This window comes from Rhodophyticola sp. SM2404, from assembly GCF_053570515.1.
The window spans coordinates 53,890-103,420 of the sequence record NZ_JBSEDL010000008.1 but is presented as its reverse complement, the minus strand read 5'-3'; the positions used below and the strand labels follow the sequence as shown (position 1 = coordinate 103,420).

Annotated in this window: 54 protein-coding genes and 1 tRNA gene (1 of these 55 cut by a window edge); 32 read left to right on the top strand and 23 right to left on the bottom strand. The window is 57.4% G+C overall.

What is annotated here, in order from left to right; all coding sequences use genetic code 11:
* Positions 1–334 precede the first annotated feature (334 nt).
* The 8 genes from ACTYEO_RS12865 to ACTYEO_RS12830 form a co-directional block, all read right to left on the bottom strand.
* A complete protein-coding gene (locus ACTYEO_RS12865; RefSeq protein WP_449324149.1) occupies positions 335–589 on the bottom strand; it encodes a hypothetical protein in 255 nt (84 codons plus the stop codon).
* 290 nt (positions 590–879) lie between these two features.
* On the bottom strand, positions 880–1,479 hold the full coding sequence (locus ACTYEO_RS12860; protein WP_449324148.1) for a hypothetical protein: 600 nt from the start codon (positions 1,477–1,479) through the stop codon (positions 880–882).
* Positions 1,480–1,676: 197 nt separating this feature from the next.
* Entirely contained in the window at positions 1,677–2,045 is a 369-nt protein-coding gene (locus ACTYEO_RS12855; protein WP_449324147.1) for a hypothetical protein, read from the bottom strand.
* A complete protein-coding gene (locus tag ACTYEO_RS12850; RefSeq protein WP_449324146.1) occupies positions 2,042–2,197 on the bottom strand; it encodes a hypothetical protein in 156 nt (51 codons plus the stop codon). Before ACTYEO_RS12850 ends, ACTYEO_RS12855 begins: the two co-directional genes overlap by 4 nt.
* A 182-nt stretch (positions 2,198–2,379) precedes the next feature.
* Positions 2,380–2,455, bottom strand: a tRNA-Thr gene (locus tag ACTYEO_RS12845).
* 103 nt (positions 2,456–2,558) lie between these two features.
* Positions 2,559–4,076 carry a heme biosynthesis HemY N-terminal domain-containing protein gene (locus tag ACTYEO_RS12840; protein WP_449324145.1) on the bottom strand — a complete coding sequence of 506 codons (1,518 nt, stop codon included), beginning with the start codon at positions 4,074–4,076 and terminating at the stop codon, positions 2,559–2,561.
* Between the two features lie 15 nt (positions 4,077–4,091).
* Entirely contained in the window at positions 4,092–5,378 is a 1,287-nt protein-coding gene (locus ACTYEO_RS12835; RefSeq protein WP_449324144.1) for a COG4223 family protein, read from the bottom strand.
* A gap of 97 nt (positions 5,379–5,475) precedes the next feature.
* The gene (locus tag ACTYEO_RS12830) at positions 5,476–6,195 is read right to left on the bottom strand and encodes a uroporphyrinogen-III synthase (RefSeq protein ID WP_449324143.1); all 720 of its coding nucleotides are present in this window, start codon (positions 6,193–6,195) and stop codon (positions 5,476–5,478) included.
* A gap of 62 nt (positions 6,196–6,257) precedes the next feature.
* Between ACTYEO_RS12830 and tsaD the strand changes: the two genes are divergently transcribed.
* The 5 genes from tsaD to ACTYEO_RS12805 all read left to right on the top strand — a co-directional run bounded on the left by tsaD (position 6,258) and on the right by ACTYEO_RS12805 (position 9,446).
* Positions 6,258–7,343, top strand: coding sequence for a tRNA (adenosine(37)-N6)-threonylcarbamoyltransferase complex transferase subunit TsaD (gene tsaD / locus ACTYEO_RS12825; protein WP_449324142.1), 1,086 nt, complete (start codon positions 6,258–6,260; stop codon positions 7,341–7,343).
* The gene (locus ACTYEO_RS12820; protein WP_449324141.1) at positions 7,340–8,287 is read left to right on the top strand and encodes an NAD(P)H-dependent glycerol-3-phosphate dehydrogenase; all 948 of its coding nucleotides are present in this window, start codon (positions 7,340–7,342) and stop codon (positions 8,285–8,287) included. The genes tsaD and ACTYEO_RS12820 overlap by 4 nt, the downstream gene beginning before the upstream one ends.
* A gap of 6 nt (positions 8,288–8,293) precedes the next feature.
* Positions 8,294–8,566 (top strand): YciI family protein, encoded by a 273-nt coding sequence (locus tag ACTYEO_RS12815; protein WP_449324140.1) that lies wholly within the window; start codon positions 8,294–8,296, stop codon positions 8,564–8,566.
* Positions 8,566–8,985: an EVE domain-containing protein gene (locus ACTYEO_RS12810; RefSeq protein ID WP_449324139.1), complete on the top strand. Its 420-nt coding sequence runs from the start codon at positions 8,566–8,568 to the stop codon at positions 8,983–8,985. Before ACTYEO_RS12815 ends, ACTYEO_RS12810 begins: the two co-directional genes overlap by 1 nt.
* 62 nt (positions 8,986–9,047) lie before the next feature.
* A complete protein-coding gene (locus ACTYEO_RS12805) occupies positions 9,048–9,446 on the top strand; it encodes a DUF1761 domain-containing protein (protein ID WP_449324138.1) in 399 nt (132 codons plus the stop codon).
* Between the two features lie 248 nt (positions 9,447–9,694).
* On the opposite strand, the gene ACTYEO_RS12800 is transcribed toward ACTYEO_RS12805, so the two are convergent.
* The 4 genes from ACTYEO_RS12800 to ahcY form a co-directional block, all read right to left on the bottom strand.
* The gene (locus tag ACTYEO_RS12800) at positions 9,695–10,036 is read right to left on the bottom strand and encodes a DUF2853 family protein (protein ID WP_449324137.1); all 342 of its coding nucleotides are present in this window, start codon (positions 10,034–10,036) and stop codon (positions 9,695–9,697) included.
* Positions 10,037–10,168: 132 nt separating this feature from the next.
* The gene (locus ACTYEO_RS12795) at positions 10,169–10,894 is read right to left on the bottom strand and encodes a class I SAM-dependent methyltransferase (RefSeq protein WP_449324136.1); all 726 of its coding nucleotides are present in this window, start codon (positions 10,892–10,894) and stop codon (positions 10,169–10,171) included.
* Between the two features lie 19 nt (positions 10,895–10,913).
* Complete coding sequence (locus tag ACTYEO_RS12790) at positions 10,914–11,870, bottom strand: hypothetical protein (RefSeq protein ID WP_449324135.1); 957 nt, start codon at positions 11,868–11,870, stop codon at positions 10,914–10,916.
* A gap of 16 nt (positions 11,871–11,886) precedes the next feature.
* Positions 11,887–13,275: an adenosylhomocysteinase gene (gene ahcY / locus ACTYEO_RS12785; protein ID WP_449324151.1), complete on the bottom strand. Its 1,389-nt coding sequence runs from the start codon at positions 13,273–13,275 to the stop codon at positions 11,887–11,889.
* Positions 13,276–13,358: 83 nt separating this feature from the next.
* On the opposite strand from ahcY, the gene ACTYEO_RS12780 reads away from it, so the two are divergent.
* Positions 13,359–13,577, top strand: a complete 219-nt coding sequence (locus ACTYEO_RS12780) for a hypothetical protein (RefSeq protein WP_449324134.1) — start codon at positions 13,359–13,361, stop codon at positions 13,575–13,577.
* A gap of 81 nt (positions 13,578–13,658) precedes the next feature.
* The gene (locus ACTYEO_RS12775) at positions 13,659–14,255 is read left to right on the top strand and encodes a hypothetical protein (RefSeq protein ID WP_449324133.1); all 597 of its coding nucleotides are present in this window, start codon (positions 13,659–13,661) and stop codon (positions 14,253–14,255) included.
* A 16-nt stretch (positions 14,256–14,271) separates the two neighbouring features.
* Here the strand turns inward: ACTYEO_RS12775 and ACTYEO_RS12770 are convergent, their stop codons facing one another.
* From ACTYEO_RS12770 to ACTYEO_RS12760, 3 genes are all read right to left on the bottom strand, one after another.
* On the bottom strand, positions 14,272–14,754 hold the full coding sequence (locus ACTYEO_RS12770) for a hypothetical protein (protein ID WP_449324132.1): 483 nt from the start codon (positions 14,752–14,754) through the stop codon (positions 14,272–14,274).
* The gene (locus ACTYEO_RS12765) at positions 14,751–15,308 is read right to left on the bottom strand and encodes an ActR/PrrA/RegA family redox response regulator transcription factor (protein WP_449324131.1); all 558 of its coding nucleotides are present in this window, start codon (positions 15,306–15,308) and stop codon (positions 14,751–14,753) included. The genes ACTYEO_RS12770 and ACTYEO_RS12765 overlap by 4 nt, the downstream gene beginning before the upstream one ends.
* Before the next feature lie 77 nt (positions 15,309–15,385).
* Positions 15,386–16,024 carry an SCO family protein gene (locus tag ACTYEO_RS12760; protein WP_449324130.1) on the bottom strand — a complete coding sequence of 213 codons (639 nt, stop codon included), beginning with the start codon at positions 16,022–16,024 and terminating at the stop codon, positions 15,386–15,388.
* Positions 16,025–16,120: 96 nt separating this feature from the next.
* Between ACTYEO_RS12760 and regB the strand changes: the two genes are divergently transcribed.
* From regB to trxA, 8 genes are all read left to right on the top strand, one after another.
* On the top strand, positions 16,121–17,536 hold the full coding sequence (gene regB / locus ACTYEO_RS12755) for a sensor histidine kinase RegB (protein WP_449324129.1): 1,416 nt from the start codon (positions 16,121–16,123) through the stop codon (positions 17,534–17,536).
* Positions 17,537–17,595: 59 nt separating this feature from the next.
* Positions 17,596–19,188, top strand: coding sequence for a PAS-domain containing protein (locus ACTYEO_RS12750; protein WP_449324128.1), 1,593 nt, complete (start codon positions 17,596–17,598; stop codon positions 19,186–19,188).
* 103 nt (positions 19,189–19,291) lie between these two features.
* Positions 19,292–19,822: a tRNA (adenosine(37)-N6)-threonylcarbamoyltransferase complex ATPase subunit type 1 TsaE gene (gene tsaE, locus ACTYEO_RS12745; protein WP_449324127.1), complete on the top strand. Its 531-nt coding sequence runs from the start codon at positions 19,292–19,294 to the stop codon at positions 19,820–19,822.
* Positions 19,819–20,796 carry an aminoglycoside phosphotransferase family protein gene (locus ACTYEO_RS12740; RefSeq protein WP_449324126.1) on the top strand — a complete coding sequence of 326 codons (978 nt, stop codon included), beginning with the start codon at positions 19,819–19,821 and terminating at the stop codon, positions 20,794–20,796. The genes tsaE and ACTYEO_RS12740 overlap by 4 nt, the downstream gene beginning before the upstream one ends.
* The gene (locus tag ACTYEO_RS12735) at positions 20,793–21,491 is read left to right on the top strand and encodes a nucleotidyltransferase family protein (RefSeq protein ID WP_449324125.1); all 699 of its coding nucleotides are present in this window, start codon (positions 20,793–20,795) and stop codon (positions 21,489–21,491) included. Before ACTYEO_RS12740 ends, ACTYEO_RS12735 begins: the two co-directional genes overlap by 4 nt.
* Complete coding sequence (gene addB / locus ACTYEO_RS12730; protein WP_449324124.1) at positions 21,488–24,451, top strand: double-strand break repair protein AddB; 2,964 nt, start codon at positions 21,488–21,490, stop codon at positions 24,449–24,451. The genes ACTYEO_RS12735 and addB overlap by 4 nt, the downstream gene beginning before the upstream one ends.
* Complete coding sequence (gene addA, locus ACTYEO_RS12725; protein ID WP_449324123.1) at positions 24,448–27,846, top strand: double-strand break repair helicase AddA; 3,399 nt, start codon at positions 24,448–24,450, stop codon at positions 27,844–27,846. The genes addB and addA overlap by 4 nt, the downstream gene beginning before the upstream one ends.
* A gap of 66 nt (positions 27,847–27,912) precedes the next feature.
* Entirely contained in the window at positions 27,913–28,233 is a 321-nt protein-coding gene (gene trxA / locus ACTYEO_RS12720; RefSeq protein WP_449324122.1) for a thioredoxin, read from the top strand.
* 207 nt (positions 28,234–28,440) lie between these two features.
* On the opposite strand, the gene ACTYEO_RS12715 is transcribed toward trxA, so the two are convergent.
* Positions 28,441–29,769 carry an ammonium transporter gene (locus tag ACTYEO_RS12715; RefSeq protein ID WP_449324121.1) on the bottom strand — a complete coding sequence of 443 codons (1,329 nt, stop codon included), beginning with the start codon at positions 29,767–29,769 and terminating at the stop codon, positions 28,441–28,443.
* A 38-nt stretch (positions 29,770–29,807) separates the two neighbouring features.
* Complete coding sequence (locus tag ACTYEO_RS12710; protein WP_449324120.1) at positions 29,808–30,146, bottom strand: P-II family nitrogen regulator; 339 nt, start codon at positions 30,144–30,146, stop codon at positions 29,808–29,810.
* A 247-nt stretch (positions 30,147–30,393) separates the two neighbouring features.
* Between ACTYEO_RS12710 and ACTYEO_RS12705 the strand changes: the two genes are divergently transcribed.
* Positions 30,394–32,583: a transglycosylase domain-containing protein gene (locus ACTYEO_RS12705; protein ID WP_449324119.1), complete on the top strand. Its 2,190-nt coding sequence runs from the start codon at positions 30,394–30,396 to the stop codon at positions 32,581–32,583.
* 33 nt (positions 32,584–32,616) lie between these two features.
* On the opposite strand, the gene ACTYEO_RS12700 is transcribed toward ACTYEO_RS12705, so the two are convergent.
* Together ACTYEO_RS12700 and ACTYEO_RS12695 are read right to left on the bottom strand one after the other, a co-directional pair.
* The gene (locus ACTYEO_RS12700; protein WP_449324118.1) at positions 32,617–33,225 is read right to left on the bottom strand and encodes an MlaC/ttg2D family ABC transporter substrate-binding protein; all 609 of its coding nucleotides are present in this window, start codon (positions 33,223–33,225) and stop codon (positions 32,617–32,619) included.
* Complete coding sequence (locus ACTYEO_RS12695; protein WP_449324117.1) at positions 33,215–33,973, bottom strand: MlaA family lipoprotein; 759 nt, start codon at positions 33,971–33,973, stop codon at positions 33,215–33,217. The genes ACTYEO_RS12700 and ACTYEO_RS12695 overlap by 11 nt, the downstream gene beginning before the upstream one ends.
* A gap of 214 nt (positions 33,974–34,187) precedes the next feature.
* On the opposite strand from ACTYEO_RS12695, the gene ACTYEO_RS12690 reads away from it, so the two are divergent.
* The 4 genes from ACTYEO_RS12690 to ACTYEO_RS12675 are packed head-to-tail and all read left to right on the top strand — an operon-like array spanning position 34,188 to position 36,975.
* Positions 34,188–34,655 carry a RidA family protein gene (locus ACTYEO_RS12690; protein ID WP_449324116.1) on the top strand — a complete coding sequence of 156 codons (468 nt, stop codon included), beginning with the start codon at positions 34,188–34,190 and terminating at the stop codon, positions 34,653–34,655.
* A 3-nt stretch (positions 34,656–34,658) separates the two neighbouring features.
* Positions 34,659–35,432 (top strand): glycerophosphodiester phosphodiesterase family protein, encoded by a 774-nt coding sequence (locus tag ACTYEO_RS12685; protein ID WP_449324115.1) that lies wholly within the window; start codon positions 34,659–34,661, stop codon positions 35,430–35,432.
* Between the two features lie 56 nt (positions 35,433–35,488).
* Positions 35,489–36,679, top strand: a complete 1,191-nt coding sequence (locus ACTYEO_RS12680) for a GNAT family N-acetyltransferase (protein ID WP_449324114.1) — start codon at positions 35,489–35,491, stop codon at positions 36,677–36,679.
* The gene (locus ACTYEO_RS12675) at positions 36,676–36,975 is read left to right on the top strand and encodes a 4a-hydroxytetrahydrobiopterin dehydratase (protein ID WP_213675769.1); all 300 of its coding nucleotides are present in this window, start codon (positions 36,676–36,678) and stop codon (positions 36,973–36,975) included. Before ACTYEO_RS12680 ends, ACTYEO_RS12675 begins: the two co-directional genes overlap by 4 nt.
* 172 nt (positions 36,976–37,147) lie before the next feature.
* Here the strand turns inward: ACTYEO_RS12675 and ACTYEO_RS12670 are convergent, their stop codons facing one another.
* Complete coding sequence (locus ACTYEO_RS12670) at positions 37,148–37,774, bottom strand: hypothetical protein (protein ID WP_449324113.1); 627 nt, start codon at positions 37,772–37,774, stop codon at positions 37,148–37,150.
* A 43-nt stretch (positions 37,775–37,817) separates the two neighbouring features.
* Positions 37,818–38,306: a redoxin family protein gene (locus tag ACTYEO_RS12665; RefSeq protein ID WP_449324112.1), complete on the bottom strand. Its 489-nt coding sequence runs from the start codon at positions 38,304–38,306 to the stop codon at positions 37,818–37,820.
* Positions 38,307–38,390: 84 nt separating this feature from the next.
* Between ACTYEO_RS12665 and ACTYEO_RS12660 the strand changes: the two genes are divergently transcribed.
* The 5 genes from ACTYEO_RS12660 (at position 38,391) to yaaA (ending at position 43,771) form a co-directional block, all read left to right on the top strand.
* Positions 38,391–39,596, top strand: coding sequence for an NAD(P)/FAD-dependent oxidoreductase (locus ACTYEO_RS12660; RefSeq protein ID WP_449324111.1), 1,206 nt, complete (start codon positions 38,391–38,393; stop codon positions 39,594–39,596).
* Positions 39,593–40,156: a 16S rRNA (guanine(966)-N(2))-methyltransferase RsmD gene (gene rsmD / locus ACTYEO_RS12655; protein ID WP_449324110.1), complete on the top strand. Its 564-nt coding sequence runs from the start codon at positions 39,593–39,595 to the stop codon at positions 40,154–40,156. The genes ACTYEO_RS12660 and rsmD overlap by 4 nt, the downstream gene beginning before the upstream one ends.
* Entirely contained in the window at positions 40,153–40,800 is a 648-nt protein-coding gene (locus ACTYEO_RS12650) for an HAD family hydrolase (protein WP_449324109.1), read from the top strand. Before rsmD ends, ACTYEO_RS12650 begins: the two co-directional genes overlap by 4 nt.
* A gap of 91 nt (positions 40,801–40,891) precedes the next feature.
* Entirely contained in the window at positions 40,892–42,934 is a 2,043-nt protein-coding gene (recQ, locus tag ACTYEO_RS12645) for a DNA helicase RecQ (RefSeq protein WP_449324108.1), read from the top strand.
* 60 nt (positions 42,935–42,994) lie between these two features.
* On the top strand, positions 42,995–43,771 hold the full coding sequence (gene yaaA / locus ACTYEO_RS12640; RefSeq protein ID WP_449324107.1) for a peroxide stress protein YaaA: 777 nt from the start codon (positions 42,995–42,997) through the stop codon (positions 43,769–43,771).
* A gap of 13 nt (positions 43,772–43,784) precedes the next feature.
* On the opposite strand, the gene ACTYEO_RS12635 is transcribed toward yaaA, so the two are convergent.
* Entirely contained in the window at positions 43,785–44,081 is a 297-nt protein-coding gene (locus ACTYEO_RS12635; RefSeq protein WP_449324106.1) for a DUF1244 domain-containing protein, read from the bottom strand.
* Between the two features lie 18 nt (positions 44,082–44,099).
* Positions 44,100–44,837, bottom strand: a complete 738-nt coding sequence (locus ACTYEO_RS12630) for an N-formylglutamate amidohydrolase (protein ID WP_449324105.1) — start codon at positions 44,835–44,837, stop codon at positions 44,100–44,102.
* A 148-nt stretch (positions 44,838–44,985) separates the two neighbouring features.
* Between ACTYEO_RS12630 and pyk the strand changes: the two genes are divergently transcribed.
* From pyk to pheT, 7 genes are all read left to right on the top strand, one after another.
* Complete coding sequence (gene pyk, locus ACTYEO_RS12625) at positions 44,986–46,434, top strand: pyruvate kinase (protein ID WP_449324104.1); 1,449 nt, start codon at positions 44,986–44,988, stop codon at positions 46,432–46,434.
* Positions 46,435–46,477: 43 nt separating this feature from the next.
* Positions 46,478–46,711 (top strand): hypothetical protein, encoded by a 234-nt coding sequence (locus ACTYEO_RS12620; RefSeq protein WP_449324103.1) that lies wholly within the window; start codon positions 46,478–46,480, stop codon positions 46,709–46,711.
* A 131-nt stretch (positions 46,712–46,842) separates the two neighbouring features.
* On the top strand, positions 46,843–47,043 hold the full coding sequence (rpmI, locus tag ACTYEO_RS12615; RefSeq protein ID WP_066602414.1) for a 50S ribosomal protein L35: 201 nt from the start codon (positions 46,843–46,845) through the stop codon (positions 47,041–47,043).
* 12 nt (positions 47,044–47,055) lie between these two features.
* On the top strand, positions 47,056–47,421 hold the full coding sequence (gene rplT, locus ACTYEO_RS12610; RefSeq protein WP_449324102.1) for a 50S ribosomal protein L20: 366 nt from the start codon (positions 47,056–47,058) through the stop codon (positions 47,419–47,421).
* Positions 47,422–47,525: 104 nt separating this feature from the next.
* Complete coding sequence (locus ACTYEO_RS12605; protein ID WP_449324101.1) at positions 47,526–48,254, top strand: class I SAM-dependent methyltransferase; 729 nt, start codon at positions 47,526–47,528, stop codon at positions 48,252–48,254.
* Positions 48,255–48,328: 74 nt separating this feature from the next.
* Positions 48,329–49,402, top strand: a complete 1,074-nt coding sequence (gene pheS, locus ACTYEO_RS12600; RefSeq protein ID WP_449324100.1) for a phenylalanine--tRNA ligase subunit alpha — start codon at positions 48,329–48,331, stop codon at positions 49,400–49,402.
* Positions 49,403–49,510: 108 nt separating this feature from the next.
* Positions 49,511–49,531 carry the start of a phenylalanine--tRNA ligase subunit beta gene (gene pheT, locus ACTYEO_RS12595; RefSeq protein WP_449324099.1) on the top strand. 2,388 nt of this gene lie beyond the right edge of the window, so only the first 21 of its 2,409 coding nucleotides appear in the window; its start codon is at positions 49,511–49,513; its stop codon lies beyond the right edge, outside the window.

Below are 49,531 nucleotides of genomic sequence, written 5' to 3'. Positions count from 1 at the left end.
AGAATGTCCAAATTGTGTTCTTTGGTTCAGTAACTCATAGGGTGAAGATTCTATCTAGTTTAAATCGCAGAGCGGTACACCAAAACCAAATCTTTGTCTTGGATTCGGAGACGGAAACCTGTCTAGCCCCGTCGTTTAGTACCATTAATTTGGGGTTTCTCTAATAAGGTTTCTGGGGCGGGTGGACGCATAGTTAGGGCATGATGAGGGCGGATTTGGTTGTATGGCCACGATAAGACTTCAAGTCAGATTACATTTCGATGCTCTGGGCTGCGCTCTACCTAAAATGCTCTAATGCCCACCCTGCCACGGTTATAACGCCGCTACGACCTTGCTAGAGGCACACCTTCGGGTCGTCTGGATTGACCAGCCAAGCGCCATGTCTGAAGCCAATGCTCTGCCAGTTCACGTGATAGCTCAGATTGCGATACCTGCCGCCCGTGTATTTCTGCACAATGAACTGCTTTGGGTAGCGTGATGTCTCCTTGCCCACGATGATGCGGTAATTGCCACGCTCAAGAACGATGTCATCGTAGAATGGTGAACTCTCTTGCGTGGATGCGGCTTCAAACTTTGCTTCGTGTTTCATCAGGAAGCCCCACCACTAAAGCGGGCATAGTAGTCAGCCACAGATGTGCCTAGCTCGTCAGATGGGTTGTATTGGCCGTGAGAACGCACGAAGCGTGTCATGCCTGTAATGCCACCAAGATGCGCCACAGCTCGTAGTCCATCCCTGTCGTAACCAGCAGCCTCACTTCCAAGATCATCTATGGCTTGATCAATAGATGCTACGTGCCACTGCCCCACTCGCTGCTGTAGCTCCGTGTCCTGCACGAAGTCGTGCTGCGTGAATGTCTCGCCTGTAGCGTTACGATAGTCCTATAGCCGTGCATCAGAGAATTGCAAAAGCCCCACATGCCTGCGACCATCACGTGTGGTGTATTCAGCGTCCGCCCTACCACCTGACTCAATGGCTGTAAGTGCGTCCATGAAACTCGAAGCATCCCCAGCGTTATCGTTACTAGTATAGGTTGGCGCTGGGCGCTGTGGCCTTGAGATTAGCGCCTCTGTCTGGCTGTTCGTTTTACTACCTGTTCTGATGAATGAAGGGCCACAAGCTAATACTTCTTCAAGTGGTGGCAGTGCATCCCACTCAGAGGAAGCGCTATCTAGTTCGACTTGTCGTGCTGCAAAGTCAGGGCGATCTTCTTCTGCGTTAAGCAACGCCAAGATGACTTTGCGCTTATCCATGTCAGCATTCGGGTAAAGCCTGCTGATTGCCTGTGCGGCTGAGATATTCGAGAAGCGCATTACACGATTGGCTTCCCGTGCCATCACAAGGATAGCGTTGCGTTGTGCCTCTGGCATGGAAGCTAGAATGTCGTCAGGATCACCTGAGACATTGATAGTCAGACGATTACGCAGTTCATCAAGAACGGACGATGGGTTCTCGCCTGTTGGATTCATTAAGCCTGACATGATTTGAGGCTCCTTATTGTTATATGGTTGGGGAGGATTGGTTGCAGCCAAAAAGCAAAAGCTATGGGGTCTTACTCAAAGAGCGAGGACCACTGATAGCGTCCAGATCAAATTAGGGTTTTGCTGTTCAAATGGACAAATTGGTAGACAACCCAAACATGGGGGGTGTCTGATATTACGGACGCTGAGAAGCCTGCTTAACTGATGAAACGCCCAGTTAGATCAGTAACGCGGAGCTTGCCGTAAGGGATATTCAGATCGTTATCAGCTTCAAGAATGCCATTCTCAAGGCAACGCTTCAGCCATTTGGGGATCATCGTACTTTGACCGTCTGCGTGATACAGGGCTGCGGAACGATGTCGAATGTCTAGGGTTGTGTTTAGCTCATGGGCAAGCGCTATTGCTGATGCAAGCTCATTGTGACGATGCCCGTTCTGTATTGATCTACGGTACGGAACCACACTGGTTGCCCTGAGAAGACAGGTGAGAATCTCTACCTTCTCATTGAACTCTGGCTTGAGTGCAGCCCTGTCTTGCCCCTGTTGAATTGCTGCGACTAAATTCATGCATTCTCCTTCTGTTCGACATCGAAGAAAGCAGGGTTTGTCTTGGCGGCTGCGACAATGAGTTGCTGATATTTGTTAGTATAAAATAGATTTGGGTATTTGCGCCTGACTTCGAGTGCCTGCACAAAGGAATCGACATGCAAATCATGCATGGGGAGCATCCTTAGATTAGTGATTTAGGGGATTGATCTGAGCTTCTTCAGATACCGTAGTTATACCAGATAACCGCGCAAAAGTCAAAGTAATTGTGATACACGTACGCAGTAAATGTGATACTTTGATGTATCACTGGGCAGGTGAAAGCCCTTATTTAATTTACTATACTATATAGTATTGGTGCCGATGAAGGGACTCGAACCCCCGACCCACGCATTACGAATGCGTTGCTCTACCATCTGAGCTACATCGGCTTTCGGGCGCGCTATTAGCAAGCCTTTTTGAACTTGAATAGCCCCAATTTAAAGCGCTTCGCCTGCGGTGACGCGCCCAACCTACGGCCAGATACGTAAAGATCTAGGATGCCGCGCGCGCTTCGGTTTCCTCCACCTCACCAGAGGGATCATCAAGATTGGTCCCATCATCTGGCGTCACATCCTCGATCTCGACGATCTCGGCATCTTCGGCGGGGGTGTCCTGCTCGGCTGATTTATCCTCAAGCGCGCCGACGATCAAAGGCAGCATCTGATGCGGGCCAGTCAGGGCGGCTTCGGATTGCGGGGCCTCTTCCCAAGCCAGCGTGTCAAAGCTTTCGCATTGCGCGCAGACGGGGCTCCAATCCGCATGGACATGGCCACAGCTGCCACAGAGCCATTGCGCCCCGCGCGATGCCGTCACCGCCTTGGCAAGCCAAGCCCGAACGATGCGATCCTCAGATCCTTCGCCCCGCTCGATCGCTGCCATAATGGTCAGCGAACGCGCGGTTGGATTAGTCTCGGCAAGATCGCCCAAAGCGTGGCGTGCAGTGGCGAAATCCTCGGCTGCGATGTTCAATTCAGCCGCAAGAAGCTTGGTCTCCGCGCTGTCGCGATGCAGCTTCAGCAAGGGGGCAAAGCGTTTCAGACGGGCCGCTGGGGTCTCGTTCGGGGCAATCGCTGCAAAGGCGGCCGCAAGATCAGGATGGGGCGCAACGCTCCATGCCTTTTGCAATGTTTTTGCAGCAGGTTTGACCTGACCGCTTTCAATCGCCATCCGCGCCGACATCACGGCAGCAGGCACCAGAGCAGGCGAAAGGCGGTTGGCCTCAACGGCTTCGCGCTTTGCGTCCTCAACCTTGCCATCGGCCAAGGCCTCGCGCGCATTGGCCAGCGCCAGAACCGCGTCACGCCGTTTATGCACATCGCGTGGCAAATTGCCTGCCTTCAACTTGGCAGCCAAAGTTTCACGCGCGCCTTTCCAATCCTCGTGACGGGCCTGCAATTGCAGCAAGGTGTCTTGCACATCGGCATTGCGCGGTCTGATCGCCAAGGCTTTCTCGGCCAGCTTCATCGCGGTTTCCGTATCACCTGCATCCAGCTTTTGCTTCATCAAGCCACGCACACCGACAAAACGGGTGCGGTCATCGGTGACGAGTTCCTTGAAGGCCGAGGTGGCACGCGCAGTGTCGCCCACCATTTCAGCACCTTGGGCCACGATCAAATTCGTGATCTCGGGCCGATCCAGCAATTTGCCTGCCCGCTCCGCTTTGCGAATGGCCAGACGCCCCTCGCCAGCGGCTAGCGCGAGCATCCCCTCGGACAGGGCTTCATAGCCCTTTTGCTCGCTGCGGCGGTCGAAATAGCGCGAAATCGCGGTTTCATCACCATTGAAAAAGCGCAGTGTCGCGACCAGCAATCCAGCCAGTTTGAACACGATCCAGACCGCGATCAGCAACAGCACCGCGCCCAGAACACTCATCAAGGGGGTCAAAACAAATTCGCGCCCTGCGACAGTCAGAAGGGCGAAATCGCCCATTTCCATAAGATACCCCGCGCCGAGCGTCAGCGCGGCAACGATGGTGACGAAAATCAGAACCTTCAGGAGGGACCAGAGCATGTGAAACGTCCTTCCTTAATTGCCGCCGCCAAGGGCGGTTGCAAAGCTATCAAGAGCCGAGGTTGCATCTTGGCGTGACTGAACATCAAACACCCAAGTCGCGAAGATATCCTGAACCGATGCAGGCAGGGCCGCGATTTCGGACAAGGCCTCATCCAAGGCCCCTCGCCGCACGGCATCTTCGCTGCGTGACAGGATCGCATCGGGGCTGTCACCTTCTTGCGGTGTCAGCGAGCGCCCGCCAACCTGCCCCATGAAGAAAGCACCGATCCGGTCCATCGCCCCTTCGCCCGCGGTTTCACGCAAGGCAACAGGCAGCGCTTCACGCGCAAGGGATGGAAAGGCTGTCTGCAATTCTTCCAGCTTTGGCACACCTGCTTGCGCGACAGCCTCCAAACCAGCCGGCACGTCAACACCCGCGAAAGATGCGGCATCATTCAAAGCCGCCGAGAAGGGCGCGCCACTATCCATGGCAAGCATCAATTGGCTGAGGGCGGCTTGTGCGGCGACATTGCCGACTTGCACCTCTGCACGTTGCTCGGCCTCTGCAATGCGCGTTTCCGCGTCCTGCGCCAAGCTACGAATTTCATCGGTCATCGCCTCATTGGCGGCCTGTTGATTGGCAAGCTCGGTCTGCAATTGTGACAGAGCGGCGGCCATTGCATTGGCATCTGCACCGCCCCCCTCGCCCGCAACGATCGCGGGGCGGGCTTCAAGCGCTTCGATCCGCGCGCTTAAACTCTCAAGCGTCTCGCTGGTGCTGGCCAGATCGGAACTCAAGGTCTCAATACGTGTCTCCAAACCCGTGAGATCAACGCCTGCCGTCTCACCAGTGGCGGCCTCCAAAGCTTCGGTCCGCGCGATCAAATCGTTCAAATCCTGTGCTTGGCCATCTAGTGCCGCGGAAACATCTGCTTCCGCCGCGGCATCGCCACCTGCGCCTTGAACGGGCAAATAGCCAAGATACGCGGCCCCGTATCCGATACCAGCCGCAACAACACCGCCCAAAACCAGCGGAAAGAACCCCGGACCGCGACGGGGTGCCGCGACTTGTGGTTCGGGCTCAGGCATGGGTTCGGCTGCGGGGTTAGCGTCCTCGGGTGCGGTCGTGTTTTCGTCCAACACTTCGGCTGTCTCCACGCCTTCGCTGGCCTCAACGGCGGCGACCGTATCTTCAGGCGCTCCATCAGCGCTCACCTCAGCAGGAACCGCTTCTTCCGCAGCCTCAACCACATTGTCCTGAACTTGATCTGTATCCTGCGCTTTTTTCGCGCTAGGCCGCTTTGAGCTGGCTTTGGCCAAGGTAAATCCCCCGAGTCTTCACTACTTAAATATCTTATGCCCCAATTGGGCAGAGCGAGTCATTGGAGGATAAAGTCGCATGCCTCTGGCGGAGGGGCTAGGGGGAAATGTGCCTTGAAAGCGATTGCAGCATATTCGCCCCATCGGGATGATCCGCCGTTTCGCAAATTGCCGCAATTTCAGGCGCAAGCGCGTCACGCGTGGCGGCACTTATGGCAATCGGCAAAAGCTGCACCGTCATCTCTGCTCCAAGCATGGCCTGCGAGAATAACGCCGCATTTCGCGGCGAGAATATGGGGGCCACCACCTGCCCGTGACCCCGCAAAAGCGCATGCAGCGCGGGCGCAACTGGAAGGGGCCGTTGGTCATAGATTTCAAGGCCCGCGGCGTCTACGCCGCGCGCAGAGAGGGCCGCGACCAGATCGCCTGCTTTATGCTTGCCTTGTAGATGAAGCACACGGCCTTGCGGTTTGGCCGCCACGATCAAATCGGCCAGATCATCCACGGTCCCTCCGGCAGAAAAGGCCGTGAACCCAAGCTCGGTCGCCGTGGCCGTTGTTCGGTCACCCACACAATAGGCGGGCAGGTCGCGGCGCGTCGTTTGATCGGCGAAAACCCGCACACCATTTTCCGAAGTGAAGGCCAAAGCCGAGACACCCGACAGATCGACCTGCGCGTCCAGCGCCTGTATCTCCTGCAAAGGGTGGATACGGATATCTGCCTGCGCGCCCAAAACGTCACGCATCTGCCGCGCAAAACGCTCGGATTGCGCAAGCGGGCGGGTCAGAAGGAATACGGGTGCTGCATTGTCAGCCATGATGCGCAATGTTACCTGCGGGGACGGCCCCTTACAATGCACAGGCGCAAGGCAGACGGCGGATGAGCCAAACCTCTTTCACCATACTCGGGATCGAGTCCAGTTGCGACGATACCGCCGCCGCTGTCCTGCGTGAAACAGATGGCGCACTGGATATCCTTGCATCCGTGGTTTCAAGCCAAACAGATTTGCACGCAGCCTTTGGCGGCGTCGTCCCCGAGATTGCCGCGCGCGCTCATGCTGAAAAGCTCGATCTGGTGGTCGAGGAAGCCCTTGAGCAATCAGGCCTCGGCTTGCAGCAGATTGACGCGATTGCCGTCACCGCAGGGCCGGGTTTGATCGGCGGGGTCCTCTCTGGCGTGATGGCGGCGAAGGGTTTGGCCCTTGGGTTGGGCAAGCCCTTGGTCGGGGTGAACCATCTTGCAGGTCATGCTTTGACACCGCGCCTGACAGACGGGGTGGAGTACCCCTATTTGATGCTTCTGGTCTCGGGCGGGCATTGCCAGTTTCTCCGCGTTGACGGGGCCGAGGATTTCACCCGCATTGGCGGCACCATTGATGACGCACCCGGTGAGGCGTTTGACAAGGTCGCGCGTATTTTGGACTTGCCTCAACCCGGCGGCCCTTCCGTTGAGGCTGCGGCCAAATCAGGGGATGAAAAGCGTTTCGCCCTGCCCCGCCCCCTGCTGGATCGTGAGGGGTGCGATCTGTCTTTCTCAGGGCTCAAAACGGCTGTTTTACGCAGCCGTGATGGCCTTGTTGCGCAGCAAGGCGGGCTGACGGAAACCGACCGCGCCGATCTATGCGCCTCCTTCCAAGCGGCCGTTCGTGATGTTCTGGCCGAGAAATCCCGCCGTGCTTTGGCAGTCAATCAAGGTCTTTGCGGCTTTGCCGTTGCAGGCGGGGTCGCGGCCAATCAATCGCTGCGCGGCGCTTTGGAGGGCGTAGCGGCCGAGGCCGATTTGCCCTTTATCGCCCCACCTTTGGCCCTTTGCACCGATAATGCCGCGATGATCGCCTATGCAGGGCTTGAGCGGTTCAAACAGGGTGCCCGTGATAACATGCGCCTTGCCGCCCGCCCCAGATGGCCCCTTGATCAAACCTCACCGGCGCTGCTCGGCTCGGGAAAGAAAGGCGCGAAAGCATGAGCGAACGCATTGATATCGCAGGAGCGGGCGCTTTTGGCACCGCTTTGGCCATCGCGTTCGGACGCGCGGGCCATGAGGTGACGCTATGGGCGCGGCAAGCTGCGGGAGACATCAATGCCGCGCGCGAAAACAAGGCGCGACTGGCAGGCCATGCCCTACCCGATACTGTGCGCGCGACAGGTGACTTGGCCGATCTCAAAGCAGAGATTTTGCTGCTGGCGATCCCCACGCAAAAGCTCGGGTCCTTTCTGGACACATCCCGAGTAGACGCGCCGCATCTTATCTGCTGCTCCAAAGGCATTCACCGTGAAAGCGGGTTGGGGCCAACAGCGCTGATTGCAAGCCAGCGCCCCAAAGCTTTCGTCGCCCAATTGACGGGCCCAAGCTTCGCCGCCGATATCGCGGCGGGCCTGCCAACCGCACTTACCTTGGCCTGCGCCAATGATGCGATAGGCCAAAAGCTTCAAACCACGCTATCGACCAGCACTCTGCGCCTTTACCGCAGCACCGATGTGATCGGGGCCGAACTTGGCGGTGCCTTGAAAAACGTGATCGCCATTGCGGCAGGTGCCGTTATTGGCCGCGGGCTTGGCGAGAGTGCGCGCGCCGCGCTTATGGCGCGTGGCTTTGCCGAAATGCGCCGCATTTCTACCACCATGGGCGCGCGGGATGACACTTTGGCAGGGCTGTCGGGCTTTGGTGATCTGGTGCTGACCTGCACCTCCGAGAAATCGCGCAATATGCGCTTTGGCATGGCGCTGGCGCGCGGCGAAAGCATCGACCCATCAGTGACTGTCGAAGGTCTTGCCACCGCACAGGAACTGGCCGCGCGCAAGGAGCTCGACACACCAATCGCCGATGCCGTCGCGCATCTGGCAAATGGTGATATTACTTTTGACGAGGCGCTTGAGGCGCTTCTTACCCGCCCTTTGAAATCGGAGTGACCCCCAATGCTATACGCCCTTATCTGCACCGACAAAGCCGAGAAACTTGACGTTCGCAAAGCCAATCGCGACGCGCATCTGGCCTATATCAAAGACAGCGGCGTTGTCGCGATGGCAGGCCCGTTTCTGGATGATGCGGGGCAGATGTGCGGATCACTTCTCGTGTTAAAGGTCGAAACCCGCGCCGAGGCCGAGGCTTGGGCCGCAAATGACCCCTATGCCAAGGCGGGCCTTTTCGCAAAGGTCCGCATCGAGGCTTGGAACAAGGTCATAGGCTGATGCGCTACTGGCTGTTCAAATCCGAACCCTCCACCTGGAGCTGGGATGATCAGGTCGCCAAAGGGGATATCGGCGAGGAATGGGATGGCGTGCGGAACTACCAAGCGCGCAACCATATGCGCGACATGCAAATCGGCGACCTCGGTTTTTTCTACCACTCTCAATCGGAAAAAGCGGTGGTCGGCATTGTCGAGGTCATCGCTGAAGCCCATCCCGACAGCACCATTGATGACGACCGTTGGGAGTGCGTGGATATCAAAGCCACCCGCCCCTTTGCCTTGCCCGTCACCCTTGAACAGTGCAAATCCGATGGCAGGCTGGACGACATGATCTTGCTCAAAAACAGCAGGCTGTCGGTGCAGCCCGTGTCCAAACGCGAATGGGACATCATTTGCAGCTTGGGCGGTGTCACCCCTTGAGGGGTGATTTTTTGCGGCTTTTATCCTAGGTTTTCGTAGGCATCTTGCGACAGGAGAGCATCATGGGAATTCTTTCAGTTATTCTTGCAGCCATTGGTGGATTTGCCATAGGCGCGGTTTGGTACATGACATTTTCGAAACCTTGGGCCGCAGTCGCAGGCCTGTCCTTGGATGAAAACGGGCGCCCTGTGGACGGTGGGTCCGTTGTGCCATTCGTGATTGCCTTTGCAGCATCCCTATTGATGGCTGGAATGTTGCGCCACGTCTTTGCCATGGCGGGCATTGATACAGCCGCCAAAGGACTGGTGTCAGGTGTAGGGCTTGGGCTTTTCATCCTCGCACCATGGATTTCAATGAATTACGCCTATTCCATGCGCCCGAGAAACCTGACCCTGATCGATGGCGGATATGCGATCGTCGGACCTGCGATAGTGGGTTTGATCCTCGGGGCCTTGGCCTAGGAGACCTCAGTGGTCTTGGGCTTGAAAATACAGGAGGGTCCCGACACCCCCGAGACCCTCCTTCACCCACGCGCATTCTCGCTCCGCACGTGTTCTATGAGGGCCTGTCATCCTGACCAGGCATGCTTTTCATAGCATGCGCAAAGGCAGCCATGCAAAGCCAATGCGCGAACAGTTTAAGCTTTATAGAATGTGAAAAGGCCCGTCGCAAAACGGGCCTTTGACTCTGTCAGCGTTGTTGCAGGGCGTTAACTATAAACGCTCTCTTTGCCGAAATGCTTAACCAGCATGTAATAGACAACCGCGCGGTACTTGTTGCGCTCGGAACGGCCATAGGTGTCGATGACGGAATCAATGGCTTCCATAAGCTGGGGGCCATCGGCCAAACCAAGCTTCTTCATCAAGAAATTCTTCTTCACCGTTTCAATTTCACCTGCTTGCGTGCCTGCAACAGTGGATGCATCCGCATCATAGATCGATGGACCGCAGCCAATCGTAACCTTCGTCAACAAAGCCATATCCGGCTCCATCCCACATTTCGTGCGAAGATCATTTGCGTAAACAGCGATCAGATCGTCTCTCTTGCCCATAACTTTCTCCCAGTGCGTTTAAGGGGGTTGCCCCATTTTCCATACCACGCAGACAGTGCCGCGCGGACGGGGAAAAATAAAGAAAATTATTTTGACCTTTTCAAAGACGTCCGAAAGTTGCCGGGCGCAGGTTTAGAGCCGCGAAATATAGTCTTTGGGGTCCACCAGATTGAACCGATCATAAAACCCAGTGGCTCCGATATCGAGCAAATCAATATCTGTGTATTTTCTCAAAAGGTCCTCATAGCTGTCTTCCAAAGCCGTGTTGGTGGGGTCCAATTTGGATATGCATGCCAAACCCGTTCTAGCCGCGGCAACTACCTCGACCTGCAAGTCTTTTCGCGTTTCAAGCAGTGCCAATACAACCTTCCACACATCACCTGTCCAAGCCGAAATCCGATCCAAACTGCCTACGTCTCGACTGGTCATTTCATAATTAAAAGGGCAGATATCATGGATGCAGATCACGCCATCAGGCTGCATCGTCTTTTCGGCATTCATGAAATCGCGAAGGGCGAACTCAAAAATATGCATCCCGTCGATGAATGCCAGGTCGGGAACCCAATCCATCTTCTCAAGCATCTTCGACGCGAAGAAGTCATCGCTAGTCTGTTGAAAAAACAGCATTTGTGATGATTGGTTAAACACCGGTGCCGTGATGTTAAACTCCGGATCCACGGCGACATAGCTACAATCAATCTTGGAGATTGAATCACCCGTTCTCGAGCCGATTTCCAAGTATCGAGCAACTTTCTTCCGATGTTGTATTTCCGACAATACTTCACGGTAGCTGACATCTGACATCTGAGGGAAATCAGGGTGATGGAGCGCTTTTTTCTTTTTCTTTTTCAAAAACAACGTGGCGCTCCTTTTTGGCCTACAGGCAAGTTTGAATCGCGCTGTGCAATTGAGTTGCAACACTGCGGTGGGACGTCAACTCATGCAGGCTGCGCATTCTTTCAACAGCTTGCTTCCACTCATGGCTACCGAAGCTCTCTTGCATATGCCGCAATCCCTCGGCAATTGTTTCTGGATTGTTGCTCTTTATCAAGTAGGGATAGTCGCTGCCAAGCTGCTCGACCGCATCATCGGTAGCATTGTTTACCAGTATCGGCGCACCGCAAGCTGCCGCCGTCGCTCCCTTTGTGAACGGCTTCACAACATTCGGTCCCGTCAATGGCCGATCCTTGCGAACGCCGTAATGACAATTGAAATTACCAACTTGCCGCAAACTTCTCTCAAATTCTGCAGGGTTTTCACCATTCAGAAAGGTGACTGCGTGCTCAACTTCCTTTGTAATGACCGTCTCATATGACGTACCAAGGTAGCACATATTCATGCGATTACTTTGTGCGCCCTGTTTGACAAATGCATCAAGCCTTGAGTCATAATTATGCAGGACTGTGAAGACCTTTCCGGTCAAACTATCATCGCCAGATGCGCTACTCGTGAGCAGTGCCTCCACCTGACGCGCGCCCTCGAAAGTCGATGCAATATGCCCGTCAATGCCTCGGTGAATGACATTGTCCAAACTCCCATCGACATAATCGATCAAAGTCGCACGAGCACTTTTTCGTACCAGTTCAAAGTCATCAGGCCCCCACCCGGAAGCTGCATATTTTGAAAATAGTACAATGGCTCCCGGAAAGCAGAGCCTCAAAAGGGTACGAGATAGGCTTTTTGCAGAGCGGCTGACATAAACAACAGATATGTCATAGCTATCACCGTAAAACTGCCGCATATGCTGAGAGAGCTGATGCACCCGCATGACGGATGCACCCATGTTTCTTGTTGACCAACGGTCCAAAAAGACCAGCTTTTGCCTGCTCTTCATCGGACCGCATCAATCCTCAATAGCGGTAATGCTCAGGCTTGAAGGGGCCTTCTGGCGTCACACCGATATAGGACGCTTGATCTTCCGCCAATGTGGTCAGTTTCACACCAATGCGACCAAGGTGAAGGCGCGCGACCTTCTCATCGAGGTGCTTGGGCAGGATATAGACCTCATTGTTGTAGTTCTCGCCGTTCTTCCACAATTCAATCTGGGCCAAGACCTGATTGGTGAAAGAGGCCGACATAACGAAGGATGGATGGCCTGTCGCATTGCCGAGGTTCAGCAAACGGCCTTCGGACAGAAGGATGAGACGATTGCCCGAAGGCATCTCGATCATATCCACCTGCTCTTTGATGTTGGTCCATTTGTGATTCTTGAGAGATGCGACCTGAATTTCATTGTCGAAATGGCCGATATTGCCAACGATCGCCATGTCCTTCATCGCGCGCATATGCTCGATGCGGATCACGTCCTTGTTGCCCGTTGTGGTGATGAAGATATCCGCGCTATCGACGACATCTTCCAACAGAACAACTTCAAACCCGTCCATCGCGGCCTGCAGGGCGCAGATCGGATCGACTTCGGTGACCTTAACGCGCGCACCTGCACCCGCCAGCGACGCGGCCGAGCCTTTGCCCACATCGCCATAGCCCAGAACAACGGCAACCTTGCCCGCCATCATGGTGTCAGTGGCGCGGCGGATACCGTCAACCAGAGATTCCTTACAGCCGTATTTATTGTCGAATTTTGACTTGGTGACCGAGTCGTTGACGTTGATCGCAGGGAAAGGCAATTGGCCGTTCTTATGCAGATCATACAAGCGGTGAACGCCAGTTGTGGTTTCCTCGGACACGCCCTTGATCTGGTCACGGACTTTGGTGAACCAGCCAGGTGAGGCCGCCATGCGCTTTTTGATCTGCGCCTTGATGACTTCTTCTTCCTCGGATGCGGGCACAGGAATGATGTCCTCGCCTGCTTCAGCGCGCGCGCCAAGCAATACGTAAAGGGTCGCGTCGCCGCCATCATCAAGGATCATGTTGGGGCCATCGTCAAACATGAAGGATTTGTCGAGATAATCCCAATGCTCTTCAAGGCTCTGGCCCTTGATCGCGAAGACAGGCGTGCCACCCGCAGCGATTGCAGCGGCAGCGTGGTCTTGGGTCGAGAAGATATTGCAAGAGGCCCAACGGACATCCGCGCCCAATTCCACCAGCGTTTCGATCAGAACAGCGGTCTGGATCGTCATGTGAAGCGAGCCCACAATGCGCGCACCTTTCAGAGGTTGCGATGACCCGTATTCCTCACGCAGGGCCATCAGGCCCGGCATTTCGGTTTCTGCAATGTCCAATTCCTTACGGCCGAACGCTGCAAGATTGATGTCTTTTACGATATAGTCGGTCACAATTGCCTCCTTGGGCACATCTCTGTCTCAAAACGGATTTGTCGGCGACATAGCAGCCGAAACCCCTTACGGCAATGGCGAGTAATATGGCTGCGGCAACGGGACCCGACAAATGCAAAGGCCGCGCAAAATTGCGCGGCCTCCAACTCGAAATCTTGGCAGGATTATTTGCCCTTGCCGGTGCCTTTACCAGCGTCTTTACCGCCGCCTTTTACGCTTTTTCCAGCATCTTTTACATCTTTAGACATTATCATTTCCCCCAAATTAAACCCAGTATGAACCCTCACGCTAAGCTGGAATCATAGATTCACCTAGAATTTTCTGAAAACTTGCCCTGCCGCGTTACACATCCTATCCCTGCCCCATCAGATTTAAGGGGTCCTCTCATGGTAAAAGCACCCGCTCGTGCGTGGCAAAGAATGTTATCAGGACGCAGGCTTGATCTGCTGGATCCAACGCCCGTCGATATCGAGATTGAGGATATCGCGCATGGCCTTGCCTTTGTTGCGCGGTGGAACGGGCAAACGCGCGGTGATTTCGCTTATTCCGTTGCCGAACACTCGATTTTAGTTGAACAGATTTTCACGCTGCAAAACCCCGATGCGCCGATCAAATGGCGCTTGGCAGCCTTGCTGCATGACGCGCCCGAATATGTCATTGGTGACATGATAAGCCCCGTAAAAGCAGCCGTTGGACCAGGTTATGGGGCTTTGGATGATCGTTTGATGGCCGCGATCCATATCCGCTTTGGATTGCCTGCCAGCCTGCCAAAAACCGTGAAAGCCCAGATCAAAAAGGCCGACCGCATCTCCGCTTGGCTGGAGGCCGTGCAAATTGCGGGGTTCTTGGAAGGTGAGGCCGACAAATTTTTCGGGCGGCCCAGTGACGCCCTCATCGGCAATCTCCAGCTTCGCTTGCGCCCACCAGCCGAGGTGCGGGAAGACTTCACCAAACGTCATGAAGAATTGATGGCTGAGCTATAGCAACAAGGCGCTGTGGTTAGCGGAAAAAGCAGGTCACACCTGACCATAGCAGCGCTATATCCTCGCCCTGCTCATCCATCAGGCCGAAGATACCACCTTGTTCAAATTCAAGCCCGAGGGAGGTTTCTTCCAAGCGCCGCCCCTCAAAGCTTTGTCCAACCTCAAGGCCAGCGCTGGTGACAAACCCGTTTTGATCAAGCACCCAACCGTAAAAACTGCCCGCAAGGAAATTGAGCGTCAGACCATCGGACCAACGCGCAGCGGTGACCTCGCCTGCGCCGCATTGCGCATTGGTAGTGACCTCTACGGGTGACCCGCCCTGTAGGCGCGAAACGGTCTCGATCACACCTGTTTGCGCACGCCCGAAGTCAATTCTCAGATCAGTGCCTGCGGGCTGGATACCATTCGGGTCGAGAGTGAACGCCTGAGGCGCAGGATCGCCACTCGGGGTGCACCCAGCAAGCAGCACAAGGCCAAGCAGCCCCCCGCGGATGTTCACTTGGGCGACCGTTTCGCCAATATGCGCTGCAAGGTGCGGCGATGCATGTTCAAGCGCCGCGCCGTCTCGGACACATTACGGTCACACAGCTCATAGACCCGCTGGATATGCTCCCAACGCACGCGATCAGCGGACATTGGGTTTTCAGGGGGTGGCGGCAATTCTTCGTCGCTGGCAAGCAGGGCCGCGGTGATATCATTGGCGTCAGCAGGCTTCGACAAATAATCCGTGGCGCCAATCTTAACAGCCGCAACCGCCGTGGCGATTGCCCCATAGCCCGTCAAAACCACGACACGGCAGTCAGGGCGTTTGGCGCGGAGGGTTTCGACAACATCAAGACCGTTGCCATCTTCGAGACGCAGATCAACCACTGCATAGGCAGGGGGGCGGGCTGTGGCTATGGCTTTGCCAGCCGCGACAGAGCCTGCCGCCTCGACAGAAAAGCCGCGTTTTTCCATGGCGCGTTCAAGGCGGCGCAGAAAGGGCTCATCATCATCGACAAGAAGCAATGATTTATCTGGGCCGATATCCCTCAGCACTCGATCTTGAGACATGCGCGCTCCTCCGGTGGTTCCGCATTACAACGTCTTTTCCACAGTTTGGCTATGTGGTCAAACGAAGGCGGCCTTTGTTATTGGGCAGCGTCAAGGAAGCATTGCACCCTATCGGCCATATCTACGGGCCCGATGTCTCTGTTGAAGAACTCAACAAACCCATGCTCAGGTAGGACAAGATAGGTAAAGGTCGAGTGGTCGACGAGGTAATATTCGTCATCATCCTCGTCATTGATCCGGTAATAGGTCCGATAGGCGCGGCTTGCGGCATCCGTCTGTTCCGGTGTGCCTGTCAGGCCGAGCATGCGCGGGTGGATATTATCGGTGAAGGCCGCCACGACCTCAGGGGTGTCGCGGGTGGGGTCGACCGAGATAAAGACGGGTTGCACGGATTGGTCGCGCCCCTCGAGGATATCAACAGTCTCGGCATTGCGCACCGTATCCAGCGGGCAGACATCAGGGCAGAATGTATAGCCGAAATACAGCAAGGATGGCTCGGCCAGTACATCGGCATCCGTCACGGTCTCGCCCGTTTCACTGACCAGCTCGAACGGGCCACCGATTGTATCGGCCCCACCTGCAATCACCGTGCTGCGGCATTGCGCGAAAACGTCATCCGAACCCGCACCTGTGCGCCCGAAAAGGGCGATCACCACAGTGGCCAAGATCAGGGTAACTATAAGGATCGCCGCGCTTATGGCATATGTTCGGGTCATGATCTTCTCATCGGTGGTTACAGTGACGCGTTGATCACGTATGTTCAGGGGACTATCAATTCACGATCTCGCGCCTGTGACAGAAAGCCCCGAGCCATGGCAACGCCCAATGATCCGTCCCTGAGGCTTCTGAGCGAAGACGCGCGCAGCGGATGGGTGCGCCTTGAGACCCTCTTGTTCCTGCGCTGGCTGGCTGTGCTTGGCCAGACCATAACCGTTGTGATCGCAAGTTTCTATCTCGGTCTGCGGTTGGAGCTTGGCCTGTGTTTCCTCGCTATTGGCACAAGCGTTTTGTCGAACCTGATCGCGATGTCGGTCTTTCCGCGAAATCAACGCCTCTCGGATCGCGATGCGATGCTGACGCTGCTGTTCGATTTGACCCAGCTGAGCTTCCTGCTGTTCCTAACAGGGGGCCTGAACAACCCCTTTGCCCTGCTGATCCTTGCACCTGTGACGATATCGGCCACCGCTCTGACCCTTGGCTCGACCCTGTTTCTGGGGGGTGTCGCCGTTGTGATGATTTCAGCCATCGCAGTTGTACATCTTCCCTTGCGCACAGGCACAGATGAAATCCTTCAATTGCCGCTGCTATTCGTGATCGGTTTCTGGACAGCGATTGTGATTGGGATTGTGTTTCTATCGGCCTATGCCCGCCGCGTGACGGGCGAGACGCATTCGATGAACCAAGCGTTGCTGGCCACTCAAATGGCCTTGGCGCGCGAGCAAAAACTGACCGATCTTGGGGGTGTGGTTGCAGCCGCTGCCCATGAGTTGGGCACCCCTCTGGCCACGATCAAACTGGTCTCAAGCGAGCTTGCCGATGAATTGAGCGACCGACCCGAGCTTTTTGAGGATGTCCAGCTGATCCGTGAGCAAGCCGATAGATGCCGCGATATCATGCGCTCCATGGGGCGTGCGGGTAAGGATGATTTACATATGCGATCCGCCCCGCTTTCAGCCGTGGTGCGCGAAGCCGCCGAACCGCATTCGGAACGCGGTATCGAACTGCTTTATGATTTTGCGCCCTTCAATAACGCCGTCAGCGAGGATGACAGCCTTCCCACCATCTACCGCAAACCCGAGATCATCCACGGTTTGCGCAACCTCGTGCAAAATGCGGTCGATTTCGCAAAGGACGCGGTTTGGGTCGAGACACGCTGGAACGACTCTGAAATTCGCATCCGAGTGATAGATGATGGCGCGGGCTATCCCTCCGACCTGCTGGGGCGTTTGGGCGACCCGTTCTTGCGCAGGCGCAAACCCGATGCCCCCGATGAAGGCCGCCCCGGATATGAGGGGATGGGGTTGGGTTTGTTTATCGCCAAGACCCTGCTCGAACGCTCGGGTGCCACAGTCACTTTCCAGAACGCATCCGACCCGTTTTTATTGCCCGAAGATCGCGAAATAAAGACGGGCGCAATGGTTGATGTGATCTGGCCTTTCGAGGCCATCAGCCTTTCGACCGAGACCGCCGCCGCCGCGCTCGGGGATAATCGACCGATTGAGATTTAACCCTTCGTTAAGCTCGCGCCATTAAGACTTCCTTAGCCAATAGGCGAAAGGAAGACATGATGAGCCTCTCAGGTCCGGACGGCGTCCTTACGATTGGCGTGGCATGCCTTTTGGCCAGCCTGTTGATCCTTGCTGTCGCCATTTGGACCAATCGCCAAGCCCATCTCAAAAGCAGCAGACCAAGATGGCAGCCCTCGGATATTCCGCTCAGATATGAGTTCAAGAACGGGTATCTCGTGTCGGACAATACGGGTTTTGACTGTTTCTTGACGGATCCTGAAGATCGCACCCGCGCATGGGATAATCTGGTTGAAGGGCTGTCTTTGCTCAATCCTGAAATCGGTCCGAAAATGGATATCTTGCGCGAACGCGGGCAGGGTTTTCGGGTTGAGGAGAAGATTGGCGCTGATCCCGTATCGATTACGGGCGCGACGAAGAAAGACCATCTCAGCATCACGGTCTCGTCTTTGCGCCAATTGGGCAAAAACAAGGTCCTGCCCAGTGAAACCGTGTCGCTGCTTGAAGATGAGATCGACGCATTGCGCCAATCCCTCGATCTTTGCGCCACTGTGATGTGGAAATGCGATGATGGGGGCGATGTGATCTGGGCAAATATTGCCTATTTCAATTTGCTGGCCACGCTTCAAAAAGGCCAAGAAACGGTATTTTGGCCATTGCCAAATATCTTCGCCGAAGCCTTGGGCGCCACGCCAGACCCGCAGGCGCCACTCTCTTGCGAACTGCCAATCCCCGCCGAAAGTGAGGATGCACAGGCGCGGTGGTGGGAAGTGTCTGTTGCCCCTTTGGCCAAGGGTGAGAAGATATTTTCCGCCATTCCAATGGACAGGGTCATGCAGGCCGAACAGGGCAAGCGGGACTCGGTTCAAACCTTTGCCAAAACATTTGCCCAACTGACCGTTGGCCTTGCCATTTTTGACAAAAGCCGCGCCTTGGTGGTGTTCAACCCTGCGCTCGTCCAACTCACCACCTTAAGCGCCGCTTGGTTGAGCGGGCGGCCCCTGCTCTTCGATTTTCTGGATCAATTGCGCGAACATCAACGCATGCCTGAGCCGAAGAACTACAAAGCTTGGCGCGAAAATCTCGCCAATATCGAAAAAGGCTCGGAGAATGGGACCTATCAGGAATACTGGACCCTGCCGACAGGGCAGACCTACCGCGTTCTGGGCCGCCCCCATCCTGATGGTGCGGTGGCCTTGATGTTCGAGGATATCAGCTCCGAGGTGTCTCTGACGCGCAAGTTCAGATCAAACCTCGAGCTCTATCAAACGGTGCTTGATGAAAGCCCCTCGGCGATTGCTGTGTTTTCTGGTGACGGGGAAATGGAGCTTCGCAATGCGGCTTTTGACCGGCTCTGGCAGCTTGGCACGGATCAAAAGGGCGGAACGCTCACCTTGCGTGAGTCCGTCACGCGGTTTGAACTTGCCTGCGCGCCCACGCAAATCTGGGCAAGGATTGAAGATGCCGTGAGCCTTGAAGCCGCGCGCAAGCCTTGGCAGGGCAAACTCCAATTGCTGGATGGTCGTCATTTGGCGGTTACGGTTTCTCCATTGCGGTCAGGCCATATCAAACTGGATTTCACACAGGCGGAGCCCCTATCGCACCCCATTGAGACACGCGTTGAAAGCGCCTAGCTTTCACATGCCCCAGTCGCCTTTGGGCTGATCGCTCACACCTTTCCAAGCAGGGTGGCTCTTAGCGCTTGTCGCTCGGACGCAGTCAGATAAACTCACTGTTATGACAGCCGAAACTGCCCGCCCACCTGCCGCCTTTTCCAAGGCTGTTTGCCAATTCTCATCGCGCGATGCTGAGGCAACGACGGTGCTGGCCGAACGCATGGCAGATCACCTAAAGGGGGGGGATGTCTTGCTGCTTTCGGGAGATTTGGGCGCAGGCAAAACGCATTTCGCCAGATCACTTATCCAACATCTTCTGGCAGCAGACGGGCTGTCTGAGGATGTCCCTTCGCCAACCTTCACCTTGGTCCAGACCTACGCCACCAAAGACATCGAGATTTGGCATGCCGATCTCTACCGCCTGACCGACCCGCAGGAGCTTTGGGAGCTTGGGCTGGACGAGGCCTTCGAGACCGCGATTTCTTTGATCGAATGGCCCGAACGGCTTGATCAAGACTTGCCAGACGGGGCAGTATGGTTGCGTTTCGATTATGACCCGCAAAACCCTGATTTCAGACGGCTGAGCCTTTTTTCCACAGCCAATTCAAGTCTGGCCAAGCGCTTGGCCAAGACCATGGAGCGCCCCGCGTGACCGATTTTATAGACAAATTTCTTCTTCGCTCGGGCTGGGGCGGCACCAAGGCCACGCCTTTGGCAGGTGACGCCTCGGGGCGGCGCTATTGGCGCTTGAGCCGCGATGGCCAAGCCGATGAAACCGCGATCTTGATGCATATCCCTGAGGATGAGGCCGCAAGCTTCGACGCTTTTCGCAAGATTGCCTCCTATCTGACAGGGCTTGGCCTATCTGCGCCCGCCGTTTTCACCGCCGACCCAAGGCTGGGGCTCATGGTGATCGAGGATTACGGCGACGGGCTGGTCTCCAAACTGGCCGCGCAGGATGCCCAGACTGAAAAGACCCTCTATCTCGAAGCCGAGACCGTCTTGTCAAAACTGGCGACAACTGGGGCTATGGCGGGCTTGAGCTTGATGACCCCGATCGGCATGGCCGATATGGTTCGTATCGCTTATGAACAGCTTCCCGCAGATCACCCCGTGCAACAAGACCAGCGCGATTTCTTCGCCAAGCTCACGCAGCTTTGCGTCTGGAAACTGCGCGGCACCCCCGTGACCGTCTTGCGTGATTTCCATGCCGATAACCTGATCTGGCTGCCCGACCGCGATGGCGTGCGCCGAATGGGCTTGCTTGATTTTCAGGACGCGCTGACAGGGCCTTTGGGCTATGATCTCGCCTCTTTGGTCGATGATGCGCGCCGCGATATCCCGCCAAGCCTGCGACATGAGTTGATCAAACGCCATGCCAAGACCCTTGCAATCGGTGTCGAGGATCTTGAATTGCGCGTCGCCCTGATCAGCGTGCAACGCAATTTGCGCATTCTGGGTGTCTTTGCCCGCTTGGCCAATGAGCAGAGCAAGATCGGATACCTCGCCCATATGCCGCGTGTTGCAGGCCATATTCTGCGCGCCGTGGCACATCCCGAGTTGCAAGAGATCAGCCCTGCCGTCACCCGTCTGGTCAAAGCCCATGTGCCCGAGGCGGTATTGTGAGTTTGCTGCCCTCGGCCTGCATGGTTCTTGCGGCTGGTTTCGGCACACGTATGGGTGCGCTCACCAAGACCCGCCCCAAACCCATGATCGAGGTCGCGGGCAAGCCCTTGCTTGATCATGCTCTGGATCAGGCCCATCAAGGCGGGGCCGAGCGTGTCGTGGTCAATGCGCATTATCTGGCCGATCAGATTATATCCCATCTGGAGGACAGAAGCGGCGTAACCGTGCTGCATGAAACGCCCGAAATTCTTGATTCAGGCGGCGGAGTTTTCAACGCGCTTCCCCATCTCGGGCAGGCCCCGTTCTGGGTTATGAATTCCGATAATGTCTGGTCTGGCCCGAACCCTTTGCAGCAATTGGCGCAAGCTTGGGATCCTGCCTTAATGGATGGTTTGATGCTGCTGGTGCCGCTGGCGCGAACGATTGGCCGCGACCATGCGGATGAGCTGAGCATGAGCCCGTCTGGTGCGCTGGAATTTGCATCAAGCGATCTGGTCTATACTGGCGCGCAAATTCTCTCGCCTGCCGTTTTCAAAGCATGCTCGGGCGGGGCTTTCCCGATCCGCCCCCTTTGGGAAGACCTTGCGCGTCAGGGGCGTTTGCATGGCGTTTTATATGACGGCCACTGGGCGGATGTGGGCCAGCCAAGCGGTATCGCCTTGGCCGAGGCCATGCTGGAGAGGGCAGAGCCATGATCTTTCCCGATACAGATCAGCCCCGCATCTTTGCGACCCCCCTTGGCGTGGATTTCTCGGCCGCGCTTATCGAGGGGCTGGATATGCGGCTTGAAGGGATGGCGCCCGAGGCGATTGCGCGTGTCGAGATTTGGGTGAATACCCGTCGGATGCAGCGCCATCTGCATGCGCGCTATGCAAGCCGCAATGCCAGTTTCCTACCCCGCATCCGTGCGCTTAGCGATCTCTCCGAAATCCCCGATATCGCGGGTCTGCCCAAAGCCATGTCGCCGCTGCGCCTGCGCTTGGAGCTTTCTCAATTCATCGGCAGATTGCTGGATCAGGACCCACAACTGGCCCCCCGCTCAGCAATTTATGACCTTGCCGATAGTCTTGCCGAAATTCTGGCAGAGATGCAGGAGGAACGCGTTAACCCCGAGGATCTGCGCGGTCTGAATGTCGAAGGCCATTCACAGCATTGGGATCGCGCCCTTCAATTCCTCAATATCGTCAGCGCCTATTTCGAACCCGAGGATGGCCGCATGACCCCCGAGGCGCGGCAGACCGCCCTGATCGACAGGCTCGTGCAGCATTGGTCTGACAAGCCGCCCAAGCATCCGCTGATTGTTGCGGGCTCCACAGGTTCGCGCGGTGCAACGCGGCGTTTGATGGAGGCGGTGGCCCATCTGCCCCAAGGGGCGGTGATCCTGCCGGGTCTTGATTATGACATGCCCGAGGAGGTGTGGCAGAGGCTGCTCAGTGATCGCCGCCCCCCGGGATTGGCGGGCGAAGACCATCCGCAATATCGTTTGGGCCAATATCTTGCCACGATGGGGCTGCGCGCGCGCGATGTGCAAGGCTGGCCATCCAGCCTGTCGCCCGTGGCAGGGCGCAACAAGTTGCTATCCCTCGCATTGCGTCCCGCGCCGATGACCGATCAATGGCTCAGCGAAGGCCCGACCCTGCCCGACCCAGATGAAGCGATGGAAAAGGTCACCCTGATCGAGGCCGCAACCCCGCAAGAAGAGGCCGCCGCCATCGCGCTGCGCCTACGCCGCGCCGTAGAGGATGGGCAACGCGCGGCCTTGGTCTCAACCGACCGCGTTTTGGGCCGTCAGGTGACAGCTGCGCTGGACCGTTGGGGGATCACGCCTGATGACAGCGCAGGCGTTGGTCTGTCGCAAACACCCCCCGGTCGGTTCTTGCGCCATATCGCTGAATTGGGGCTTGGTCCGGTCACGGGCGAGGATCTTCTGGTTCTGCTCAAGCACCCGCTGACCAATACAGGCGGCGAGGACAGGGGTGATCATTTGCGCCGCACGCGCGATCTTGAACTGGACTGCCTGCGCGGCGGTCCCGCCTTCCCGCGTCGTGCCGATCTTGTGACATGGGCCGAGAAGCGCAAAACCGATGAGGGTGCCATCCAATGGGCCGCTTGGGTTGGTCAGCTCTTGTTGGACCTGCCCCGCGCCGCAGGCCCCCGCCCCTTAGCAGATCATTTGAGCGATCACATTGCCTTGGCCGAAGCGCTCTGCACGGGCCCGGATGCCGAGAATGGAAATAGCGGCGCGCTCTGGCTGGAAAGCGCAGGCGTTGAGGCACGCCGATTGATCACTGAGCTGACGCATGAGGCAGATGCAGCAGGGACCATGTCGCTGCGCGATTACCGTGATTTGTTTTCCGCCATCCTTGAGACGGGCGAGGTGCGCAACCCTGTGCGACCCCATGCAGATGTGATGATCTGGGGCGCAATGGAGGCCCGCGTGCAAGGCGCGGATATCGTCATTCTGGCGGGGCTAAACGAGGGGACATGGCCCGCTAATCCCGGCGCTGATCCTTGGCTGAACCGCGCTTTGCGGGCCGAGGCGGGCTTGCGTCTGCCTGATCGGCGCATCGGTCTTTCAGCCCATGATTTCCAACAGGCCGCCGCCGCACCCGAGGTTTGGCTCAGCAGGTCCAAACGCGATACGGAAACCGAAACCGTGCCGTCCCGCTGGCTCAACCGCATGATCAACCTGATGGAGGGGGCCAGCCCCGCCACAAAATCCGCCCTTGGGCAGATGCGCAAACGCGGGGAAGACTGGCTTACACTGGCGCGAATGCAGGATGTGCCCTTGCAAGATGTCCCGCGCGCGCCGCGCCCCTCGCCCCGTCCGCCTGTGGAAATGCGCCCAAAAGTTCTCTCGGTGACCGAGGTCGAAAAACTGATCCGCGATCCTTATGCCGTTTATGCGCGGCGGGTGCTGGGGCTGTTCCCCCTCAAGGATCTGAAATCCGACCCCGACGCCGCCGAGCGGGGCACGGCGCTTCATGCGATCCTTTTCCGCTTCATTAACAGCACCAAGAGCGATTGGCCTGCCGATCCCAAAGCCTATCTGATGGAGTTGGCCGAGACAGTCTTGGATGATGTCGCCCCTTGGCCTGCCGCGCGCAGGCTTTGGCTGGGGCGTTTACAGCGGGTAGCCGATTGGTTCCTCGCAACCGAGGAGGCACGCCGCAAACTGGGCCGCGCGATCTTGCTGGAGCACAGCACCCAGATGAAGATACCCAGCCTTGGCGTCACCCTGAAAGGCACCGCCGATAGGGTAGACCGCCGTGAGGATGGAAGCCTTGCGATCTATGACTACAAGGCTGGCAAACCTCCCAGCAAAGACCAGCAGGAATATTTCAACAAACAGCTCTGGCTGGAGGCATGGATGGCCCGCGATGGCGCTTTTACCAATACGCCCGAAGAGGTGGCCGAGATCGCTTATATCGGCCTGAACGCGCGCGAGATTTCCGCCCCCGATATCGATGCTGGCACCATCTCGGAGATCGAGACGAAATTCCACGAATTGCTTCGCGCCTATCAACAGGCCGAAAAGGGTTTCACCTCGCGGCGGGCGATGTTCAAGGTTGCGTGGGATGGCGATTATGACCAGCTCGCGCGCTATGGCGAATGGGATGCAACCACTCCTCCAACGCAGGAGGATGTGGGATGAAATTCACCACCCCCCTTTTTGATGCGGCCACCACCGCGCAGGTCAAGGCCGCGCGGCCTGAAGCCTCGACATGGCTGTCGGCCAATGCAGGCTCGGGCAAGACGCGCGTTCTGACCGACCGCGTGGCGCGCCTGCTGCTCGAAGATGTCACGCCCGAGCGCATTTTATGCCTGACCTATACCAAGGCCGCCGCCGCCGAGATGCAAAACCGCTTGTTCCGCCGTTTGGGTGAATGGGCGATGATGCCGGACCAAGCCTTGGGCGATACATTGGCGGGGCTCGGCGTGGATACCGACCAACTGCGCCTTGAGATGCTCGGGAAAGCCCGCACGCTTTTTGCCCGCGCCATTGAAGCGCCGGGTGGTTTGAAAATCCAGACGATCCACTCCTTCTGCTCTTCGGTGCTGCGCCGCTTTCCTGTGGAAGCGGGCGTCAGCCCCGGATTTACCGAGATGGATGACCGCGCGCAGCGTGACCTAGGCCTTGAGGTGATCGACCGTTTGGCCGAGGGCGAGGCGCGGGCAAGTGTGGATGCCATCGCGCAATTCCTGAGCGAGGAGACCGCATGGGATTTGGCGCGCGCAATCCTGTCGAAACGCGATGCCTTCAAGACCCCGCTGAATGCCGCCGATCTGCGCGATTTTCTGGAGTTGGGGAACCTGACCTCAGACGGGCTGATTGCGCAGACATTTGAGGGTGATGAGCGTGATCTCTGCGGCAAGCTCATCCCATTGCTGCCTGCGTCCTCAAGCTATGACAAACACCGCCGCGTTCTGGGAAGCGTCAATTGGGAGGTCCCCGATTTCGCTGATATAAGCGCGTTGGAAGACCTGTTTTTGTTCGGACCAAGCGCAAAAAAGGCCAATGAAGCCAAGATTGACGCTTATGCCAATAAAGATGTCCGCACGGCCATGGGCGAGGATCTTGAAGCGCTGCACGACTTCATGCTCCGCCTGCAAGAGGCCCGCCCGCTGCGGCGCGGGCTGCAATTGGCCGAGAAAACCCACGCGCTTCACGCCTTCGCCTCGGCCTTTCTGCCTGCCTATGACATGGCCAAGGAACAACGTGGCTGGCTTGATTTTGACGATTTGATCCGCCGCACCCGCGACCTTCTGACGGCGCGTGAAGTGGCGCAATGGGTCCTCTTCCGTCTTGATGGCGGGATTGATCATATCTTGGTGGATGAGGCGCAGGATACCTCGCCCACGCAATGGAATATTATCGAGACCTTGGCCGAGGAATTCGCGGCAGGCGAGGGCGCGCGCGTGGATGTTTTGCGCACGATTTTCGTGGTGGGCGACAAGAAACAGTCGATCTATTCCTTTCAGGGGGCCGATCCCGCAGGGTTCGACAAGATGCGCGACCTCTTTGAAGAACGGTACCGCAGCATTGGCCGCGCCTTCCAGACCGAAACCTTGGCCTATTCCTTCCGCTCAGCCGAGCCGATCCTTGCGCTGGTGGATGAAGTGGCGCGCGGCAATGGCGGGCCCGGCTTGGGCGAGGATGTGACCCATTATGCCCATAAGGCCGATCTGGCAGGGCGCATCGATATCTGGCCGCATATCCCCAAATCCGAAGATTTAGAAAAACAGCCATGGCAGGAACCTGTCGATAAATTGGCCGATGAACATCACAGCGTGATCCTTGCCAAACGGATCGCCAATTTCATCAAGGACACCTTGGAACAGGGCGTGCTCATCCCGCATGACGGGGGCCAGCGCCCTGCGCGCCCATCCGATTTTCTGGTGCTGGTGCGCCGCCGCTCGGACCTGTTTCACGAGATCATCGCCGAGATCAAGAAACAGGGCCTCCCCATCGCGGGGGCCGACAGAATGCGGGTGGCCGCCGAATTGGCGGTGCGCGATCTGGTGGCGCTTATGGCCTTTCTTGCCACGCCCGAGGATGACCTTTCGCTTGCCTCTGTTTTGCGCTCGCCGCTTTTCGGGTTGAGCGAGCAGCAGCTTTACGAGCTGGCCCATAGACGCGGCAAAGCCACGCTCTGGCGCCGATTGCGCGATCGCCAAGCGGAGTTTCCGCAACAGGTCGATATGCTCTCGGACCTGCGCGACAAGGCCGATTTCATGCGCCCCTATGATCTGCTCGAGCGGGTTTTGATCCGCCATCAGGGGCGGCAAAAGCTGTTGGCGCGTTTAGGGGCCGAGGCCGAGGACGGTATCGACGCGATGCTGGCCCAAGCCCTTGGCTATGAGCGTAACGCCGTGCCAAGCCTGACGGGCTTTGTCGGCTGGCTGCAAAGCGGTGATGTCGAGATCAAGCGCGACCTCTCCAACGCGGGTGAGCAGATACGCGTTATGTCGATCCATGGGGCCAAGGGTTTGGAAGCCCCGATTGTGATCCTGCCCGACACTGCCGCCAAACGCGGCACGCCACCAGGGATCAACCTGCTTCTGCCCGAGGACGATTTGCCCCTCTGGCCCACCTCGAAGGCGGATGCACCGCCCGCCTTGGAGCCCGCCCATGAGGCGCAAACACAAAAGGCCGAGGAGGAGAATAACCGCCTTCTCTATGTTGCGATGACCCGCGCCGAGACATGGTTGGTCGTCGCAGCAGCGGGCGAATTGGCCAAGGAAGAAAACGGCAAAACTTCGTGGTTCCAAACCATCGATGACGCGGCGAAATCTCTTAATGCCAAGCCACATCCCTTTGAGGATGGCGATGGCTTGCGGCTGCAAAAAGGGGAATGGGCAAGCGCGCCTGCACAGGCCTTTTCACTGGCCCCGCCCACGCGCTCGGCCATGCCAAGTTGGGCCTTGGAGCCTGCCCCCGCCTCACAACGCGAGGAAGCCACGCTCTCGCCCTCTGATCTTGGCGGTGAAAAATACCTGACAGGCCCCAGTGATGCGCAGGGCCTCAGCGAAGAACAGGCACTGGCGCGCGGCAGGCGGATGCATTTGCTGCTTGAACATCTTCCGCATCTGCCCGCCCCCGCTTGGCCCGAGGCCGCTTTGGGGATCGTCTCGATGGACGGGCAGGTCAGCGAGGGCGAAACCGCATCTCTGCTGGAAGAGGCCACGCGCGTGCTGACAAAGCCGCAACTCAAGCATCTCTTTGCCGATGATGCTTTGGCCGAGGTGGCCCTTGCCGCCCAAAGCCCCACGCTTGGCCGCAAGCTATTTGGCATTATCGACCGTCTTATTGTCACGCCCACTCGCGTCACTGCCGTGGATTTCAAATCAAACGCTCTCCAGCCTGACACCCCTGAGGCCACGCCCGAGGCGATCCTGCGCCAAATGGGGGCCTATGCCGAGATGTTGGCCGCACTCTACCCAGATCGCGAGATCGAGCTTGGCATTCTTTGGACACGCAGCGCCGAATATATGGTTTTGCCTCACGCTCTCGTTATGGCGGGTTTGCAAAGGGCTGCTGGTTCTTGACGTCCCGCAGGGCGGACCATAGGTTCCGTTTTCAAGACAGACATGTTTTTTAACGGAGGGCTCATCATGGCCACCATCGCAGTTACAGACGCGACCTTCGACACCGAAGTTCGCCAGTCAGCTATCCCTGTTGTTGTTGATTTCTGGGCAGAATGGTGTGGCCCCTGCCGCCAGATCGGCCCCGCATTGGAAGAGCTTTCGAGCGAATATGACGGCAAGGTCAAAATCGTGAAGATCAATGTCGACGAGAACCCGAATTCCCCGACCGAGCTTGGCGTGCGCGGCATCCCCGCCCTGTTCATGTTCAAGGATGGCGAGGTGATCTCGAACAAGGTTGGCGCGGCCCCGAAAGCGGCCCTGCAAAAGTGGATCGAAGAGGCCGTCTGAGCCCCACACCCACGAACCCCGATTAAGAAAAGAGCGCCTGATCAGGCGCTCTTTTTTTTGGTGCCCAATCCTGTGCGCTCAGATCAGCGCAACCCGCCATCACATCTGATCAGCCATATGAAAAGGCGCCCCGTCAAACGGAGCGCCTTTCCTATTTGTCCCGAGCCATAGAGGGAGGAGGAATGGCTCGAGAAGCTTGTCTAGGGCTTAGCCCTTGGTGAACTCAGGATAGGCTTCCATACCCAGTTCGGTTGTGTCGAGACCTTTGATCTCGTCCTCTTCGCTTACACGGATACCCATGACAGTCTTGAGGATGAACCAGACAACCAGCGAGGCTACGAAGGTGAAGACACCATAACCTGCGATACCGAGCAGCTGTGTGCCGAGCGACGCTTCACCGTAGAAGATGACCGCGATCGTGCCCCAGATACCTGCGAAGAGGTGGACAGGGATAGCACCAACAACATCGTCGATTTTCAGCTTGTCGAGCAGAGGAACCGTGAAGACCACGATCACACCACCGATGCCACCGATCCACAATGCGCCGAAGAGTGTCGGAGCGAGAGGCTCAGCTGTGATGGAGACCAGACCAGCAAGTGCGCCGTTCAGGACCATGGTAAGGTCGACCTTGCCATAAACAACCTGTGTCAGGATCAGAGCAGCGACGGCACCAGCAGCAGCAGCCATGTTTGTGTTGGCGAAGATGCGGGATACGTCGGATACGTCACCAACGGTGCCCATTGCCAACTGCGAACCGCCGTTGAAACCGAACCAACCGAGCCACAGGATGAATGTACCCAAGGTTGCGAGCGCCAGATTGGAGCCAGGCATTGGGTTCACTTTGCCGTCCTTGTACTTGCCAAGGCGTGGTCCGAGGATGATGGCACCTGCGAGAGCGGCCCAGCCACCTACGGAGTGTACAACAGTGGAGCCCGCGAAGTCGGAGAAGCCCGCTTCAGACAACCAGCCGCCGCCCCACTGCCACGAACCGGAGATCGGGTAGAGAACGCCTGTCAAGATGATCACGAAGATCAGGAAGGGCCACAGTTTGATACGCTCGGCCAAAGCACCCGAAACGATCGAAGCAGTTGCAGCAACAAACACCAGCTGGAAGAAGAAGTCCGAACCGATGGATGCATAATCAAGCGCCGCGTCTGCAGCCGAAATGCCCACTGGATCAAGAACAGTCTGTGCGAAGAACGGGCCAACATAACCCGCGATGATCCATGCATCACCAGGATACATCAGGTTGAAGCCGATCAACCAATACATGATCGCCGCAAAGGAGAAGAGCGCGATGTTCTTGGTCAGCTGCATGGAGACGTTCTTGGCGCGCACGAGGCCCGCTTCGAGCATCGCAAAGCCTGCGGCCATGAAGAATACGAGGAAGCCTGCCATCAAGAACAACAGGGTGGTCAGGATATAAGGCCCGACTTCGTCAAATGTGGGCGCCGCAGCTTCTTGCGCGAAACCCATCGATGGAAGCAATGCAGCAGCCGCCACAGTCGCCATCGGAAGGAGATACTTGGTTTTCATGTTTCTCTTTTCCCAAATAATTGCAGGGACGCGCGCGCTTACAGCGCGTCGTCGTTGGTTTCACCGGTGCGGACGCGAACAGCGCTTGCCACATCGAGAACGAAGACCTTGCCATCACCGATCTTGTCGGTTTTCGCTGTGGTCTGAATTGTCTCGACCACTTGGTCTGCCATGGCATCTGCCACAACGATCTCAAGTTTTACTTTTGGAACAAAATTCACGGCGTATTCAGCGCCACGATAGATTTCAGTGTGACCGGATTGCGAGCCAAAGCCCTTGATCTCAGTCACCATCATGCCGCGCACGCCGATGGAGGTCAGCGCTTCACGCACCTCCTCGAGCTTGAACGGTTTAATTGCTGCAATGATGAGTTTCACGATTGTTACCCTTTTGCGATTTTGCTGTCCCCCAAAGGACTTCACTCGAGCATCACAAAAAGGAGATCGCCCTGAGAGCAACGAAACGGGGCGCTTAATTTGTGGGCTTTATTGAATTATGCAAATTTTTTGCGCAATTTCGCCTTTTCGATTAAATTTTAGGCAATCAATTTATCAGGGCTGCTCATCTACAGACTTCGCATCCGACTCGAAAAGGCTTATCTTTGCCAAAAAATGGCAGGCAAAAATGAGCGAAAATGGAAATGGCGGGCGCGGCACGCGCAGATTGGTTGCGGATAAACGCTCGGCCAATCCGCCTGCATCACGCGCTGGAAACGGATCATCCCGCGGGGCACAGCCACCGCGGAAACCGCGCCGCAAACAGCGCGCGACCAAGCCGCGTCGTTCGGGGCCATTGGGCTGGATCACATCGCTCTTTCGTTTGATTTTCAGAATTATCTGGGGAGTTGTCTGGCGCGGCGCGCTGGTGATGTTCCTGATCCTTGCAGGGGCCACTGCCTATTATTACTCGGAACTTCCTGATGTCGGGGATGTTGTTGATGCCCGCGCCCGCGGCTCGGTCACACTTCTCGACCGCGATGGCGATGTCTTTGCGTGGCGGGGCGAACAATTTGGCGGGATGATCACGCCTGAAACCGTCAGCCCCCATCTGACCAATGCCGTGGTCGCCACCGAGGATCGGCGCTTTTTCCGCCATTTCGGCATTAGCCCGCGCGGCATTGCCAGTGCGGTGCGCATCAATATGCGCGAAGGGCGCGGCCCGCTGGAAGGGCATGGCGGCTCAACCATCACCCAACAGGTTGCCAAACTGATGTGTCTGGGCGTCGCCTATGATGCCGACACATGGGAGACCGAGGCCGAGTATGAATCGGATTGCCGCCGCACGACCCTGTGGCGGAAGTTGCAGGAAATGCCTTTCTCCTTCGCGATGGAGCTGCGCTACACCAAGAACGAAATCCTCTCAATCTATTTCAACCGCGCCTATCTGGGCGCAGGCGCACGTGGCTTTGAGGCGGCTTCACAGCGCTATTTCGGCATGTCCGCCGCCAATATCAATGCCAGCCAAGCGGCCATGATGGCGGGGCTTTTGGTGGCTCCATCCTATTATGCGCCCACCCGCAATCTCGAACGCGCGCAAGAGCGTGGGAACCTCGTGCTTAATCTGATGGAGCAGCAAGGCTACCTGAGCGCCGCAGACGCCACCCAAGCGCGTGCGAACCCCGCCGTTCTGTCTAATGCTGCATCGGCCAATGTCGGCGGGTATTTCGCTGATTGGATCATGGATGAAGGCCCCGGTTTCCTGACCAATGACACGACCGAAGATGTGATCATCCGCACCACCTTCGATTCCGACATGCAGCGCGCCGCTGAAGAAGCCTTGCAGGAGGTGTTCTCAAACTCGGTCCGCGAAGGCTCGGAAGCGCAAGCCGCCATCGTGGTGATGAGCGCGGATGGCGCTGTGCGCGCCATGGTGGGCGGGCGTGACACACGTGGCGCTGGCCTGTTCAACCGCGCAGCCCAAGCCCGCCGCCAGACAGGCTCGGCCTTCAAACCGTTTGTTTATGCCACGGCATTGGAACTTGGCTGGCGCTTTGATGATTTGATCCTAGATGCGCCACTCACACTCGACATCCCCGGATCGGGCCCTTGGTCGCCCGTGAATTACACAGGTGAATTCTATGGCGATGTCACACTGACCGACGCCTTGCGCGCCTCGCTTAACACGGCCGCTGTGCGCCTGTCTGAAGATGTAGGGCGCGAGTTGGTGCGCGATGTGGCATCCCAATTCGGCATTCAAAGCGATCTTGCTGCAGGCCCTGCCCTTGCGCTTGGCGCATCCGAGGCGAGCTTGATTGAAATGACAGGCGCCTATGCTGGCATCTTGAATGGCGGCTCTGCCGTGGCGCCCTATGGGTTAACGGAATTGCGCCTGATGGGGGATGACACCCCGATGATCGGCCAAGAAGGCGGTATCCGTGAACGGGTCATCTCCGAGAATGCCGCGCAGCAGTTGACCTATATGATGGCCGAGGTTGTGGCGGACGGCACAGGACGCCGTGCGCAATTGTCCGACAGGCCCGTGGCTGGAAAAACAGGCACCACAAATTCGGCCCGCGATGCGTGGTTCATAGGGTTTTCTGCGGATTACGTTGCAGGTGTGTGGATGGGATATGATGATAACACACCGCTCTCGGGTGTCACGGGTGGCGGCCTTCCCGCCGAGATTTGGCGCCAGACCATGGAGCGCATCCATGCCGATCTGTCACCGCGCCCCTTGCCCATGATCGACCCTGTGCTCGAAGCCCGCCCCGACCCCATGCCCTCTGCCGAGGCGCAAGACGGCCAAGGCGACAGACCAGATCTGGCGCAGCAGATTTTGATGGAGGTTTTGGGTGGGTTGCTTGGCCGAAACTGAGCGTGTCTTCGCCGAGTTCATCCAGCCACCGACTTAAGCCAGAGTTCTGAGATGCGCGATCAACGCGTCGATGTCGCCACCGCGCCGATCAAGCATGGTACCGATTTCCTGACTTTCCGTAGAACGCAGATTTACGCCCTGAAAGACGATGTTGAAGAAACGGTTCTGACCGCTTGCATCGGATACGAGGAAGATAACCTCAAAGGGCGACTGCCCACTTAGAATCGCGGTCGAGCGGACCTCATAGAAATTGCGGATCGCTCGGGTGCCCTGCACTTCGATCCGCCCACCGATGAACTCACGAAAGCGGCTGCCATATTTACGCGCCAGATACCCTTGGAACGCTGTGGTAAAGGCGCTGCGCTGCGCGGAACTTGCGCTGCGCCATTCAGGCCCAAGCACAGATTGCGCCATGATGGGCATATCGGCATAGCGGCTCAGGACGTTCGAAAACTGCGAATACATCCGGCTTTCCGAGCGACCCGAATTAATGATGTCGTTAATCTCGGCCACGACACGCCCAACCAGATCGGACGCTTCATCAGCGGTAAAGGCCATGCCGCGCCCAGCACCAAACATCGCAATGGCGGAGGCACCGAGGGCTGCAAACTGTCGGCGGGAAAGCTTGAATTCACTGCGCATAGGGATCCTCATAGGGGTCGAAGTAATCATCTTGCTGGCGGTCGCCGCGCAATTCAAAACGGCGGTTTTGCAAATACAGGCTGCGCGCTTGTGCGTAGCTATCTTCACTCTCGTAAAGCACGCCATCAATCACATCGCCAAACTGGTAGCGCTGGCCCATTAGGTCAACAGTTTCCAGCCCCGTGACGTAATCACTTTCTGGGGAGGTCACGAGATACCGCAAAGGGTTCAGCGCGGCATCAACAAAGCGCCCCGCCGTGTCGCGGCTAGTTGATGGGCCAAAGAACGGCAACTCGACGTAAGGGCCTTCCTCTGCGCCCCAAACATGCAAGGTCTCACCAAAATTGGTATCAGCGGGCAGGACACCCATCGCGCTGGCGGGGTCAAACAGCCCGCCCAGCCCGATTGTGGAATTGATCACGAAGCGCGTCGTGTTTTGCATGGCTTGGCCGATCCGGAACTGCAGGATGTTGTTCACAACATAGCCCGGCTGGTTCAGGTTCGACGCCATATTGGACAGGCCATTGCGCACAGGCTCAGGGACAATCGTTCCGTAGCCTTGCGAGACAGGTCGCAATAATGCGCGGTCTACGGCAATATTAAGTTCATGGACTTCGCGGTTCTGAGCCTCATTCGGGTCGTCAATCAGATCACCACGCGGAATGTCGGCGGGGCCACAGGCTGTCAGGCCAAGGGCTAGCGCCACCAAAACAGGCCGTAGAGATAGCAATTTTACGCAATAACTCATGATGAAAATCGACTTTTTTCCAAAGGCCCCAGATCATCCGCATACCTAAATCAGCCCGCTGGTTCAACATGGCATGGAATAGACCTACCTGAATGCGGCGATGCCGCGCTGCAGAAATGACACGTATCTGGGCGATGTTACTAGAATTCGCCCCTTCCCCCTGTTGCCGCGCAGGGTTAGCCTGCGCGCAAACATGCTTATAAGGAAGCCTGCCATGAGCAAGAATTTCGAGAAGAAACTGGCCGATCTGGGCGTCACCCTGCCTGATGCGCCCGCGCCTGCCGCGAATTATGTGCCCTATGTCACGATTGGCAGCACCGTCTATGTATCTGGCCAGATCTCGATGGCGGATGGGGCTTTGATCACGGGTAAAATCGGTGCGGATCTGACCACCGAGGAAGGTGCGGCGGCGGCGCGAAGCTGTGCGATCTCGCTTCTTGCTCAGGTCAAAAAGGCTTGCGGCGGTGATCTGGATAAGCTGGTGCGTGTTGTGAAACTGACGGGTTTTGTGAACTCCACCCCTGATTACGCCGACCAGCCAAAGGTGGTGAACGGAGCTTCAGATTTCTTGGTGGAGGCTTTGGGCGATGCGGGCCGCCATGCGCGCTCGGCCGTTTCGGCTGGCGCTTTGCCGCTGAATGTCGCTGTCGAAATCGAGGGGATTTTCGAGATCGAGGCATAGGCCATGTCTGCAGCTCTGGATGGCTCCTTTCTGCGCCTGCCGATCGCGCACCGTGCGTTGCATGATGCGCAAAGCGGCATTCCCGAAAACAGCCTTGCCGCAGCAAGTGCTGCAATCGCGGGTGGCTACGGGATGGAGGTTGATATCCAGCCTTCCTCGGATGGTCAGGCAATGGTGTTCCATGACGCAACGCTTGAGCGTCTGACGGATCAAACGGGGCGGGTGAATCAACGCACAGCGCTTGATCTGTCCCAAATCCCGCTCAAAAATAGCGAGGAGCGCATTCCCCGCCTGACTGATCTGTTGCACTTGGTCCAAGGCCGTGTGCCCTTGCTGATCGAGATCAAGGATCAGTCAGGCAATTTAGGCGATGTATCAGGCGAGCTGGAACCCGCCGTTGCGCAGGATTTGGAAGGCTATGGCGGCCCTGTCGCCGTGATGTCCTTCAACCCCGCTTCCGTGGAACGGATGCAGCGCTTCGCACCGCGGGTGACCCGAGGTTTGACCACCTGCAGCTTTCCACCGGACAAATGGAATGGTGTGTCCGAGGCGCGCTGCGCGCATCTGCGCGATATCGCAGATTTCGACCGTTTGGGCGCAGCGTTCATTAGCCATGACTGCAATGATCTGGATCGCGCCTCGGTGCTCGCGCTCAAAGCGCGCGGCGTTCCGATCCTGTGCTGGACCATCAAAAGCGCCGAGGCCGAGGCCCAAGCCCGCAAGATCGCGGATAATGTGACCTTTGAAGGCTACCTCGCCACAACACCAACGGCTTGACGCAACACCGCTTTGCCCCACCTCAGGGGTGGGCCATCAGGAATTCGGCATTCGCAATGCGTGACGGACGAGACATTGAAGTAACCGTTCTGAACTCTCTGCGCGGCATCACCGCCGAGGAGTGGGATGCCTGCGCGTGCCCCGAAGCCGCGGATGGCGGCCGCCCTTTTGACCCGTTCACCACGCATCGGTTTCTTTTGGCGCTGGAGGATAGCGGATCGGTCGGCGCGGGCACGGGCTGGCAGCCGCATTACCTTCTGGCGCGCGAAGGCGGCACGCCCATAGCCGTGGCCCCCGTTTATGCCAAAGGCCATAGTCAGGGCGAATATATCTTCGACCAGAACTGGGCCCATGCTTATGAGAATGCGGGCGGGCGGTATTATCCGAAACTACAGGTTGCAGCCCCTTTTACCCCCGCAACTGGCCGCCGTTTTCTGACCAAACCCGAGCATAGCGAGATAGGGCACCAAGCATTGGTGCAAGGCATGCTTCAGGTCGCGCAGGACAATCACCTGTCCTCGGTCCACATCACCTTCTGCACCGAGCAAGAGGCCGAATTGGGCGAGACCCTTGGCCTGATGCGGCGCTATAGCCAGCAATTCCACTGGCATAATCGCGGCTATGCCGATTTTGATGGGTTTCTCGCGGATCTCTCATCGCGCAAACGCAAAAACATCCGCAAGGAACGCGCCACCGCCCAAGGCTTTGGCGGCGAGATCGTGGCGCTGACGGGGGAGCAGATCCAACCCGAACATTGGGATGCCTTCTGGACCTTCTACCAAGACACGGGCGCGCGGAAATGGGGCATGCCTTACCTCACACGCGAGTTCTTCGATATCGCGCATCAGACCATGGCCGATGATATGCTTTTGGTCTTTGCAATGCGTGATGGCGAGCCCGTTGCAGGCGCGCTTAATTTCATCGGGCGCGAGGTGATCTATGGCCGCTATTGGGGCTGCAGCGAGGATCACCCCTGCCTGCATTTCGAATTATGCTATTATCAGGCCATCGACTACGCGATTGCCCATGGCCTGCCGCGCGTGGAAGCGGGCGCGCAAGGGGGCCACAAGCTGGCTCGCGGCTATCTGCCCGTGACCACCCATTCCCTACATTGGGTGCGCGATCCGGGCTTTCGCAATGCGGTGCAGGATTTTCTTGAGGCCGAACGCGCCATGGTGGGGGAGGAGATCGAAATCCTCACCTCATACGGGCCGTTCCGCAAATGCGATGTGGAGGAACAGGAATGAGCAATGAGAAACTGACAGGCGATGCGCGCGAGGCCGCTTTGGCCGCGCTTGCCAAAACGGGCTGGGGCATGGTCGAGGGCCGCGACGCGATCACCAAAACCTTCGTCTTCGCCAATTTCATCGACGCATTTGGCTGGATGAGCCGCGCAGCTTTGGTGGCCGAGAAAATGAACCACCACCCTGAATGGTTCAATGTCTACAAAACGGTCGAGGTAACCCTCTCGACCCATGATGTAGGCGGCCTCTCCGCGCTTGATCTGGCCTTGGCCGAAAAGATGGACAAGCTCGCAGGCTGAGCCTTCGGCCCCGAGCGCGCTGCCCGTTTTAAGAGACGAAGCGGGCAATGCTCCCGTCGAGGCACGGCGGGCTAACGCCGCTTATCCCGCGCGGGAGTAAACCACTATCATTGAGCCACCTGCCAAACTGCCCCGCTGAGCGGGACAAAGCTGGCTCTCGTTCATTTTAAATCTACGATTTTGGCAGAACTGTCCAAGTCTGCTTGCTCATTATCAACGCATCGAAGCTTTTTGTCTGCTCTAGGCGATAGCAAGCCGCATCCGCTGATATACAAAACCGTGCAAAAATCTCGGTTATGCCAAGTTCAAAAAACTTCACTTGCAAGGACATCTCTGCACCATTCGCAGATTTGATATTCAGAACATCATTGTTGCGTGGTCCTTGGAGGAGTTCGATTTCCTTGATGTCCCGCCAGCTAAAAGTTTGTTCTACATCGCGACGAAAGAACAATCGCATTCGACACCAAAAACCGCCTTCCTCGAAGCAAATATTCCCGCCGACCCGCTGCGGAGTGAGGATAAGGTATAAAGCTGTACCAACGAATATAGCGGTAATAGCTGACAGCCAATTGAACAGACTGTTCCAGTCTAGAACGCTTTCGATGCCATCATAATAGAGCGCGAAAAAAATCGGAACGCCAAACGGGCTCGCAAGGATGAGGAGATACACACCCAGTGTCAGGTTGATCCAAGGTTTGGGTCCAATATCGTCTGGCATCGGCTTTAAATGATCTCCGAATTCACAAGGCTTACGCTCCCACTCCGCTTCTGGCACGCTCATGCTGCGCAAATGCAGCATTTACGGAAAAAGGTCGGGCGCTATGCCCGACCTTTGATCATGTTCAGATCGCGGCCAGCATCGCCTCGCCGCCCGAGATTACGCAGGTGCCGGGGCTTTCTTCTTTATGCAGCACCTTCACCACACCGTCCTCGGAAAAGATCGCATAGCGCGAGGAGCGTGCGATCAAGCCAACGGGCGGGGCAGTGAAATCCATGCCCAAGGCTTTGGTAAATTCGCTTTGCGCATCAGACAGCATCGAAATGCCTGCATCCGCAGCACCCGTGGCCTCGCCCCATGCTTTCATCACGAAGGGGTCATTGACCGAGACGCAGATGATCTCGTCCACGCCTTTGGCATCGAAATCACCCTTGGTGCGGATGAAGCTTGGCACATGCTCGGAATGGCAGGTCGGGGTGAAGGCACCTGGAACCGCGAAAATCACAACCTTGCGGCCTTTGAGCGTGCTGGCCATATCCACTTCTTCGGGGCCATCGGCGCCCAAACGGATCAAGGTTGCATTGGGCAGTGTATCTCCGACTGAAATGGACATTGTAGTTCCCCTAACTTGTGTTTGCTGTTGAGCGACATATACGTTGAAGACAAATAGACGCCAGAGGCAAGACGGGGCAAATCAATGACAAAAATCGTAGTGGTCGGGGCAGGGCAAGCAGGCGCTGCCTGTGTCGCGAGATTGCGTAGTGACGGGTTTGACGGCGAAATCACCCTCATTGGTGAGGAAAGCGCGCCCCCCTATCAGCGCCCGCCTTTGTCCAAGAAATACCTGCTTGGCGAGATGGAGGTGGAACGCCTCTATCTGCGGCCCGAAAGCTATTACCCCGAAAACGCGATTGATCTGCATCTTGATATGACCGTCGAGGCGATTGATCGGGAGGCAAAATGCGTCATCTCGGGCGAAACACGGGTTTCCTATGATCATCTGGTTTTGACCACAGGCTCATATCCGCGCCACCTGCCTGCCTCGATCGGCGGGGATTTGGGCGGCGTTCATGTTGTACGAGGTCTGGCCGATGTCGATGCAATGGCCCCTTCCGTTCATGAGGGCGCACGGGTTTTGATCGTTGGCGGCGGGTATATCGGGCTGGAGGCTGCTGCCGTTTGTGCCGCGAAGGGCATGAAGGTCATTCTGGTCGAAATGGCTGATCGCATCTTGCAACGCGTCGCCAGCCCCGAGACTTCTGATTATTTCCGTGCCGTGCATAGCGCGCATGGTGTCGATATTCGCGAACGCGTGGGGCTGACGCGTTTGACGGGCAAGGGGCAAGTTGATGGCGCTGTGCTCAGCGATGGCAGCGAGATTGCGCTTGATATGGTCATCGTCGGGATCGGCATTGCCCCCGCGACCGCGCTGGCCGAGGCCGCAGGGCTGGAGATCGAGAACGGGATCAAGGTTGATGCCCATGGGCGCACATCGGACCCTTCGATCTGGTCGGCGGGCGATTGCGCGTCTTTTCCTTATCGCGAAGACCGCCTGAGGCTCGAATCCGTGCAAAACGCAATTGATCAGGCCGAAAATCTCGCGCGCAACATCATGGGGGCCGAGGAACCTTATCTACCCCATCCATGGTTCTGGTCCGATCAATACGACGTAAAGCTCCAGATCGCAGGGCTGAATACGGGCTATGACCGGATCGTTACGCGCGGCGGCGGGGATGCTGTGTCCTATTGGTATTACAAAGGCGATGACCTGCTGGCCGTTGACGCGATGAATGACCCGCGCGCCTATATGGTCGGCAAACGCCTGATCGAGGCGGGTAAATCCCCTACTTCTGATCTGGTTGCAGATAGCGACACTGACCTGAAATCACTGCTGCGCGCATGAGGATCATCTCGGGAAAATGGCGGGGCAAGAAACTGGCCGATGTCGGGCAGGGTGATGCGGCGGCGCATTTGCGCCCGACCACCGACCGCGTGCGCGAAAGCCTGTTCAACCTGATCCAGAATGGCCCTTATGGAAACCCGATCACGGATGCCCGCGTGCTTGATCTGTTTGCAGGCACGGGCGCGCTCGGGCTGGAGGCGCTGTCGCGCGGGGCAAAACAGGCCGTGTTCGTGGATGACGGAGCCGCCGCGCGCGGCTTGTTGCGTGAAAATATCGGGCTGTGTGCGGCGCAGGGTATCTCCAAGGTGTATCGTCGTAATGCCACCGATCTAGGGCCGCATTCGGGCCAGCCCTTTACGTTGGTCTTTCTGGACCCCCCCTATCGTCAGGGGCTTGGCGAATTGGCGCTGGCCTCGGCACTGGAAGGCGGATGGCTGGCACCTGAGGCTTTGATCGTCTGGGAAGAAGAGACGCCGCCTTTGCCGCCCGCGGGCGTAACCCTGCTGGACCAGCGCAGCTATGGCGGCACCGTCATCACCATTGCAAAGGTAAAAGCATGAAACCTGATCTTGTGATCTTTGATTGCGACGGCGTGCTGGTCGATAGCGAAACCATCACCAATAAGGTCCTTATCGCCAATCTTGCCCGCTACGGGCTGCATCTGACGCTTGAGGATACAGACAGGCTGTTCGTGGGGGGCACCATCCGTGGCGTTGGAGAAAAAGCGCGCGAGATGGGCGCTGATCTGCCCGAGACTTGGGTCGATGCCATCTATGCCGAGATTTACGACACCCTGCGCGCGGGCGTTGCACCCGTTGCGGGCATCCCCGCGCTGCTGGAGCGTCTGGATGAGGCAGGCATTCCCTATTGCGTGGCCTCCAATGGCAGCGAGGAGAAAATGGATATCACCTTGGGACAAACGGGGCTTGCGCCACGCTTTGAGGGCAAGCGCTTCTCGGCCCACAGCTTGGGCGTGGCCAAACCCGATCCGGGGCTGTTTCTTGCTGCCGCCAAAACCATGGGCTTCGCCCCGTCAGTCTGTATTGTCGTGGAGGATAGCGGCACAGGTGCGAAGGCCGCAAAAGCCGCACAGATGCGCTGTCTGGGATATGCCGCCCATGACGATGGTGCGCGGCTAAAGGCCCAAGGCGCCGAGGTCTTTGACGACATGGCCAAACTGCCGCTCCTAATCGGGCTGGAATAGCCTTCCACATCATCTTGTGCGGGTTGTTAACCATACCTCAATATGGGACAGTCGATAAAACACGAGCATCTAGAAAAAATCCAAAGCAGGCATGCAGGACGCGACCGCCCTTCTCTCTTCTGTATTCGGCTTTCCCGAGTTTCGACCAGGGCAGGAGGAAATCGTGCGCGCGGTCGCCGAGGGCCGCAATGTCTTGGCCATTATGCCGACAGGCGGGGGTAAATCGCTCTGTTTCCAATTGCCCGCCCTGATGCGCGAAGGGGTCACTGTCGTGATCTCTCCTTTGATTGCTTTGATGCGCGACCAAGTGCGCGGTTTGCGCGAGGCGGGCGTCGAGGCAGGCGCGCTGACATCGGGCAATACCCCTGAGGAAACCGATGCCGTCTGGGAGGCGCTGGGGGCCGGCAGGCTCAAACTGCTTTATATCGCGCCCGAACGGTTGGCCTCCTCAGGCACGGAGCGGATGCTCAAACGCGCGGGCGTGTCGCTGATTGCGGTTGATGAGGCCCATTGCGTCAGCCAATGGGGCCATGATTTCCGCCCCGATTACCTGCGCATCGGTGCGCTGCGCCGCACTCTGGATGTGCCACTGGCCGCCTTTACCGCCACCGCAGATGCCGAAACGCAAGCCGAGATCATTGAGCGTCTGTTCAACGGCGAGCCTCCCGAGGCCTTCCTGCGCGGCTTTGATCGCCCGAACCTGACCCTTGCCTTCGAGGTCAAGAACCAACCGCGCCAACAAATCCTTGCATTTGCGGCGGCGCGCAAAGGGCAATCCGGCATCGTGTATTGTGGCACCCGCGCCAAGACCGAGACCCTGTCACAAGCGCTGCGCGAGGCGGGCCATAATGCCTGTTTCTATCATGGCGGAATGGACCCTGAGGATCGCCGCATCGTCGAGACCCGCTTTAGCGTTGAGGACGGGTTGATCGTGGTGGCCACGATTGCCTTCGGGATGGGTGTCGATAAACCCGATATCCGTTGGGTGGCGCATGCCGATCTGCCCAAATCCATCGAAGGCTATTATCAGGAAATCGGACGCGCGGGCCGTGATGGCGCACCCGCCGATACGCTAACGCTATATGGGCCCGATGATATCCGCTTTCGACGCCAGCAGATCGATGAAGGCATTGCCCCGCATGACCGCAAAGCGGCTGATCACGCGCGGCTGAATGCGCTTTTGGGTCTGGCCGAGGCGATGGTTTGCCGTCGCGAAAACCTGCTTGGTTATTTCGGCGAAGAGATTAGCAAATGCGGCAATTGCGATCTGTGCAGCACGCCGCCCGAAACATTCGATGCCACACAACCCGTGCGCAAAGCCCTCTCGGCGATCCTGCGGACGGGGGAATATTTCGGTGCAGGCCATTTGATTGATATTCTGATAGGCAATGCCACCGAAAAGGTACGCGAACGCGGCCATAACGACCTGCCCACCTTTGGTGTCGGCACCGAGTTTGACAAGCGCGGTTGGCAGGCAGTGTTTCGCCAGATGATGGGGCATGATCTTGTGCGCCCCGACCCCGAGCGGTTCGGCGCATTGCGCATGACCCAAGCCGCACGGCCCATTTTGCGTGATGAGGCTGAGATTACCTTTCGCAAGGATACGATCACCAAGACCCCGCGCCGCCCTGCCGTTAAAACGCTGGTCAGCGAGGAAGATGCGCCCCTTCTCTCGGCGCTCAAGGCCAAGCGCCGCGCCTTGGCCGAGGAGGCCCGCGTGCCCGCCTATGTTATCTTCACCGATCGCACCCTGATCGAGATGGCTGAAACACGCCCCCGCTCGATGGATGAGATGGCGCGTGTTTCGGGCGTTGGTGCCACCAAGCTGGAACGCTACGGAGAGGGGTTTCTGGCCGTTATCACGGGTGAGAAACCCGACCACTTGCATCCCGCACGCCGCAAACTTGCGGGCCGCGATGCGGGCAATGTCTATGACCGTCTTTTGCAGGTTCAGGCCGATCTGATGCGCGGCGCGAATGGGGGTGATAAACCTGTCACCTGTTCCTCCTCGCAACTGGCCAAAATTGCCGAAGTTAAACCCGGTGATTTAGGCAGCCTCACCCGCCTTTTGGGCGAGCGCAGGGCCGAACGCTTTGGCGAGGCCTTTCTTGATGTGCTGCGCGAAGCTGGATAAGCGCGCCGCACTGCCCTAGATACTATCCCAACCGCCAGAATTTTCGACAGGAGAGCCCGCATGCTGACCGTGATTTCCCCCGCCAAACGCCTTGATTGGGCAGCCCGCGATGTGGATGTAACGCAGCCGCGCTTCACACAGGATGCCGAGGCTCTGGCCGAGGTCGCCAAGACCCTATCGGTTGGCGATCTTGAGAAGCTGATGGATATCTCCAAGGACCTTGCCACGCTTAACCATGACCGCTTTCAGCGATTTGCCGAGGACAAGGCGGAAATGCGGCCCGCAGCGCTGGCCTTTGCGGGCGACACTTATGCGGGTCTAGAGGCCAAGACCCTGTCGCCAGATGATCTGCGCTTCGCCCAAGACCGTTTGCGCATTCTATCTGGTCTATACGGGGTTTTGCGGCCGATGGATGCGATCCAGCAATATCGCCTTGAGATGGGCAGCCGCCTGAAAAACCCGCGCGGCAAATCGCTCTATGACTATTGGGGCACCCAGATTTCCGAAGCGCTGAACAGTGACGCGGCTGGCCTTGATGCCGATACGCTGATCAATTGCGCCTCGATCGAATATTTCTCGGCTGTGCAGCCTGATGCTTTGAAGCTGCGGATCATCACGCCCGTCTTTCTTGAGGACAAGCCCAATGGCCCCAAGATCGTAAGCTTTTACGCCAAGAAGGCGCGTGGCGCGATGGCGCGTTTCATCATCGAGAACAGGCTGACCGACCCTGCCAATATCACCGAGTTTGATGCGGGCGGCTATCGCTATGCCCCTGACCTGAGCGAGGAAGGCAAGCCCGCCTTCCTGCGCTCGGAAGCTGATGCCAAAGCCGCCTGAGGGCTGATCCAGATCAGTGGTCGGGATTGGCTTTCGCGAATTCGGCCTTTTGGGCATCCGTTGCCTCTAGCTGGTATTTCACGCGCCATTCGTCATAGGGCATGCCATAGACCGTCTCGCGGGCCTCATCCTTGGACATTTCGATGCCCTTTTCGGCAGCGGCCTCACCATACCATCGGCTCAGGCAATTGCGGCAAAACCCTGAGAGGTTCATCAGGTCGATATTTTGCACATCCTTGCGCTCATCCAGATGTTTGAGCAGGCGACGAAAGGCAGCGGCTTCAAGCTCGATGCGGGTTTGATCATCCATATTTCGGTCTCCTCGTGACTATAGCTGTGCGCTGGAAAGCGCGGCGTCAAGCATGGGGGCCAACCTTGTGCCCCAATCGGCCTGTGCCTGATCTGTTTCAATCAAGTCATTGCGCAATTCGATCAGAACATGGGGCAACCCGTTTTGCAGGCCATGCCGATCCATCGCATCTCCGGGCAAATGGCCGGAATAGGGTTGGTTGTCGCCGACACAGATATCGCCCTGCATGCCAAGATGCTGAAGCAGTGGATGGGCAAGGCGGGTGTCGCTGGAATAAAGCACGCCCACATGCCAAGGCCGCGCTGGCCGCCCGACAAAGGCGGGGGTGAAGGAATGAACCGCCAGCAAAACGGGGTTTGCGCGTGCCGCGATCAACCCCTCCAAGGCGCGGTGATAGGGGCGATGCAACATCTCGAGGCGGCGCTCAACCTCGGCCTCATCGGCGTGGCGGTTTGCAGGAATGATCGTGCCATCATAGATTTTCATCAACAGCGTGGGATCGTCTTCGCCACGGTTCGGGTCAATCACCAAGCGTGAGAAATTCGACAGGATAACGGGCGAGTTCAAGGCCTCGCCAAGCACGCGGGCCAGACCAGCCGCGCCGATATCATAGGCGATATGACGTGCCATATCTGAGGCAGCCACACCAAGATCGCCGCCTGCCACTTCCACTGGCACACGGTTTGAGGCATGGTCCACCGTAACAACCCAACGCCCGGGCCGCTCAGCGCCGACTATCTCGAATGGCATGGTCATGTTTTTGTCACCCTTGGCTGGCATGACACGCTTCGTAGACGGCTTCGTGCTGAACTGCCAGTTGTCCCTCGGGGGATTTTGATCCATTAGGGGCGCAGAATAATTGATAGCGCAAACATTTTGCGCATACCGAAGGGACAGACCCCGCATGAGACGCCAAAGAAACGTGAAAATTGTGGCCACTCTTGGCCCCGCATCCAACGATTATGAAATGATCCGCGCGCTGTTTGAGGCTGGTGCAGATGTGTTTCGTCTGAACATGAGCCATGGCTCTCATGATGAAATTCGCGTGCGTCACCAGATCATTCGCCAGATCGAAAAAGACACCAACAGCCCGATTTCCATTCTCGCCGATCTTCAGGGCCCGAAACTGCGATGCGGCGTCTTTGCCAATGGCGAAGGCTTCGAGATGCAGGAGGGCGCGACCTTCCGCTTTGACCTCGACGCAGCCGAAGGCGACGAGAACCGCGTTCAACTGCCCCATCCCGAGATTTTCGCAGCACTTGAGAAAGGCGCGCATCTGCTGGTCAATGATGGCAAACTGAAGCTGCGCGTTGAAGAATGCGGCAAGGATTTTGCCAATTGCGTCGCGTTGAATACGGGCACGATCTCCAACCGTAAGGGCGTGAATGTGCCTGATGTGGTTCTGCCCTTGGCCGCTTTGTCCGAGAAAGACCGCAAGGATCTCGAATTTGTTTGTGACCTTGGCGTGGATTGGCTGGCGCTGTCTTTTGTACAGCGCGCGGCCGATGTCACCGAGGCGCGCGAATTGGCCAAAGGCCGCGCCGCGATCCTGTCCAAAATCGAAAAGCCCGCTGCTGTAACCGCCTTTGACGAAATCCTCGCGGCCTCTGACGGGATCATGGTCGCGCGTGGCGATCTCGGGGTTGAGCTGCCTGTGCAGAATGTCCCACCGATCCAGAAACGCCTGATCCGCAAATGCCGCGCGGCAGCCAAGCCTGTGATTGTGGCGACCCAGATGCTCGAGAGCATGATCGAGAGCCCTGTGCCAACCCGCGCCGAGGTCTCCGATGTTGCGACTGCGATTTATGAGGGGGCTGACGCCGTGATGCTGAGTGCGGAATCGGCGGCAGGCAATTACCCGATCGAAGCGGTCAACACGATGAACAATGTCGCCATCGAAGTGGAGAGCGACCCGACCTATCGCGAAGTGCTGGATTCTTCGCGCAAGGTCGAACGCGCCACGGTTGCCGATGGCATTGTTGCCGCCGCCCGTGAAATCGCCGAGACCACGGATATCAAGGCGATCTGCTGCTTTACGCAATCCGGCACCACTGCTGCCCTCGTGGCGCGTGAACGCCCTCGCGTTCCAATCATCGGCCTGACCCCCAAAATCGAGGTTGCCCGCCGCATGACCCTGACATGGGGCACAAGCTTCGTTGTCACAGGCTCGGTGGACCGTTTTAAAATGGCCGTTGTCAATGCCGCCAAAGCCGCACGTGAAGGCGGGTTCGCAGGTGAGGAGGACCAGATTGTCGTCACCGCAGGTGTGCCTTTCAATGTGCCGGGTACAACGAACATCTTGCGGGTTGCACCTTGTGCCGAGCGTCTGATTTTCTCGACGGACCCAGAATAATCCCTATGGTCGGACGGCAATTGCTTCGCTAAGGCATTGGGCCATGAACAATCTGCCGTCCGATATTTTGATCGTTATTGCCACTTTCGTGGTTGGCATGTCTTTGGCCTCGGCCATCTCGAAATGGGTCGATAGACGGTTTCCGCTCTTTGCTTTGATCAATCTTGCCTTCGGGATCGGGTTATTTGCCCTTGCCTATATGAACAGCGAGGATGGCTTGGGTCTGACCGCCATTCCAGATGCTTTCATCTCGGTTGTTGCGCGAATTTTGAATTAAAGCGCGGCTTTGACCACTTAAATCTCTTGTATCATCTGCCAATTGGCGCTAATCGGCGCTCTCCAACGGTGCGACCGGCCGAAAGTGGCATGCCGAGTCGCGCTAGAACGTTGCCTTAAGAGGAGACGAAAATGCCCAAGATGAAGACCAAATCGAGCGCCAAAAAGCGCTTCAAAATGACTGCCAGCGGTAAGGTGAAAGCCGGCCAAGCAGGCAAGCGCCACGGGATGATCAAGCGGACGACGAAGTTCATCCGCGACGCGCGCGGAACCACGACATTGTCGGCTCCGGACGCAAAGATCGTTAAATCCTACATGCCCTACGACCGTTAAGGAGGCGCTGATATGTCCCGCACAAAAGGTGGTACCGTTACCCATCGCCGTCACAAGAAGGTTCTTGACGCGGCCAAAGGTTATTATGGCGCACGTTCGCGCAGCTTCCGTGTTGCAACGCAAGCCGTCGATAAAGCCAATCAATACGCAACCCGCGACCGCAAGGCGCGCAAGCGTCAATTCCGCGCTCTGTGGATCCAGCGGATCAACGCAGCCGTACGTGCCCATGATGAGAGCCTGACATATTCGCGCTTCATCAATGGCCTCGCGCAAGCTGGCATCGAAGTGGACCGTAAGGTTCTCGCCGATCTGGCCGTGCATGAGCCTGAGGCATTTGCAGCGATCGTAGATCAAGCGAAAGCAGCGCTTCCGGCCTAAGCCTTAAGCCAGCCAAGCTGATTGCATTTCGGCCCCGTATCAGGTGAAACTTGATACGGGGCCGTTTCTATTTGTGCCTCGGCATTTCGAGCAAGAGAATTTCAATGACCTATTTCAACGACTATCTGACGCGCACCGATGACCGTTTTGTCATGAAATGGGAACATTATTTCGCCGTCTATGAACGCGAATTCGGGCGCTATCTCGACCGCCCCATTTCCTTTCTCGAGATCGGCGTTTTCAAAGGTGGCTCGATCCCGATGTGGAAGGGTTATTTCGCCAAAGGCTCGAAACTGACATTTATCGATATCGACCCCGCCTGCGCCGCACATCAAGAAGCGGGCACCACCGTGGAGATCGGCAACCAGACCGATGCGGCTTTTCTGGCTGAGGTTGTCAAGAAGCACGGGCCGTTTGATCTGATCCTTGATGATGGCAGTCATATCAATGCCCATCAATCCGCCAGTTTCGAACTGCTTTGGCCCCATCTGAGCGATGGCGGCCTTTATGCGGTTGAGGATTGCCATACCAGCTATTGGCCAGGTTTCGGGGGCGGCTACCGCAATGAGGCGAGCTTTGTCGAATATGCCAAGCGCAAGGTCGACCAGATGCATTCTTGGTATACCGATCAGGATAAGATGTTCCCCTTCGATCCGATCGCGCGCGAATTGGATGCGGTGCGGTTCTACGATTCCATCGTGGTTTTTGAAAAACGCATCAAGAAAGAGCCACCCACTTCGGTGACCTCGCAGAATGGTAAGATCGGCAGATCGCGCCGTGCGCTCGAGATGCGTGGGCGGGTTTCCAAATTTGCGGGCAAGGATGGCACCTGAACACCCGCCTCTGACTTGCATTCGGAGCCGTCTGTGATAGCTGATCAAGCGAAATTCTTGAGGGGCTGAGGCCAATGGACGGATTGAATGAGCTGCGCGGCAGCTGGCTGGAACGGATCGCGGGTGCAACGGATGAATCCGCGCTCGAAGATATGCGCGTGGCAGCCCTTGGCAAAAAGGGTGAGATCAGCCTGAAGATGCGCGAGCTTGGCGGCATGTCGCCCGAGGAACGTCAGGTGGCAGGCCCCGCGCTGAATGCATTGAAGGACGAGGTTGGCGCGGCCCTTGCGGCTAAGAAAGCCGCCCTTGGGGATGCCGCGCTGGATGAGCGTTTGAAAGCCGAATGGCTGGATGTAACCCTGCCCTCGCGACATCGTCGTGTCGGAACCATCCACCCTGTCAGTCAAGTGACCGAGGAAGTCACCGCGATTTTCGCAGATATGGGGTTTGCCGTGGCTGAAGGCCCGCAGATCGAAACCGATTTCTACAATTTCGATGCGCTCAACATTCCGGGCCATCACCCTGCGCGCGCCGAGATGGATACCTTCTATACCCATCGCGCCGAAGGAGATGACCGCCCGCCGCATGTCCTGCGCACCCATACCAGCCCTGTGCAAATCCGTCATCTGGAGGCCCATGGTGCCCCTTGCCGGATCATCGCGCCGGGCCGTGTGTATCGCGCCGATTATGACCAGACCCATACGCCGATGTTCCATCAGGTCGAAGGTTTGGCGATCGATAAGGATATCTCGATGGCCAATCTGAAATGGGTGCTTGAGGAGTTTTTCTCGGCCTATTTCGGCACGCAGGTCCGCACCCGTTTCCGCGCATCGCATTTCCCCTTCACCGAGCCATCGGCCGAGGTGGATATCCAATGCTCATGGGAAGGCGGCACCGTAAAGGTTGGTGAGGGCGATGACTGGCTCGAGGTTTTGGGCTCGGGCATGGTTCACCCCAAGGTGTTGCAAGCGGCGGGTGTTGACCCCGAGCAATGGCAAGGCTTTGCCTTCGGCATGGGGATCGACCGCATCGCCATGCTGAAATACGGCATCCCCGATCTGCGCGCCTTCTTCGACAGCGACCTGCGCTGGCTGCGCCATTACGGCTTTGCCAGCTTGGATATGCCAAGCGTGCATGCGGGCGTTTAACAGCGCCCCGCGCGCCGCCTGACAACTACCTAGCAAGGGCCGAGGCCCTTCCAATCAAAGGCCTACTGCGATAATCGCATGCGCGAATGCGCGAAGGGAGTGCAGCAGATGAAATTCACCCTATCCTGG

Bases quoted from the DNA above. Each gene is read 5' to 3' on its own strand.
- ACTYEO_RS12780 (WP_449324134.1), top strand. From the start codon at position 13,359: ATGGCTGCGGCAACGGGACCCGACAAATGCAAAGGCCGCGCAAAATTG.
- ACTYEO_RS12805 (WP_449324138.1), top strand. From the start codon at position 9,048: ATGGGAATTCTTTCAGTTATTCTTGCAGCCATTGGTGGATTTGCCATA.
- ACTYEO_RS12605 (WP_449324101.1), top strand. From the start codon at position 47,526: ATGACCTATTTCAACGACTATCTGACGCGCACCGATGACCGTTTTGTC.
- ACTYEO_RS12665 (WP_449324112.1), bottom strand. From the start codon at position 38,306: ATGTCCATTTCAGTCGGAGATACACTGCCCAATGCAACCTTGATCCGT.
- ACTYEO_RS12765 (WP_449324131.1), bottom strand. From the start codon at position 15,308: ATGTCTCAAGATCGAGTGCTGAGGGATATCGGCCCAGATAAATCATTG.
- rplT (WP_449324102.1), top strand. From the start codon at position 47,056: ATGTCCCGCACAAAAGGTGGTACCGTTACCCATCGCCGTCACAAGAAG.
- ACTYEO_RS12700 (WP_449324118.1), bottom strand. From the start codon at position 33,225: ATGCGCAGTGAATTCAAGCTTTCCCGCCGACAGTTTGCAGCCCTCGGT.
- addA (WP_449324123.1), top strand. From the start codon at position 24,448: ATGAAATTCACCACCCCCCTTTTTGATGCGGCCACCACCGCGCAGGTC.
- ACTYEO_RS12670 (WP_449324113.1), bottom strand. From the start codon at position 37,774: ATGCTGCATTTGCGCAGCATGAGCGTGCCAGAAGCGGAGTGGGAGCGT.
- recQ (WP_449324108.1), top strand. From the start codon at position 40,892: ATGCAGGACGCGACCGCCCTTCTCTCTTCTGTATTCGGCTTTCCCGAG.
- ACTYEO_RS12760 (WP_449324130.1), bottom strand. From the start codon at position 16,024: ATGACCCGAACATATGCCATAAGCGCGGCGATCCTTATAGTTACCCTG.
- ACTYEO_RS12675 (WP_213675769.1), top strand. From the start codon at position 36,676: ATGAGCAATGAGAAACTGACAGGCGATGCGCGCGAGGCCGCTTTGGCC.
- ACTYEO_RS12810 (WP_449324139.1), top strand. From the start codon at position 8,566: ATGCGCTACTGGCTGTTCAAATCCGAACCCTCCACCTGGAGCTGGGAT.
- pheS (WP_449324100.1), top strand. From the start codon at position 48,329: ATGGACGGATTGAATGAGCTGCGCGGCAGCTGGCTGGAACGGATCGCG.
- tsaE (WP_449324127.1), top strand. From the start codon at position 19,292: ATGACAGCCGAAACTGCCCGCCCACCTGCCGCCTTTTCCAAGGCTGTT.
- ACTYEO_RS12840 (WP_449324145.1), bottom strand. From the start codon at position 4,076: ATGCTCTGGTCCCTCCTGAAGGTTCTGATTTTCGTCACCATCGTTGCC.
- ACTYEO_RS12800 (WP_449324137.1), bottom strand. From the start codon at position 10,036: ATGGGCAAGAGAGACGATCTGATCGCTGTTTACGCAAATGATCTTCGC.
- rsmD (WP_449324110.1), top strand. From the start codon at position 39,593: ATGAGGATCATCTCGGGAAAATGGCGGGGCAAGAAACTGGCCGATGTC.
- pyk (WP_449324104.1), top strand. From the start codon at position 44,986: ATGAGACGCCAAAGAAACGTGAAAATTGTGGCCACTCTTGGCCCCGCA.
- ACTYEO_RS12775 (WP_449324133.1), top strand. From the start codon at position 13,659: ATGGTAAAAGCACCCGCTCGTGCGTGGCAAAGAATGTTATCAGGACGC.
- ACTYEO_RS12660 (WP_449324111.1), top strand. From the start codon at position 38,391: ATGACAAAAATCGTAGTGGTCGGGGCAGGGCAAGCAGGCGCTGCCTGT.
- ACTYEO_RS12815 (WP_449324140.1), top strand. From the start codon at position 8,294: ATGCTATACGCCCTTATCTGCACCGACAAAGCCGAGAAACTTGACGTT.
- yaaA (WP_449324107.1), top strand. From the start codon at position 42,995: ATGCTGACCGTGATTTCCCCCGCCAAACGCCTTGATTGGGCAGCCCGC.
- ACTYEO_RS12635 (WP_449324106.1), bottom strand. From the start codon at position 44,081: ATGGATGATCAAACCCGCATCGAGCTTGAAGCCGCTGCCTTTCGTCGC.
- ACTYEO_RS12705 (WP_449324119.1), top strand. From the start codon at position 30,394: ATGAGCGAAAATGGAAATGGCGGGCGCGGCACGCGCAGATTGGTTGCG.
- ACTYEO_RS12715 (WP_449324121.1), bottom strand. From the start codon at position 29,769: ATGAAAACCAAGTATCTCCTTCCGATGGCGACTGTGGCGGCTGCTGCA.
- tsaD (WP_449324142.1), top strand. From the start codon at position 6,258: ATGAGCCAAACCTCTTTCACCATACTCGGGATCGAGTCCAGTTGCGAC.
- ACTYEO_RS12865 (WP_449324149.1), bottom strand. From the start codon at position 589: ATGAAACACGAAGCAAAGTTTGAAGCCGCATCCACGCAAGAGAGTTCA.
- ACTYEO_RS12750 (WP_449324128.1), top strand. From the start codon at position 17,596: ATGAGCCTCTCAGGTCCGGACGGCGTCCTTACGATTGGCGTGGCATGC.
- ACTYEO_RS12820 (WP_449324141.1), top strand. From the start codon at position 7,340: ATGAGCGAACGCATTGATATCGCAGGAGCGGGCGCTTTTGGCACCGCT.
- regB (WP_449324129.1), top strand. From the start codon at position 16,121: ATGGCAACGCCCAATGATCCGTCCCTGAGGCTTCTGAGCGAAGACGCG.
- ACTYEO_RS12855 (WP_449324147.1), bottom strand. From the start codon at position 2,045: ATGAATTTAGTCGCAGCAATTCAACAGGGGCAAGACAGGGCTGCACTC.
- trxA (WP_449324122.1), top strand. From the start codon at position 27,913: ATGGCCACCATCGCAGTTACAGACGCGACCTTCGACACCGAAGTTCGC.
- addB (WP_449324124.1), top strand. From the start codon at position 21,488: ATGATCTTTCCCGATACAGATCAGCCCCGCATCTTTGCGACCCCCCTT.
- rpmI (WP_066602414.1), top strand. From the start codon at position 46,843: ATGCCCAAGATGAAGACCAAATCGAGCGCCAAAAAGCGCTTCAAAATG.
- ACTYEO_RS12850 (WP_449324146.1), bottom strand. From the start codon at position 2,197: ATGCATGATTTGCATGTCGATTCCTTTGTGCAGGCACTCGAAGTCAGG.
- ACTYEO_RS12650 (WP_449324109.1), top strand. From the start codon at position 40,153: ATGAAACCTGATCTTGTGATCTTTGATTGCGACGGCGTGCTGGTCGAT.
- ACTYEO_RS12860 (WP_449324148.1), bottom strand. From the start codon at position 1,479: ATGTCAGGCTTAATGAATCCAACAGGCGAGAACCCATCGTCCGTTCTT.
- ACTYEO_RS12685 (WP_449324115.1), top strand. From the start codon at position 34,659: ATGTCTGCAGCTCTGGATGGCTCCTTTCTGCGCCTGCCGATCGCGCAC.
- ACTYEO_RS12790 (WP_449324135.1), bottom strand. From the start codon at position 11,870: ATGAAGAGCAGGCAAAAGCTGGTCTTTTTGGACCGTTGGTCAACAAGA.
- ACTYEO_RS12620 (WP_449324103.1), top strand. From the start codon at position 46,478: ATGAACAATCTGCCGTCCGATATTTTGATCGTTATTGCCACTTTCGTG.
- ACTYEO_RS12830 (WP_449324143.1), bottom strand. From the start codon at position 6,195: ATGGCTGACAATGCAGCACCCGTATTCCTTCTGACCCGCCCGCTTGCG.
- ACTYEO_RS12695 (WP_449324117.1), bottom strand. From the start codon at position 33,973: ATGAGTTATTGCGTAAAATTGCTATCTCTACGGCCTGTTTTGGTGGCG.
- ACTYEO_RS12690 (WP_449324116.1), top strand. From the start codon at position 34,188: ATGAGCAAGAATTTCGAGAAGAAACTGGCCGATCTGGGCGTCACCCTG.
- ACTYEO_RS12680 (WP_449324114.1), top strand. From the start codon at position 35,489: ATGCGTGACGGACGAGACATTGAAGTAACCGTTCTGAACTCTCTGCGC.
- ACTYEO_RS12630 (WP_449324105.1), bottom strand. From the start codon at position 44,837: ATGACCATGCCATTCGAGATAGTCGGCGCTGAGCGGCCCGGGCGTTGG.